This is a genomic window from Chroococcidiopsis sp. CCNUC1, assembly GCF_023546805.1.
GTDB classification, from domain to species: domain Bacteria; phylum Cyanobacteriota; class Cyanobacteriia; order Cyanobacteriales; family Chroococcidiopsidaceae; genus Chroococcidiopsis; species Chroococcidiopsis thermalis.
Genome location: NZ_CP097480.1, coordinates 5993922 through 6050887, shown reverse-complemented (window position 1 = coordinate 6050887; position 56966 = coordinate 5993922). Strand labels below are relative to the sequence as shown.

At 43.6% G+C, this 56966-nt stretch carries 55 protein-coding genes, 1 tRNA gene and 1 pseudogene (1 of these 57 only partly in view); 38 read left to right on the top strand and 19 right to left on the bottom strand.

Annotated features, from left to right (window positions below):
* Nucleotides 1-206: 206 nt before the first annotated feature.
* The 12 genes from M5J74_RS28020 (at nucleotide 207) to M5J74_RS27965 (ending at nucleotide 16168) form a co-directional block, all read left to right on the top strand.
* Nucleotides 207-995 carry an ABC transporter permease gene (locus M5J74_RS28020; protein ID WP_371934093.1) on the top strand — a complete coding sequence of 263 codons (789 nt, stop codon included), beginning with the start codon at nucleotides 207-209 and terminating at the stop codon, nucleotides 993-995.
* A 19-nt stretch (nucleotides 996-1014) separates the two neighbouring features.
* Nucleotides 1015-2394 carry an ABC transporter ATP-binding protein gene (locus M5J74_RS28015; protein WP_015157155.1) on the top strand — a complete coding sequence of 460 codons (1380 nt, stop codon included), beginning with the start codon at nucleotides 1015-1017 and terminating at the stop codon, nucleotides 2392-2394.
* A gap of 47 nt (nucleotides 2395-2441) precedes the next feature.
* Nucleotides 2442-2987 carry an acyltransferase gene (locus tag M5J74_RS28010; RefSeq protein WP_199755355.1) on the top strand — a complete coding sequence of 182 codons (546 nt, stop codon included), beginning with the start codon at nucleotides 2442-2444 and terminating at the stop codon, nucleotides 2985-2987.
* 32 nt (nucleotides 2988-3019) lie between these two features.
* Nucleotides 3020-4561 carry a bifunctional 2-polyprenyl-6-hydroxyphenol methylase/3-demethylubiquinol 3-O-methyltransferase UbiG gene (locus M5J74_RS28005; RefSeq protein ID WP_250014523.1) on the top strand — a complete coding sequence of 514 codons (1542 nt, stop codon included), beginning with the start codon at nucleotides 3020-3022 and terminating at the stop codon, nucleotides 4559-4561.
* Complete coding sequence (locus tag M5J74_RS28000; protein ID WP_250014514.1) at nucleotides 4558-6927, top strand: glycosyltransferase; 2370 nt, start codon at nucleotides 4558-4560, stop codon at nucleotides 6925-6927. Before M5J74_RS28005 ends, M5J74_RS28000 begins: the two co-directional genes overlap by 4 nt.
* Nucleotides 6884-8041: a DUF4214 domain-containing protein gene (locus M5J74_RS27995; protein WP_250014513.1), complete on the top strand. Its 1158-nt coding sequence runs from the start codon at nucleotides 6884-6886 to the stop codon at nucleotides 8039-8041. The genes M5J74_RS28000 and M5J74_RS27995 overlap by 44 nt, the downstream gene beginning before the upstream one ends.
* Before the next feature lie 184 nt (nucleotides 8042-8225).
* Nucleotides 8226-9218 carry a methyltransferase domain-containing protein gene (locus M5J74_RS27990; protein WP_106168306.1) on the top strand — a complete coding sequence of 331 codons (993 nt, stop codon included), beginning with the start codon at nucleotides 8226-8228 and terminating at the stop codon, nucleotides 9216-9218.
* Between the two features lie 243 nt (nucleotides 9219-9461).
* Nucleotides 9462-11339: a GtrA family protein gene (locus tag M5J74_RS27985; RefSeq protein WP_250014511.1), complete on the top strand. Its 1878-nt coding sequence runs from the start codon at nucleotides 9462-9464 to the stop codon at nucleotides 11337-11339.
* A gap of 27 nt (nucleotides 11340-11366) precedes the next feature.
* The gene (locus tag M5J74_RS27980) at nucleotides 11367-12614 is read left to right on the top strand and encodes a hypothetical protein (RefSeq protein ID WP_250014509.1); all 1248 of its coding nucleotides are present in this window, start codon (nucleotides 11367-11369) and stop codon (nucleotides 12612-12614) included.
* A gap of 98 nt (nucleotides 12615-12712) precedes the next feature.
* The gene (locus M5J74_RS27975; protein WP_106168110.1) at nucleotides 12713-13846 is read left to right on the top strand and encodes a glycosyltransferase family 1 protein; all 1134 of its coding nucleotides are present in this window, start codon (nucleotides 12713-12715) and stop codon (nucleotides 13844-13846) included.
* A 191-nt stretch (nucleotides 13847-14037) separates the two neighbouring features.
* Nucleotides 14038-15054 carry a dTDP-glucose 4,6-dehydratase gene (rfbB, locus tag M5J74_RS27970; protein ID WP_250014508.1) on the top strand — a complete coding sequence of 339 codons (1017 nt, stop codon included), beginning with the start codon at nucleotides 14038-14040 and terminating at the stop codon, nucleotides 15052-15054.
* Between the two features lie 19 nt (nucleotides 15055-15073).
* Entirely contained in the window at nucleotides 15074-16168 is a 1095-nt protein-coding gene (locus tag M5J74_RS27965) for a glycosyltransferase family 1 protein (protein ID WP_250014506.1), read from the top strand.
* Nucleotides 16169-16203: 35 nt separating this feature from the next.
* Here the strand turns inward: M5J74_RS27965 and M5J74_RS27960 are convergent, their stop codons facing one another.
* Complete coding sequence (locus M5J74_RS27960) at nucleotides 16204-17028, bottom strand: alpha/beta fold hydrolase (RefSeq protein ID WP_250014504.1); 825 nt, start codon at nucleotides 17026-17028, stop codon at nucleotides 16204-16206.
* A 211-nt stretch (nucleotides 17029-17239) separates the two neighbouring features.
* Between M5J74_RS27960 and M5J74_RS27955 the strand changes: the two genes are divergently transcribed.
* The 3 genes from M5J74_RS27955 (at nucleotide 17240) to gatA (ending at nucleotide 19769) form a co-directional block, all read left to right on the top strand.
* Entirely contained in the window at nucleotides 17240-17692 is a 453-nt protein-coding gene (locus M5J74_RS27955; protein ID WP_106168106.1) for a hypothetical protein, read from the top strand.
* A 93-nt stretch (nucleotides 17693-17785) separates the two neighbouring features.
* A complete protein-coding gene (locus M5J74_RS27950) occupies nucleotides 17786-18223 on the top strand; it encodes a hypothetical protein (RefSeq protein ID WP_250014496.1) in 438 nt (145 codons plus the stop codon).
* A gap of 94 nt (nucleotides 18224-18317) precedes the next feature.
* Entirely contained in the window at nucleotides 18318-19769 is a 1452-nt protein-coding gene (gene gatA, locus M5J74_RS27945) for an Asp-tRNA(Asn)/Glu-tRNA(Gln) amidotransferase subunit GatA (protein ID WP_250014494.1), read from the top strand.
* A gap of 59 nt (nucleotides 19770-19828) precedes the next feature.
* Here the strand turns inward: gatA and M5J74_RS27940 are convergent, their stop codons facing one another.
* Complete coding sequence (locus M5J74_RS27940; RefSeq protein WP_250017180.1) at nucleotides 19829-20989, bottom strand: pyridoxal phosphate-dependent aminotransferase; 1161 nt, start codon at nucleotides 20987-20989, stop codon at nucleotides 19829-19831.
* A gap of 309 nt (nucleotides 20990-21298) precedes the next feature.
* Here M5J74_RS27940 and M5J74_RS27935 point away from each other — a divergent pair, with 309 nt between their 5' ends.
* Entirely contained in the window at nucleotides 21299-21472 is a 174-nt protein-coding gene (locus tag M5J74_RS27935; RefSeq protein ID WP_015157139.1) for a hypothetical protein, read from the top strand.
* Nucleotides 21473-21525: 53 nt separating this feature from the next.
* Entirely contained in the window at nucleotides 21526-21672 is a 147-nt protein-coding gene (locus tag M5J74_RS27930; protein WP_158265913.1) for a hypothetical protein, read from the top strand.
* 51 nt (nucleotides 21673-21723) lie between these two features.
* On the opposite strand, the gene M5J74_RS27925 is transcribed toward M5J74_RS27930, so the two are convergent.
* Nucleotides 21724-22806 (bottom strand): class I fructose-bisphosphate aldolase, encoded by a 1083-nt coding sequence (locus tag M5J74_RS27925; RefSeq protein ID WP_015157137.1) that lies wholly within the window; start codon nucleotides 22804-22806, stop codon nucleotides 21724-21726.
* A gap of 376 nt (nucleotides 22807-23182) precedes the next feature.
* Here M5J74_RS27925 and pruA point away from each other — a divergent pair, with 376 nt between their 5' ends.
* From pruA to M5J74_RS27905, 4 genes and pseudogenes are all read left to right on the top strand, one after another.
* Nucleotides 23183-26161 carry an L-glutamate gamma-semialdehyde dehydrogenase gene (gene pruA, locus M5J74_RS27920; RefSeq protein WP_250014492.1) on the top strand — a complete coding sequence of 993 codons (2979 nt, stop codon included), beginning with the start codon at nucleotides 23183-23185 and terminating at the stop codon, nucleotides 26159-26161.
* A 110-nt stretch (nucleotides 26162-26271) separates the two neighbouring features.
* Nucleotides 26272-26430, top strand: a pseudogene (locus M5J74_RS27915) (Uma2 family endonuclease); the annotation flags it as partial.
* 81 nt (nucleotides 26431-26511) lie between these two features.
* Nucleotides 26512-26973, top strand: coding sequence for a GNAT family N-acetyltransferase (locus M5J74_RS27910; RefSeq protein WP_015157135.1), 462 nt, complete (start codon nucleotides 26512-26514; stop codon nucleotides 26971-26973).
* A 4-nt stretch (nucleotides 26974-26977) separates the two neighbouring features.
* A complete protein-coding gene (locus M5J74_RS27905) occupies nucleotides 26978-29764 on the top strand; it encodes a phospholipid carrier-dependent glycosyltransferase (protein WP_250014483.1) in 2787 nt (928 codons plus the stop codon).
* Here M5J74_RS27905 and M5J74_RS27900 read toward each other — a convergent pair.
* From M5J74_RS27900 to M5J74_RS27880, 5 genes are all read right to left on the bottom strand, one after another.
* Nucleotides 29715-29855 (bottom strand): hypothetical protein, encoded by a 141-nt coding sequence (locus M5J74_RS27900; protein WP_250014475.1) that lies wholly within the window; start codon nucleotides 29853-29855, stop codon nucleotides 29715-29717. The two genes, M5J74_RS27905 and M5J74_RS27900, sit on opposite strands and share 50 nt — an antisense overlap.
* A gap of 2 nt (nucleotides 29856-29857) precedes the next feature.
* Nucleotides 29858-30628: a uroporphyrinogen-III C-methyltransferase gene (gene cobA, locus M5J74_RS27895; protein WP_250014473.1), complete on the bottom strand. Its 771-nt coding sequence runs from the start codon at nucleotides 30626-30628 to the stop codon at nucleotides 29858-29860.
* Nucleotides 30629-30668: 40 nt separating this feature from the next.
* Entirely contained in the window at nucleotides 30669-31541 is an 873-nt protein-coding gene (locus M5J74_RS27890; protein ID WP_250014471.1) for a sirohydrochlorin chelatase, read from the bottom strand.
* A 442-nt stretch (nucleotides 31542-31983) separates the two neighbouring features.
* Complete coding sequence (locus M5J74_RS27885) at nucleotides 31984-32679, bottom strand: manganese catalase family protein (protein WP_106166712.1); 696 nt, start codon at nucleotides 32677-32679, stop codon at nucleotides 31984-31986.
* A 439-nt stretch (nucleotides 32680-33118) separates the two neighbouring features.
* Nucleotides 33119-33499, bottom strand: coding sequence for a DUF4359 domain-containing protein (locus tag M5J74_RS27880; protein WP_015157130.1), 381 nt, complete (start codon nucleotides 33497-33499; stop codon nucleotides 33119-33121).
* Between the two features lie 118 nt (nucleotides 33500-33617).
* On the opposite strand from M5J74_RS27880, the gene M5J74_RS27875 reads away from it, so the two are divergent.
* Nucleotides 33618-33690: transfer RNA gene (locus M5J74_RS27875), tRNA-His, on the top strand.
* A gap of 64 nt (nucleotides 33691-33754) precedes the next feature.
* Here M5J74_RS27875 and M5J74_RS27870 read toward each other — a convergent pair.
* Nucleotides 33755-35572 carry an ATP-binding protein gene (locus M5J74_RS27870; protein WP_250014469.1) on the bottom strand — a complete coding sequence of 606 codons (1818 nt, stop codon included), beginning with the start codon at nucleotides 35570-35572 and terminating at the stop codon, nucleotides 33755-33757.
* 167 nt (nucleotides 35573-35739) lie between these two features.
* Complete coding sequence (locus M5J74_RS27865; protein ID WP_015157128.1) at nucleotides 35740-36036, bottom strand: YkvA family protein; 297 nt, start codon at nucleotides 36034-36036, stop codon at nucleotides 35740-35742.
* 240 nt (nucleotides 36037-36276) lie between these two features.
* Here M5J74_RS27865 and M5J74_RS27860 point away from each other — a divergent pair, with 240 nt between their 5' ends.
* The 3 genes from M5J74_RS27860 (at nucleotide 36277) to M5J74_RS27850 (ending at nucleotide 38258) form a co-directional block, all read left to right on the top strand.
* Nucleotides 36277-37116 carry a MotA/TolQ/ExbB proton channel family protein gene (locus M5J74_RS27860; protein WP_015157127.1) on the top strand — a complete coding sequence of 280 codons (840 nt, stop codon included), beginning with the start codon at nucleotides 36277-36279 and terminating at the stop codon, nucleotides 37114-37116.
* Between the two features lie 80 nt (nucleotides 37117-37196).
* Nucleotides 37197-37712, top strand: a complete 516-nt coding sequence (locus M5J74_RS27855; protein WP_015157126.1) for a biopolymer transporter ExbD — start codon at nucleotides 37197-37199, stop codon at nucleotides 37710-37712.
* A 180-nt stretch (nucleotides 37713-37892) separates the two neighbouring features.
* The gene (locus M5J74_RS27850) at nucleotides 37893-38258 is read left to right on the top strand and encodes a phage holin family protein (protein WP_015157125.1); all 366 of its coding nucleotides are present in this window, start codon (nucleotides 37893-37895) and stop codon (nucleotides 38256-38258) included.
* A 74-nt stretch (nucleotides 38259-38332) separates the two neighbouring features.
* Here the strand turns inward: M5J74_RS27850 and psb29 are convergent, their stop codons facing one another.
* Nucleotides 38333-39085 carry a photosystem II biogenesis protein Psp29 gene (psb29, locus tag M5J74_RS27845; protein WP_015157124.1) on the bottom strand — a complete coding sequence of 251 codons (753 nt, stop codon included), beginning with the start codon at nucleotides 39083-39085 and terminating at the stop codon, nucleotides 38333-38335.
* Nucleotides 39086-39316: 231 nt separating this feature from the next.
* Between psb29 and M5J74_RS27840 the strand changes: the two genes are divergently transcribed.
* Together M5J74_RS27840 and M5J74_RS27835 are read left to right on the top strand one after the other, a co-directional pair.
* Nucleotides 39317-39811 carry a GNAT family N-acetyltransferase gene (locus M5J74_RS27840; protein WP_250014467.1) on the top strand — a complete coding sequence of 165 codons (495 nt, stop codon included), beginning with the start codon at nucleotides 39317-39319 and terminating at the stop codon, nucleotides 39809-39811.
* Nucleotides 39812-39839: 28 nt separating this feature from the next.
* The gene (locus tag M5J74_RS27835; protein WP_250014466.1) at nucleotides 39840-40418 is read left to right on the top strand and encodes a chromophore lyase CpcT/CpeT; all 579 of its coding nucleotides are present in this window, start codon (nucleotides 39840-39842) and stop codon (nucleotides 40416-40418) included.
* Nucleotides 40419-40441: 23 nt separating this feature from the next.
* On the opposite strand, the gene M5J74_RS27830 is transcribed toward M5J74_RS27835, so the two are convergent.
* A complete protein-coding gene (locus tag M5J74_RS27830) occupies nucleotides 40442-40765 on the bottom strand; it encodes a hypothetical protein (protein WP_250014464.1) in 324 nt (107 codons plus the stop codon).
* Between the two features lie 69 nt (nucleotides 40766-40834).
* Nucleotides 40835-41866, bottom strand: coding sequence for an oxygen-dependent coproporphyrinogen oxidase (gene hemF / locus M5J74_RS27825; protein ID WP_250014462.1), 1032 nt, complete (start codon nucleotides 41864-41866; stop codon nucleotides 40835-40837).
* A gap of 404 nt (nucleotides 41867-42270) precedes the next feature.
* On the opposite strand from hemF, the gene M5J74_RS27820 reads away from it, so the two are divergent.
* Nucleotides 42271-42795: a hypothetical protein gene (locus M5J74_RS27820; protein WP_015157119.1), complete on the top strand. Its 525-nt coding sequence runs from the start codon at nucleotides 42271-42273 to the stop codon at nucleotides 42793-42795.
* Between the two features lie 163 nt (nucleotides 42796-42958).
* Here M5J74_RS27820 and M5J74_RS27815 read toward each other — a convergent pair whose 3' ends face one another.
* Complete coding sequence (locus M5J74_RS27815) at nucleotides 42959-43183, bottom strand: ferredoxin-thioredoxin reductase variable chain (RefSeq protein WP_039715191.1); 225 nt, start codon at nucleotides 43181-43183, stop codon at nucleotides 42959-42961.
* Between the two features lie 274 nt (nucleotides 43184-43457).
* On the opposite strand from M5J74_RS27815, the gene M5J74_RS27810 reads away from it, so the two are divergent.
* Both M5J74_RS27810 and M5J74_RS27805 read left to right on the top strand, forming a co-directional pair.
* Complete coding sequence (locus M5J74_RS27810; RefSeq protein ID WP_106166717.1) at nucleotides 43458-43892, top strand: NfeD family protein; 435 nt, start codon at nucleotides 43458-43460, stop codon at nucleotides 43890-43892.
* A 167-nt stretch (nucleotides 43893-44059) separates the two neighbouring features.
* Nucleotides 44060-45016, top strand: a complete 957-nt coding sequence (locus tag M5J74_RS27805) for an SPFH domain-containing protein (protein ID WP_106166718.1) — start codon at nucleotides 44060-44062, stop codon at nucleotides 45014-45016.
* Nucleotides 45017-45179: 163 nt separating this feature from the next.
* Here the strand turns inward: M5J74_RS27805 and M5J74_RS27800 are convergent, their stop codons facing one another.
* Entirely contained in the window at nucleotides 45180-45575 is a 396-nt protein-coding gene (locus tag M5J74_RS27800; protein WP_015157115.1) for a Fur family transcriptional regulator, read from the bottom strand.
* A 143-nt stretch (nucleotides 45576-45718) separates the two neighbouring features.
* On the opposite strand from M5J74_RS27800, the gene purS reads away from it, so the two are divergent.
* Together purS and purQ are read left to right on the top strand one after the other, a co-directional pair.
* Complete coding sequence (gene purS, locus M5J74_RS27795; protein ID WP_041463528.1) at nucleotides 45719-46000, top strand: phosphoribosylformylglycinamidine synthase subunit PurS; 282 nt, start codon at nucleotides 45719-45721, stop codon at nucleotides 45998-46000.
* Nucleotides 45997-46671, top strand: a complete 675-nt coding sequence (gene purQ, locus M5J74_RS27790) for a phosphoribosylformylglycinamidine synthase subunit PurQ (RefSeq protein WP_250014460.1) — start codon at nucleotides 45997-45999, stop codon at nucleotides 46669-46671. Before purS ends, purQ begins: the two co-directional genes overlap by 4 nt.
* Nucleotide 46672: 1 nt before the next feature.
* Here the strand turns inward: purQ and M5J74_RS27785 are convergent, their stop codons facing one another.
* A complete protein-coding gene (locus M5J74_RS27785) occupies nucleotides 46673-47158 on the bottom strand; it encodes a DUF2141 domain-containing protein (RefSeq protein ID WP_371934092.1) in 486 nt (161 codons plus the stop codon).
* Nucleotides 47159-47256: 98 nt separating this feature from the next.
* On the opposite strand from M5J74_RS27785, the gene M5J74_RS27780 reads away from it, so the two are divergent.
* Entirely contained in the window at nucleotides 47257-47883 is a 627-nt protein-coding gene (locus M5J74_RS27780) for a hypothetical protein (RefSeq protein ID WP_250014457.1), read from the top strand.
* Between the two features lie 94 nt (nucleotides 47884-47977).
* Here M5J74_RS27780 and M5J74_RS27775 read toward each other — a convergent pair whose 3' ends face one another.
* Together M5J74_RS27775 and M5J74_RS27770 are read right to left on the bottom strand one after the other, a co-directional pair.
* Nucleotides 47978-48613, bottom strand: a complete 636-nt coding sequence (locus M5J74_RS27775) for an ImmA/IrrE family metallo-endopeptidase (protein WP_250014455.1) — start codon at nucleotides 48611-48613, stop codon at nucleotides 47978-47980.
* A gap of 11 nt (nucleotides 48614-48624) precedes the next feature.
* A complete protein-coding gene (locus M5J74_RS27770) occupies nucleotides 48625-48972 on the bottom strand; it encodes a helix-turn-helix domain-containing protein (RefSeq protein ID WP_015157109.1) in 348 nt (115 codons plus the stop codon).
* 142 nt (nucleotides 48973-49114) lie between these two features.
* Between M5J74_RS27770 and M5J74_RS27765 the strand changes: the two genes are divergently transcribed.
* The 4 genes from M5J74_RS27765 (at nucleotide 49115) to crtO (ending at nucleotide 54342) form a co-directional block, all read left to right on the top strand.
* Entirely contained in the window at nucleotides 49115-49933 is an 819-nt protein-coding gene (locus tag M5J74_RS27765) for a PD-(D/E)XK nuclease family protein (RefSeq protein WP_250014454.1), read from the top strand.
* A complete protein-coding gene (locus M5J74_RS27760; RefSeq protein ID WP_250014452.1) occupies nucleotides 49930-52164 on the top strand; it encodes a Piwi domain-containing protein in 2235 nt (744 codons plus the stop codon). The genes M5J74_RS27765 and M5J74_RS27760 overlap by 4 nt, the downstream gene beginning before the upstream one ends.
* A 45-nt stretch (nucleotides 52165-52209) precedes the next feature.
* Nucleotides 52210-52578: a pentapeptide repeat-containing protein gene (locus M5J74_RS27755; RefSeq protein ID WP_106167713.1), complete on the top strand. Its 369-nt coding sequence runs from the start codon at nucleotides 52210-52212 to the stop codon at nucleotides 52576-52578.
* 72 nt (nucleotides 52579-52650) lie between these two features.
* Nucleotides 52651-54342 carry a beta-carotene ketolase CrtO gene (gene crtO / locus M5J74_RS27750; RefSeq protein ID WP_250014450.1) on the top strand — a complete coding sequence of 564 codons (1692 nt, stop codon included), beginning with the start codon at nucleotides 52651-52653 and terminating at the stop codon, nucleotides 54340-54342.
* 188 nt (nucleotides 54343-54530) lie between these two features.
* Here the strand turns inward: crtO and M5J74_RS27745 are convergent, their stop codons facing one another.
* Nucleotides 54531-56225 carry an NAD(P)H-quinone oxidoreductase subunit 4 gene (locus tag M5J74_RS27745; RefSeq protein ID WP_015157104.1) on the bottom strand — a complete coding sequence of 565 codons (1695 nt, stop codon included), beginning with the start codon at nucleotides 56223-56225 and terminating at the stop codon, nucleotides 54531-54533.
* A 191-nt stretch (nucleotides 56226-56416) separates the two neighbouring features.
* Between M5J74_RS27745 and M5J74_RS27740 the strand changes: the two genes are divergently transcribed.
* Nucleotides 56417-56966, top strand: the beginning of a protein-coding gene (locus M5J74_RS27740) for an AtzE family amidohydrolase (protein ID WP_106167715.1). Its footprint extends 848 nt past the window's final position; 550 of the gene's 1398 nt are visible here — the first part of the coding sequence; it begins with the start codon at nucleotides 56417-56419; its stop codon lies off the right edge, out of view.

The window sequence follows — 56966 nt, the reverse complement described above, 5'->3', positions numbered from 1 at the left end:
TCGCGATCGGCATGTTAGGTTACTTTAACCTAATTAATGCTCCTCTATTACGCCAGATTAGGATTGCGCTCATCGTTATGGGACTCCTACCAATTGCTACAGGCTTGCTGCAAGGGAACATCCATCGGCGTTCGGTAAAAGAAGTTATTTATCTAGTTCAAAATTTAGTTAAAGATCTGAAGCGATCGCTGCTAGTTAAGCCTCAAATATGGACAAAATTCTATCTACTTAGGACTCTAGTACAGCGTGACTTAGATGCGCGGTATAAAGGATCGATTCTAGGGAATATCTGGCCCTTGTTAAACCAACTTTCACAATTACTAATTTACACTTATGTATTTTCAATTGTGATGAAGGTCAGGCTTAACTTAAAAGGGCTACCAGAAAATAATAGTTTGACATTTGGTTTGTGGTTGTTTGCTGGATTGTTGCCTTGGATAGCTTTTACCAACGGACTGTTACAATCTTCAAACTCAGTTGTCAACAATACTAACCTAGTTAAGAAAGTTGTTTTTCCTTTGTCTCTCCTGCCTTTAGTACCAGTGCTATCTGCATTTGTAGAAAGTACGTTTGGTTTAATGGCATTGATTTTTTTAGTAGCAGTCACCACAAAAACGATCCACATCACGCTATTGCTGCTACCTCTGCTTTGGCTGACTCAAATACTATTTACATCAGGACTAGCGTATATTGCCGCAGGACTCACAGTATTTTTGCGAGATATTCCTCAAACTCTAGCAGTTATTCTAAATATCTGGTTATATTTAGCGCCAATTGTTTATCCCGAATCTCTCATTCCACCTCAAATTAGAGACTGGGTATTCTGGTTAAATCCAATGGCAACGATCGCGGAAACTTATCGAGGCTTGGTGTTAGTGGGAGAAGTGAAGCATTGGGGAGAGTGGGCAATTGCTGGCATAGTTTCTATAGTTGTGTTCGCAGGTGGCTTTTGGGTATACAAGAAGTTACGTCCAGCTTTTGCCGATGTCCTCTAGTTTTGCCTAGCAGCGTGTGATGAGTGAGATTGCAATTTCCGTAAAACAGGTCTCGAAGTGCTACAGGTGTTACAACCGCCCGATAGATCGACTCAAAGAGATTTTATTACCTGGCAAGAGCCGCGCCCAAGAATTCTGGGCGTTAAAAGATATCAGCCTAGAGGTAACAAAAGGAGAAACTGTAGGAATTATCGGTCAAAATGGCTCTGGTAAAAGTACGTTATTGCAAGTTATTGCTGGAACGCTAACACCTACAACAGGTGAAGTTTATGTTAGCGGTCGAGTTTCAGCTTTACTTGAGTTAGGGAGTGGGTTTAATCCAGAGTTTACCGGACGGCAAAATGTCTTTTTCAACGGACAGATTCTAGGTTTAAGTAGGACAGAAATAGAAGCTAAGTTTGATGAGATTGTCTCTTTTGCAGAGATTGGCGAGTTTATGGAACAACCCGTCAAAACCTATTCTAGTGGTATGTTTGTCCGCTTAGCTTTTGCTGTCGCGATTAATGTCAATCCCGAAATTTTAATTGTGGATGAAGCACTAGCTGTAGGAGATGGCGTGTTCGTACATCGGTGTATGGCAAAAATTCGGGAATTTCAAGATAATGGTGGGACAATTTTATATGTATCTCACGATGTGGGGGCAGTCTCGCGCCTTTGCTCAAAAGCACTTTGGATGAATCAAGGAATCGTTGTCGATAGTGGCAAGCCAGCGGAAGTTTGCAAGCATTATCAAGCTTGGGTACACGAAGAAGTGAACAAGCGGACTGCTTCACACCTCCACGATCGCCCAGATGTTCCCCATAGTATAGCTATTAACAATCAGAATGATGAAAATATCGACATCAAGAAAATAACAATTAAAGAAATTAATCCTTTTACTAATAAAAAGTTTTTATCGTTTGCTAATTATGAAAGATTTGGTACGGGACGAGCAGAAATAGAAGATGTTTGTTTGTTAGGAGCAAACGATCGCCCGATTCAATTAGTTTATCCCGGCGACATTGTTAAAGTCAGAATTACCACATTTAGACACGATATCGTCAGAAAACCTAACGTTGGTATTGCTTTATTAGATCGATTGCGAACCGTACTTTCAGGTTGGAGTACCGAACTTTTAGATAAAGAATTTGCCGATTACTGGTTATCAAAATCGGAAATTGGTAGAGCTACAGTCGAATTCGAGTTTATTTGGCCCCACCTCGCCGGAGGTAGCTATGCCTTTGATATTGCCTTTGGCGATGGTCCTCACGAAAATTTAGAGATGCTCGATTGGATTCAAAATGCAACTACTATCCAAGCAGCAGTCAATGATTTCGTCGATGGTGTATTCCAAGTCGCAGGTAGGCAGATCAGACTATGTGAGGAACTCGCATGTACGGGACAATCGATAAATTTTTAAATTATTTTTTAAATCGTAAATTTTTAAAATCTAGATTAGAAAATTGGATGAAAGCGTGGATAGATAATTATTTAAGTCAAAAGCTAGCTCAAGGCGATTGGCAAGAACAAATTGATAGTTATTTAAATCAAAAACTAGCTCAAGCCGATTTAGAGAAATGCATCGAGCAAGTGCAATTGAATCATTATTTAGTTTATGGCGATCCCCAAAGACTTAAACTATCGGCATCGTGTGTGGTCAATAATGCTCTATTTAACTTATCTTCTGGCACTATATGCATAGGAGAAGATGTTTTTTTCGGTCATAACGTGAGCTTGATTACTGGAACCCACGATTACAACAAGTTTGGTAAAGCCAGAATGTATGATTTTCCGATTGAAGGAAATGATATTGCGATTGAGGAGGGAGTGTGGATAGCTAGCAACGTTACAGTCATTGGTCCTTGCAAGATTGGCAAGCATTCTGTAGTTGCAGCAGGTGCAGTTGTCAAAGGCGATGTTCCCAGCTATCAAATTGTGGCGGGAGTTCCGGCAAAAATAGTTAAAACAATCGCACCTACGGATGAGTTGTTAGATCCAAAAAAATTAAGCTAGAAATAGTAGGTTAATCTCAGAGTTAGTCCGCAATGATTGAAGCGAATAATCCAGAAATAAATATTGAGGAATTAAAACAAAAAATTACAGAGGAAGTTTCTCGACGACAGCCAGATTTGCTGACGGTATTACAGCACGATCGCCATGTCAACGGGGCGATCGCTAAAGAAGTTGTCAATATCAGCCACATAGAAGCATTAGCGAGTAATGCGGAATTCAAAGCTCAAGTCCGCACTCATTGGCCCAAAAAGTTCGATCGCTTTCCCTTTAATGTAGGTTGGTTAAAAAAGTACAGCCTCAAAATTTACAACTTTATTCAGAAAGAGCAGCGAGTCGTTAATTTTTCTCTCAGTCAAGGATTAAGAGAAGTCGCGGCAATCGAGCAACGGCTGAGCGAACAAGTAGCTGAGTTAAAAACCCAAATGAGCAGCATGAGCGATCGCCTCAGTTCTACAGAAGCACGGATAGCTCAATTAGGCGATCGCCTCGGTTCGAGCGAATCGCAGCTGGCTCGGATTAGAGAGCGGCTCAATAGCGTCACCCAAGAGCAAGTAACTCAGATTCATGCTACTCAAGAGCAAGTCAAGCAAAACCGAGAACGCTTAAACGCCAGCGAGGAGCGCGTCAGTCAAAATAGCGCTCGCATCCATGCGAGTGAATTCAACTTAGAGCAATTCAGCGATCGCCTCAAGTTGACTGAAGAAGGATTGAATGGTATTGGTATTCGTATTAGTAGCATGGACGCTCACTTGCTGGCGATCGAAGACCGTCACAACCGAAACGATAGCTATCTCAAAAATGATTTAGCACAGCAGAAGCGATTGATTACTCTGTTTCTCGAAGAAGCACGGCAACGCCTACCAGGAGCTTTTAGTCAAGAGCATTTAACCAACTTTTTCGATGAAAACCAGCACTCGTTAGATGCCTTTTATGCTGCTTTTGAAGAACAATTTCGCGGCTCGCGGGAAGACATTACGAATAAACTCAAAGTTTACTTGCCGAAGATTGCCGCAGCCAACGTAGGCACGCCAGACGCACCAATTTTAGATGTAGGATGCGGACGGGGTGAATGGCTAGAACTTCTCCGTGACAATGGATATACGGCAAAAGGACTCGATATTAACCGAGTCACGATCGAACAATGTCAGTCTAGGGGACTGGAGGCGATCGAGTCCGATGTCATTACTTACCTGCGATCGCTACCTGAAAATAGCTTGGGAGCCGTGACTGGTTTTCATATTATCGAACACTTGTCTTTTGCGCAGTTGCTCAATTTAATTACAGAAGTCTTGCGAGTTTTACAACCAAATGGAACCGCTATTTTTGAAACGCCAAATCCGCAAAATTTACTCGTAGGTGCTTGTGACTTTTATTCCGATCCGACTCACCAAAGACCCCTTTACCCAGAAAGTATGCAATTCTTGTTTACCTATCAAGGCTTGCATAACGTCCAACTCCTACACTTAAACCCAGTAGAATCTAGTCCTTTCGATCGCGAAGAGCCAGAAATGCGAATCCTGCATAACTGGTTTTTTGGTCCCCGTGATTATGCCCTTATTGGATATAAAGTATGAAGCCACTGGCGATTGTAATCCCTTGGTTTGGTAAAGCTTTAAAAGGCGGCGCAGAACAACAGGCTTGGCAGATCGCCTCTCGTTTAGTGCGACGAGGACACAAAGTTGAAATTATCACGACTTGCTGCCAAGCCTTCGATCGCAACTGGGCAGAGAATCATCATAAGCCTGGATTGAGTCAAGAGGAAGGGATTGCAATTCGTCGGTTCAAGGTCGTCCGCACCGACCACGATGCTTTCAATCAAGTCAATCATCTGATGCTGAGAGTACCGCCTGCGCAGTTCAAACCAGGAGTCAGTCCAGTCAGCTTAGATGATGCCGCAATATTTTGCGCGGAGAGTATCAGTTCTCCTCAACTACTACACTTTCTCAAAACTCATCACCATCACTATCAAGCATTTTTATTCATCCCCTATCTATACGGTCCAATTTTAAATGGACTGTCACTTGTTGCCGATCGCGCTTTTTTACAACCCTGTTTGCATGACGAAGCTTATGCTTATTTGCCGCAAGTCGAGCAGATGTTTCACCTAGCACGCGGGTTATTATTTAATAGCGAAGGTGAAGAGCAACTTGCTAAAAAGCTATACGGTGCTGGGATTATTCCTAAAAGTTATGTCGTTGGGGAGGGAATAGAAGTCGGACAGCATGACGATCCAACTCTAAGTCATATTGGCAATTTAGCACTCAAAAAAGATCGCTATATTCTCTATCTCGGTCGCCGAGATGCAACAAAAAATACAGATTTCTTAGTCAGAGCTTATGCTACTTTCAAGCAGAAGTATCCAGACTCTAGTTTGCAATTAATTTTAGCTGGTTCGGGAGAAACATCATTTCACGATGCTGCGCCAGAGTTAACCGATCTTGGTTTGGTGTCAGAAAGCGAGAAAGAAGCACTGCTGGCAAATTGCTTAGCTTTATTTCAACCCAGTCGGAATGAGAGTTACTCTCGCGTCATGATGGAAGCTTGGTTTTACGGACGACCCGTAGTCGTACATCAAGATTGCTTGGCAACTGCAAGTGCTGTCAAGAGTGCGCGGGGAGGTTGGCTAGCAGCAACAGAAATTGAATGGGCAGAGATGTTTGCCCAAATCGATCGCGCTGGAATGGAACAGCTAGCAGAATACGGTGCAAACGGTCAAGACTATGCTAAAAAAAATGCGAGTTGGGATGGAGTCATCGATCGCTACGAAACTATTTTAGGACTGACAGCTATTCCAGCCACTTCCCCACAACCGCAACAGAGACAACTAAAAGAAATTCATCAACTGATGGCTGGTTTTTCTTACGGAGATGCCATTTCTAACCATGCTAGGTGGATTAGAAACTATTTACAAGCCCTTGGTTACAAGTCGGAGATTTTTGCCGAACATTTAGACCCACGCGCCACCCATGAAGCCAAAAGACCCCATGCTAAAAGTATCGGTCAACAGGCTGGATTGATTTATCATCACTCGATTGGCTGCGAAGTCACAGAATATGCGATCGCTCATCCTAGTTCTAAGTGTCTGATTTACCACAACATCACGCCTGCTGAGTTTTTCCGGTCGTATCGCCCCGACGTTGCCCAACTGTTAGAACAAGGTCGGGCTGAATTAAACCAACTTGCCCAACATTTTCCCCTCTCAGTTGGAGTTTCCACATATAACGCCTCTGAACTGGCGGAATCTGGATTTACCGCACCAGGTATACTTCCCATACCCGTAGACCCAAAAAAATGGGATATGGCAGCAGATCCACAGTTAATGCAACAGTTACAGGATGGGAAAACTAATCTTCTCTTTGTCGGGCGCGTCTCGCCTCACAAGCGCCAAGACCACCTTCTAGAAGCTTTTGCCCATTACTTGACAATGGATCGAGAGGCAAGATTGATTCTCATCGGTGGCGGTGACATTAACGATCCATACTATCACCACGTCACGAGCTTGATGCATCGGTTGCACGTCACGAATTACGTGATGATTCCAGGGCAAGTCAACGATGCCCAACTCTTAGCCTTTTATCGTACTGCTCACCTCTTTTGGTCGATGAGCGAACATGAAGGATTTTGCGTTCCTCTAGTTGAGGCGATGTGGTTTGACGTGCCGATTCTGGCGTATAAAAGCAGTGCGATTCCTGAGACATTAGGTAAAGCTGGGCTGATGTTTACCAATAAGGAAAACTTGATTGAAATTGCAGCACTGGCAAAGATTCTTGTTAAAGATAACCCGTTAAGAGAAAAGGTGTTAACTGCTCAGCGCCAACAGCGAAACAAGTTTTCGCCTCCCGCAGTTATTGAGAAGTTAAATAAAATCGTCCTAATGATGGAGGAAAATTTTAGTCATGAGCTATCTGAGTCAACTCTTAAATCTCTCAAGCAAAGCTAGCAAAAAAATTGGGGAAATCTCTGATTCGCTTTCAAATAAACGCTCCACCTCAGAATCAGAAACATTATCAGACCGAGAATTTTTAGTAGATGCTTATCGCAAACTTTTAGGACGAGAGGCTGATGAAGATGGGTTAAAACATTACATTAAGCTTCTCCAAACTGGTTACAGCAGAACCGACGTACTCATGAGCTTAGTTCAGTCGGATGAGTTTATTAATAAAGTTTTAAAAGATAATATTAGGATTCAAAATTTACGGGAACTCAGACCAGAACGTTATTACGCAGTGGAAGATCTTTTACAGCCTAATAATGCTTTGGTCTTTTCTGTAGAAAACCTCAATGATTTTGATTGGCTAGAAAGCATGATTCTCAAACACGGTTATTATGAAAAACCGGGTGTATGGGGTTTTAGAATTGATAAAGATAAGAAAGTCATGGCTGAAATTATGTCAGCCTTCCAACCCAAAAGAGCTTTGGAAATAGGCTGTGCTAATGGAACTATTCTGCAATGTTTGCATGAGATGAACATCCATTGCGAAGGAATAGAAATTAGCTCGATGGCAATTGATAAAGCTTTTCCTGACATCAAAAATAATATCCATCATGGAGACTTGTTAGAACTAGAGCTTTCGGAAAAATACGATCTCATTTTTGGTTTGGATATATTTGAACACTTAAACCCCAACAAACTACACGACTATCTCGATCGCATAGATCGAATATTAGTTGATGGCGGTTACTTATTTGGCAATATTCCGGCATTTGGCGAAGATCCAATATTTGGAACGGTTTTTCCTATTTATATCAAAGAGTGGGAACAAGATATTGCTGAAGAAAAGCCTTTTAACTTGCTTCACGTTGATAAAGACGGCTATCCGATTAACGGACATTTAATTTGGGCTGATTGGCACTGGTGGGTAAAACAATTTGAACAACATGGTTTTCAACGAGAAGTAGAAGTTGAAAAAGTTCTGCACAAAAAGTATGATGCTTACATGGAAAAAACATCGATCGCGAGAAAGTCATACTTTGTTTTTTCTAAACGTGGAGAGCAGCAAAAAACAGAAGCGATCGCCGAGCGGATTAGTTCGCGATCGTCAAAAGTTTTATGATTTCAATCAGAAGCTCGGTCGGAATATGAGTAGCGTAATTGCTACTCTAATTAGAGTTTTTTTAGAGTTTTTTATTGTCAGCATTTCATAGTAAAAAATAGTATAATATCTGCCTTAAGGTAGATAAAAAAGGCGATAATTTTTGAAAAAATCATCTGAAATTTTAAAATTTAAAGCTAGCAAGATGAATGCCAAAAACATTTTTGCCAAAGTAGCTCCCAAGTCTGTAAAAACAATCGTTAAAAAGTTGGCTAAACCCGAATTAAACGCTCAAACTCGCTCTCATGAAAGCTTGCCTGAAATGGAGACGCTCTCTGACGAAAGCTATTTAAGAATGGCATATAAAGTCATATTTGAGCGCGAAATTGACTCGGAGGGGTTAGCAAACTGGTTGAACGCGCTTGATAAGGGCTTGAGTCGAACTGCTCTAGTGAGGATGTTAGTCGATTCTATTGAATTTCAACTACGTCCATTGAGTAAGAAAGACTATTGGCATCTGCTCAATGCCAAGCTTCATCACGCTAGATTTAAACTGATTAGAACGGTGCTTCCAGAAGCAAAAGTTATTCTAGACTTGGGAGGAGCTTCTACTGGTGACGCTAGAGGTGCTTTATTAAGCTTTGGCTATCCGTATTTACCGGAAAAAATATATATTGCCGACTTACCTCCCGATGAAAGGATGCTCAATGCTTCTGAGTTGACACAACATATTAAATACAAAAGTTGCGACATTAATTATGTCTATACAAGCATGAGCGACCTATCCTCATTTGAGGAAGGTTCTTTCGATCTAGTTTGGTCGGGACAATCGATAGAACACGTAACTCAAGAAGATGCTGAAAAAGTGTTTGCTCAAGCATACAAATTGTTGAAACCAGGGGGCAAGCTGGCACTGGATACTCCCAATCGTTCTGCAACTCAAATACAGTGTCCTAAAGGTTATATTCATCCAGAACATAAAATTGAATACTTTTACAGTGACTTGTGCCAAATTTTAGAGAGGCACAATTTTAAGATTGTTGAAACAAAAGGTCTGATCGATCTGTCTAAAACTATTGATAAGAACTTGGATATGAAACATTTTTGTGAGGAGGCTATTAGTGGTGAGGCTTTGAACGATCGACCAGAAAAGTCATATTGTTTTTATATGTGCTGTATGCGAAGTTGCGATATTTAAACAACCAAAGATGCGATCGCGAGATGCTTTATGGGTTCCATCTATAAAGACGGAAAGGCATACTTGATGCTAAACAATGGTGTAAGAGAGAGTTGGTGGATTTGCTAACGCTGACGCTCAGCTACTCGACATATTTGTAGATATTGACAATAAATAGCGGTTGTCAAGGCGATCGCTATGAATGTATATTGTCTGAAACTTTATAAAAGTTTAGACATGTAGTCTAGTGTAGTGTGGTGTGACATGAGTAAAGCTAATCCAATCTATATTCTCGGAGCAGGTCCAGCAGGACTAGCAGCGGCTTACATCTTAACTCAAAAAGGTCAGCCAGTCGTAGTAGTAGAAAGAGATACGAGGGTAGGCGGATTAGCAAAAAGTATCGAATATCAAGGCTTTATTCTAGATTTTGGTCCGCATCGCTTTTTCACCAAACTCGCTCCCGTACTCAAACTTTGGAGTGAAGTCTTAGGAAAAGATCGAGTCACTGTCAATCGCTTGACACGCATCTACTATGGGGGAAAGTATTTCAGCTATCCGCTTAAAGCGAAAGAAGCTCTACTGACGATGGGACCGATTGAGAGCGTCAAGATTCTCGTTTCATATGCTCAATCGCAGTTATTTCCCAATCGCCATCCCCGCAATTTTGCCCAATGGGTGACAAGTAGATTTGGTCGGCGGCTATTTGAAATATTTTTTCAGGCTTACACGGAAAAACTTTGGGGCATACCCTGTACGGAAATTAGTGCAGATTGGGCGGCGCAACGCATTAAAGGCTTATCTTTATTGAAAGCAGCTCGCAGTGCTTTATTGGGTAACGATGGCAAAGTCAAAACACTGATCGATCGCTTTGAATTTCCTCGGTTAGGTTCGGGTCAATTGTATGAAAAAATCGGTGAATACCTGCGCCAGCACAATCAAAGCGTGTTGTTAAACACAGAAGTCGTACAGGTTCACCACGATAACTCTCAAGTTACTCAAATCACATTAAGAAATCGCCAGACAGGAGAGGAGTCAACAGTCAACTGCGGTGGTGTAATTTCTTCCGTACCCATTAGTTTGTTGGTGCAGCAAATGAATCCAACTGCACCATCAGAGGCGATCGCAGCTGCTAAGTCTCTCAAATTTCGCAATACAATTTTGGTCTATTTGATCGTTGAAGGCAATAACTTATTCCCAGATAACTGGCTTTACATTAACGAGCCAAGCGTGCAATTAGGACGAGTCACCAATTTTGCGAATTGGTCGCCTGAGATGCTGCCAAACCAGCATCAAACACCATTGTGCTGCGAGTATTGGTGCAACTACGACGAACCGATGTGGCAGCAACCAGAAGCAGAATTGTTAGAGCGAGCAGAACGAGAACTGCGCAAAATTGGACTTTTACATCAAGAAAAAGTTTCTGGTGGATTTGTCGTTCGCTTACCCCGCACTTACCCAATTTATGCAGGTAACTATCAACAAGCACTAAGCGATATTCAGTCGTATTTGCAGCCATTTTCTAATCTTCAATTAGTCGGAAGATACGGTGCATTTAAATACAATAATCAAGACCATAGCTTATTGATGGGGATTCTAGCCGCAGAAAATGTTTTGAGTCCCGGCAAGCACAATCTTTGGTCGGTTAATTCAGATAGCGAATACCAAGAAGAAGCTAGTGCCACCGCTAAGACCACCACACATAAGACGGTGAAAAAACCTCGCCAACAAAAGACACTCAAAGTCTTGAAAGAATTTGGTGGCTACGTCTTTACAGGTGGAGCCGCAACAGTCGTTGATGTCGCGATCTTTTCATTGCTCGTTCAATCTGGCGTTTGGTCTGTCTCAGCCTTGTGTGTCAGCTATTTTATGGGATTGACGACTAATTTTTGGCTGAGCCGTCGCTTTGTTTTCGGGATCTATTGGAAGAACTGGCTAATTCAGTATGCCGTGTTTGCCACAGTTGCCCTCAACAGCTTGCTGGCAAATTTAGGATTGTTACAACTTTTAATGGACGATGCTGGTTGGAATGCTACTGCTGCCCGTTTGGTCAGTGCTGCTTGTGTAGCTCTACTTAGCTTTACGGGACACAAGATGTATTCTTTTGCGTCAAATCAACAGGAGTTTGTTCGCAAGCCTGAATAAATTGTCGTACATCAAAAGATATTGCCAGTGCTAAATATCATTGGGTTCAAACGTTACCCGCGAATCTACCAAGCTATCTGCTTAGGATTAGGATTTACGTTAATCCAAGTTCTCTTCGGGTGTTTGTTTTCAAATTCTCAAAATTTAGTAGAGGGCTATTCTAAGCTTTGCCGATGGGATTGTGACTGGTATACGCATATTATCGAACATGGCTATCGCAGTACGATTCCGCCCACGCCGCAAAATCCAGATTTGTCAAATGTGGCATTTTTTCCTGGCTATCCTGTCATTGCTGGGGCGATTAAGAACGTTTTCAATCTATCTACACAAACTGCTTTGCTACTAGCCGCACAGATAGCCTGTTGGGGGTTTTGGACATATGTATTTTTGTTGTTTCAACGCTGGCGGATTTCCGATCGACTATCCCTTTGCGGTGCGATCGCAATTTTAGTACATCCAGCCGCTTTTTATTTAGTCGCTGGTTACTCAGAATCGCTGTTTTTAATGATGTTGCTTGGTTTTCTCTACTGGACTGCATCAAAAAAGCGCGTTGCCTGGATTCTTGCTGCTACGCACGGCTTTGTCATGACTGCAACACGGGTTGTTGGTCTACCAATAGCCATTTATCCCCTATTTCATTTTTGGCTATTGAGCGCTAAAGATCGACAAGCAAAACCATTTCGGTTTTGGCAAAAGAGTAGCAAATATTTGTTAGTCAGCGCCGTTTCTATTCTGGGTTCTCTCTTATTCTTTGCCTTTTGCTATTTCAAGTTTGGCGCTTGGAATTTCTACATGCAAACGCAAGCGATAGGATGGGGAGTCAAACCTAACTATTTAGCCATTTTCAAGCCAGAAAGTTATTTTGCTTTCCTTGACCCTAAAATTTTGAATTTACCTGGTGTAATTAATGCTATTTCAGTACCGTTCGCTTTGATTAGTTTTTTCATTGTTTTTTTACTCGAACGGAAAGCAGCACCTTTTTTGATAGAGGGAAGTTGGAAACAAAGAGCTGAATTTTATGTAGCTGGCTGGCTCATGTTTTATCTATCTGCTTGCGGTATGAGTAGCTTATCCATGACGAGCATGGTTCGCTACACTTTCTGCGTACATGTAGTGCTTGTACTAGCTACGATTCACCTTATATCTAGGACGCAATTTTACAGGTTGTTCAATCAAAAATGGATTGTTTTCCTACTATTGTTGATGGCAACTCCTTCATTGTTACTCCAAATGAAATTTGTGGGTATGTTTACGAATATGCAATGGGTTGCCTAAGCTTACCAATAGACCGCACAACTGACTAGAATGAAATAATTATTTCGATCCACGTTTTGTCAGTGTCAGTTCATAAAATCATCATTGATGCTACTCCCATGACTCCTCAACCTAGTGGAGTCGGGTTGCAGGTAGCAAACTTAATTCAATCGCTTTACTCCCTGCAAGCAGAGGAAAATTTTGAGTTAGGTATTGTCTATCAACCTGGAATTAAAGACTGGCTGCGCGGTAATTGGAGTGTCCCTGAAGTGTTAACGAAATATTCTTCAGTTCATTTCCTACCAATTCCAGTTAGAGTTTCTAATTTGTTATTATTTCCTACTTACAAATCAATTTGGTCATCCTTGGCAAAATCTTGGGGAAATCCAGACATATTGCACGGAACTAACTATTCGGTTTATCCTTGCGATCGCAGTTTCAAAGTCATGAATATATATGACGTTGCTTTTCTTAAATATCCTCAATATGTTAATACAGTCGCTAAAAGTTATGTAGAGAAAGTCAAACGCTGTCTGCGATGGACGGACTTAGTTTTAACCATCTCAGAAAGTTCTAAGCAAGATATTATTCAATATCTCAATGTTGCTGCCGAACGAGTTTTTGTTACACCATTGGCAAGTCGCTACTGTTCTAATTACTTATCATCTCAAAATATCGAACAGCTCAGCCAGTCAGTTAACTACGATTTTTCCAAGCCTTATCTATTATTTGTCAGTAACATAGAACCTAGAAAAAATATCATTTCTATTATAGTGGCATTTAATGAATTAAAACAAAAATATAAGATCGAACACAATCTTGTATTAATTGGTCGCAAAGGATGGAATTATCAAAGCATTTTTGCAGCGATTGAGGCATCGCCTTATCAAAAAGACATTTACCATCTTGACTATTTATCTGATGAATTAGTAGCACTATTTTATACTAGAGCTGATGTATTTGTTTATCCTTCTTATTATGAGGGATTTGGTTTACCCGTACTAGAAGCAATGACATTAGGCGCTCCGGTAGTCGCTTCTAACACTTCATCATTACCAGAAATCGCGGGAGATGCAGCTATATTAATCGACCCCAACGATTCAAATAGCTTAGCCGAGGCAATTTGGGAAGTTATTAATAACTCTCAATTGCGACATGAATTAATTCAGAAAGGTAAAGCAAGAGCAAAAGAATACTCCTGGCAGCACAATGCACGGGAAACATTCAAGGCTTACCGGAGTCTGTTGGTATAGCAATATTCTGGTTATAGCGTTTCCTACGTAGGTTAAATGCATTCGTAGGGGCGCACAGCTGTGCGCCCCTACAGATCTATGTACCTTATCTAATTGAGAATGGCTGTATCGATTGAATTTGGTTTAAACTGCATCATTGTTGGCTTGGCGATCGCATCACGATGATGGATGCTAACCTCTCCTATAAGAAGATGCAAACATTGTTAGTAACTGGTGGCTTGGGTTTTATTGGTTCTAACTTCATTTTAGAAGCGAGAGAAAAGCAATGGGCGAGGATCGTCAATTTAGATAAGTTAACTTATGCTAGCAATCCTCAAAACTTAGCCCAATTGCAGGACGATCGCGATTATCATTTTATCCGTGGAGATATCGGCGATCGCGAGCTATTATCTCATTTATTAGACCAATACCAGCCAGATGCAATTATTAACTTTGCGGCTGAAACCCATGTCGATCGATCGATTCAAACTCCTTTAAATTTTATTCAAACTAATATAGTAGGAACATTCCAACTGTTAGAAGCTAGCAAAGCCTATTGGGATAAACTATCTGCATACAAACAAGAGCAATTCCGTTTCTTACACGTCTCTACAGATGAAGTCTACGGCTCTTTAGAACCAAAAGCTCCGCCATTTCGAGAAGATACCCCTTACGCGCCAAATAGTCCCTACGCTGCGTCAAAAGCCAGCTCAGATCATCTCGTTCGAGCTTACTGTCATACCTATGGTTTTCCTACTCTAATTACTAATTGCTCGAATAACTACGGTCCACGTCAGTTTCCCGAAAAACTAATCCCCTTAATAATTCTCAACGCTTTACACGGTCAACCTTTACCAATATATGGAGATGGGCAAAATATTCGAGATTGGTTGTATGTTACAGATCACTGCGAAGCTCTCTATCTAGTTTTACAACATAGTCGCGTAGGAGAAACTTATAATATTGGGGGGAAAAACGAACAAACTAACATCGCAGTCGTTGAGAAAATTTGCGCTATTCTTGACGATTTGGCTCCCAAACCTAATTTTCGTCACTCTTCTTTAATTACCTTTGTCAAAGACCGTCTCGGACACGACAGAAGGTATGCTATAGATTGCAGCAAAATCTCTAGGGAATTAGGCTGGCAACCAAAAGAGAACTTTGATAGTGGGTTGTTAAAGACAATTCAATGGTATCTGAGCAATCCGATTTGGGTAGAGCAAGTCTGAGCAAGTGTATTGTCAGCGAATGCTAATTAACTTATCTTTTCTCATCAATAAACCGACAGGAATTACAACTTACGCTCTGAATTTAATTCCGTACTTGCGATCGCTCGATCCTACCTTCCTAATTTCACCTGTTGCTGCTCGTCTTCTACCCACACCGCAGACTCAAGACACATATTATCCCATTCCTGCTAACTTAACCCCAGAACAAGGGACAGTCGGACATTTGCGGCGTTTATTCTGGACGCAATTGCAACTACCGCAAATTTATCGCCAATTGCGATCGCATTTATTATTCTCTCCCGTTCCAGAAGCACCCCTTTACACGCGCTGTCACTACATCGTCACAGTTCACGATCTCATCCCCTTGCGCTTTCCCAGACTTTCACCCTTAACTCCCTATCACCGCTATTACATCCCCCAAGTTCTCAGCCAAGCACAGCACGTTATTTGTAACTCCACTGCGACAGCCTCAGACATTATTAACTTTTTCCACATCCCAGCCGCTAAAATTACTCCCATACCCCTAGCATATGATGCCAACCATTTCCGCTGGCTCAACTTAGCTCAGCAGAATGAAACTCGTCCTTACTTTATTTATATTGGTCGTCACGACCCGCACAAAAACTTACATCGATTAATTGCAGCTTTTGCAAAAATGTCGAGTTGTCAAAATTGCGATTTACTACTAGCTGGAACGGGCGATCGCCGCTATACTCCAAAGCTAGAAGCACAAAGTATAGAATTAGGAATTGCCGATCGCGTCAAGTTTCTAGATTACATTCCCTACGAACAACTACCAATTTTACTCAATCGGGCGATCGCATTAGTTTTTCCCAGTTTGTGGGAAGGATTTGGCTTACCAGTACTCGAAGCGATGGCTTGCGGTACTCCTGTAATTACATCCAATCTTTCCTCTTTACCAGAAGTAACAGGCGATGCGGCTTTATTAGTGAATCCCTACAACATTGAGGAGATTGCTGCTGCTATGGAAAGTATAGTTACCGATCGTCAACTGCGATCGCGGCTGTCTAATTTAAGTTTAACCAGAGCCAGTCAATTTAGTTGGGGAAAAACAGGACTAGCTACAGTTGAGGTGTTAAAAAGATTTTTATAGTTCGAGAGATGGGGATTTTTGTATCTCTACATGAATTAAATCAATGAATGTAATACCAACCACTTATCAATATCGCTCAAAACGCGATCGGGAATTTCCCAAGGAAACAAATGTGCGGTATTCGGGTAACAAATCCATTCAGAGTTGGGTAAATGTTGTGCAGTTTCTTGACTCGATTCTGGAGTAATATGACGGTCGGCTGCTCCCGCCATAATTAAACTAGGACACTGAATCTGCGATAAATCCTGAAGGCGATTGTAACCAGATTTAAGCGCCGTAAAGAGAGCGCGTTGGGCAGGAGAAGAAGTTTGCAAATACGCTGACACAGCATATTTAGCTATGTATTCGTAAGTAGCGGGAGTGTGCTGTTGAATTAAATAGCGAAAGAGAGATCGCTTACCAAAAGTATCTATATGCCACCGATCGCCGGGTTGTAAAGCATTTGCGATCGCCGCTAAGCCAGTATACAAATTATCTTGCCAGCTAATTGCTGGATGACTGCCGCGAGGACGAGCAGCTGTAGCGATTAAAATGAGTCCCTTAACTCGTTCTGGAAGCCTTAAAGCCAATTCCATCGCTAAAATTCCACCCAAAGACCAACCTAAAACCAGACATTCACTAATTTGATAGCGATCGAGGAGTGCTTCCAAGTCACACAGGTGATCGGTCATGGCGAAATCAGTCTGCGTGCGACTATTGCCGTATCCTCGTAAGTCGGGGGCTATTGTTTGAAAGCGTTGGCATAGGTGTTGAGTAAACACGGACATACTCAAACCAGAACCAGGATGACCGTGCAAGCAGAGGATCGGTAAACCTTTGCCTTGGACGTAAACATGCAAATTCACAACAGAAGCTGTCATCAATACTTTTTAGTTTTACTACTTTATCGTCTCTTTATTGCGATCGCCTATTTATCAGTAATTTTTCTGATTTGCGATCGCTACAACTATAGGAATACTTATAATATCGCAGATTCTAAATGGTTCATTATATCTACCGTTATGGCTGTCATTTGTCATTTTTCATTTATCAGAACAAGTAAGCGCGTAAAACCTTTGAATTTAATTTGAAATGAACGTAAAAGTATCGCGGTTAAATGGAATTTCAAGGCTCTATTTACTAGTATTATTGCTTGGATACATAGGCACTGGTTGGCTATTATCCGATTGTAATGCGAACTGGTTTACTTGGACAGGCACGCAAGTCATTACCGTGCATTTAGCTTGGGTTGGTTTTGATGCTGTTGCTTTGGCTGTAGCTTGGATTGTTTTACTGGTTTGGGTTGGAGCTTTTGCTATGACTTGGCCTCAAAGCATTCCTTGGGCAGGAATTCCGCCTTGGGCATTTGGTTTAGCTATGACTTGGATTATGGCATTAGGATTAATTTTGACCTTAGCTCAAGTAAAACATGCGTTACTATCTGCGGGGTTAAATAAACATTTCGCCTTTTGGTTTTTGGCAATCTTTACTTCGGTAGGTCTAGGCATAGGCAGAATATTAGCCGAAGGATTATTCCTAAATTAAGCGAATGAGAATTAATCGAAACAATAAATCTCTGGATTTTTATTTGATTTCTCAATTTTAAGAATATATTTCAATCCATATTTAGAGGTATTTGTGAAAGACTCACCTATTAAAGAGCAAGTTAATCTGCCTAATTATCGAACTAGAACTCCAGAATACTATTTACAGCAGGTCGAACCAAATATTTTGGCAAGTTTTAATACAGAGCAGCTCCAAGTTATAATAAATATTTTAACTCAAGCAATCCCTCAACCCTCACCCAAAATTGTAGATTTTAGATTTAATATCGATCTGATATTTTCTCGATTTTATTTAGTTCTATTTGTTGGTAAAGATCGTCGAAAACGCAATCGGCAATATATACCTGAAAGACTTGCCAGAATCGGTAATGCGATCGCGGTTGTTATGCTCCTTTTGGGAGCAAATTTAGTCATTAGCGGCGTAATTTTATTATTTGCTTACTTATTGAAATCAGCAGTCGGCATAGATTTCTTCCCAGGACATATTTCGGACTCGGTGAAAGAGTTATAGAGACGCGATCGCGTCTCTATAAAATTAGCCCCTAGTTTCCGCTCAGACGCTCTATACTTATAGTTTGGACTGTGAAGCAAAGAGGAAGCGAGAGATGGCATCCATCATCCGCGAGTTGCACGGACAACTAGTGAAGAAAGAACGCTCAGCGGTGGAAATTACGCAAGAGGTGCTGGATCGGATTCAAGCACTAGAACCAAAGATCCACAGCTTTTTGTGCGTGACAGCGGATAAAGCACTGGAACAAGCGAAAGCCGTGGATGCCAAAATTGCGGCTGGAGAAGAGATTGGGTTATTGGCTGGGATTCCCGTGGGTGTGAAGGACAATATGTGTACCAAGGGAATTCCCACGACTTGCGCCTCCAAGATTTTAGAAAACTTCGTCCCACCCTACGAATCAACGGTAACGCAAAAATTAGCGGATGCTGGGGCGGTGACAGTGGGAAAAACCAACTTAGACGAGTTTGCGATGGGGAGTTCCACCGAAAACTCCGCATTTCAACTCACGGCTAATCCTTGGGACTTGGAACGGGTTCCTGGCGGTTCTTCTGGGGGTTCGGCGGCGGCTGTAGCGGCGCATGAGTGTGTCGTTTCCCTGGGTTCCGATACAGGTGGTTCGATCCGCCAACCTGCATCTTTTTGCGGTGTTGTGGGCATGAAGCCAACTTATGGATTAGTGTCGCGTTATGGTTTGGTGGCTTTTGCTTCCTCTTTGGATCAAATTGGACCCTTTGGACGCACGGTAGAAGATGCGGCAATTTTATTAGGCGCGATCGCGGGTTACGATCCGAAAGATTCTACGAGTTTGAAGGTCGAAATCCCTGACTACACCCAATTTCTCAAACCCGATCTCAAATCGATGCGAATTGGGATCGTGAGAGAAACTTTTGCTGAGGGTTTAGATCCGGCTGTAGAACAAGCTGTTAATAAGGCGATCGAACAGTTAAAGCAACTCGGTGCGGAAATTAAAGAAGTTTCCTGTCCGCGTTTCCGCTATGGTTTGCCAACTTATTACATCATTGCCCCTAGCGAAGCTTCGGCTAATTTGGCACGTTACGATGGCGTAAAATATGGTTTGCGCGTTCCTGATGCTGAGAATCTAATTGATATGTACGCTCGGACTAGGGCAATGGGTTTTGGAAAGGAAGTCAAGCGTCGGATTATGGTAGGAACGTATGCCTTATCTGCTGGTTACTACGATGCTTACTACTTAAAAGCACAAAAAGTCCGTACTTTAATTAAACAAGACTTTGAAACTGCTTTTGGGCAGGTGGATGTGTTAGTTACCCCCACAGTTCCCATGACAGCATTTAAAGCAGGGGAAAAAACTGACGATCCGCTAAGTATGTATTTAACCGATTTGATGACAATTACGGTAAATTTGGCAGGTTTGCCAGGATTGAGTATTCCCTGCGGTTTTGACGAGAAAGGAATGCCGATTGGGATGCAATTGATTGGAAATGTGTTGCGGGAAGACCAATTATTTCAAGTGGCTCACGCTTACGAACAAGCTACAGAGTGGCATAAATCCAAGCCAAATCTATAGTTTTATAGTATTGGTAGGGTGCGTTACGCCAATAGCTAACGCCCCCTACGTAGCTTCAGCTAAAACAAAGAGCGGATGTATTTGTCTAAGCGATCCATGCCCTTCTCAATCGATGTCATATCGGTAGCATAAGAAAGACGAATGCGATCGCCAGATCCAAAGGCAATTCCAGGGATTGCCGCAACTTGGTACGACTCTAAAAGTTCTTGACAAAAATCCATTGATGTCTTGCCAGTTTTACCGATCTCGACAAAAATGTAAAATGCTCCATCAGGCTTGGCATAAGTCACTTCTGGAATTGCATCTAATCTTTGCATCATGACTTCTCGCCTTTTGGCAAAAGCTTGACGCATTTGTTCGACGCATTCTTGAGAACTCTCTAAAGCCGCGATCGCGCCAAATTGAGCGAAGGTACACACGTTAGACGTACTATGACCTTGAATCGTACTTGCAGCTTTGATTAACTCTACCGCACCCGCTAAATAGCCGACACGCCAACCCGTCATCGAGTAAGCTTTAGCAAAACCATGACTGATAATGGTACGGTCGAAGATTTCCTTACCTAGAGAACCGATACTGACGTGTTTTACATCTGTATATAGTAATTTCTCGTAAATTTCATCCGATACAACTAAAATATCCTTCTCAACCACAACCTCCGCGAGTGCCTGCAATTCTTCCGGCGTATAGACAACACCCGTAGGGTTAGAAGGAGAGTTGAGGACAAATAGCTTAGTTTTTGGCGTAATGCTAGCACGCAATTGGTCGGGAGTTATTTTACAGCTAGCATCCGTCTGGACGATTACTGGTGTTCCGCCAGCAAGAATAACCATTTCAGGATAGCTCAGCCAGTAGGGGGCGGGAATAATTACCTCGTCTCCCACCTCAATCAGCGCCATCATCAAGTTATATAAACCGTGTTTGCCACCGTTAGTGACGATGATATTTTCAGCTTGGTAGTTTAGACCATTATCTGCTTTCAGCTTGTGGGCGATCGCCTGTCTTAACTTGGGTTCCCCAGCCGCCGCACCATATCTCGTCTTACCTTCATCTAAGGCTTTTTTTGCGGCTGCTTTGATGTGTTCTGGAGTATCAAAGTCTGGTTCTCCGGCGCTGAAGCTACAAACATCTATTCCTTCAGCTTTCATGGCTTTGGCTTTGGCGGAAATTGCCAAGGTCAAAGAAGGCGTTACCTTACCCACTCGTGCTGCCAGTTTCATGGTCACTACCGATTGCAAAACTCCAATTCAGTTAAGCATATCTTAAAGTAAACGTCTGAATTTGTGTCTTTTACTGCTAAGAATTTTGATTTGTGTACGGGCGCGTTTAGCGTCAGATTTGCGACGGCTAATTTGTGTACGGGCGCGTTTAGCTAAAGATTCCCGACTTGGGCAAGGAATCTGGGGACAAAACCCGCCCCTACGACTCCTTTCTGCTACTTTCTCGAACGAATTCTGCCTGTGGTTGGATGATGAAATAGAAGTGCTTCCTCATACACTGGCTCTAGTAAAGATACTCACTTCATTCGAATGGTTGAACTTCTGCAATCTCCGGCATCTCGCCTAACTACCAAGCTACCTTTCGAGCGAGTCAAAACCGCCGTACAACAAATAACGCTGCGCCGATTTAATGAGAAGATTCTCATGCAGAATTTAAATGATTTTCATGCAGGTTTGTCATGCTGGGCAGTAGGAGCAACTTAATTTCTCCTTAAACTCAGTAAATTTTACGATTTGTAAAATTGGAGGATGAGAGTATGAAAAGTCCTCGTTTGACCAAGCGAAATCGCGATCGCCAGCTAGCTTTACCCAAGCGTTCTCAATCGCGCTGGGAAACTTTGCCAGTTCCTTGGATGCTGGCTCAGGTTATGGATGAAGAAGACCCGCAAAAACAAGGCAATTAAGACAAATTGGGACTTTGGATTAGTTTTATCCAAAGTCCTACTTTTACAGCATCAAGCAATAGTTACTTCTGGAGAGAGGTAAACATCTTGAATCGCGTGGAATAACTTGACTCCTTCTTCAAAGGGGCGTTGGAAGGTTTTGCGACCGGAGATTAAGCCAGAACCGCCAGCCCGTTTGTTAATTACAGCCGTACGAATAGCTTCAGCAAAATCATTTTTACCAGAAGCACCACCAGAGTTAATTAATCCCACTCGTCCGCTGTAGCAATTGAGAACTTGGTAGCGGGTGAGATCGATTGGATGATCGCTCGTTAAATCGGTATAGATTCTTTCGTTGGTTTTGCCGTAGCTTTTGCCGCTAGCTTTAGCAACAGCTTCGTAACCGCGATCGAGTTCTGGCAGTTTTTGTTTGATAATATCGGCTTCAATCGTGACACCCAGGTGGTTTGCCTGTCCGGTGAGGTCGCCTGCTAGGTGATAATCTTTGTCTTGTTTAAAGGCGTTGTTACGCAAATAGCACCACAAAATAGTTGCCATTCCTAATTCGTGGGCGCGGGCAAAAGCACGGCTAATTTCTTGAATTTGGCGCGTAGAGTTTTCCGAACCGAAGTATATTGTAGCCCCAACTGCCACAGCTCCTAAATTCCAAGCTTGCTCGACCGAACCGAACAAAACTTGATCGAATTGATTGGGAAAAGTGAGTAACTCGTTGTGATTGATTTTGACAATGAAGGGGATTTTGTGGGCGTACTTGCGAGACACTATACCCAAAACGCCCAACGTGGTAGCAACAGCGTTACACTCGGCTGCCATTGCCAATTTAACGATATTCTCTGGATCGAAATACATCGGATTGGGTGCAAACGAAGCCCCTGCGGAGTGTTCGATTCCTTGGTCTACTGGCAAAATTGAAAGATAACCCGTATTTGCCAATCGCCCGTGTGAGTAGAGTTGTTGAAGGCTGCGCAATACTTGCGGATTGCGATCGCTAATGCTGAAAATTCGGTCTACCATGTCTGGGCTTGGCAGATGTAACAAATCTTTGGGAACCTTAGCTTTGTACGTGAGGAGGTCTTCTGCTTCTTGACCCAACCAAGACTCAATCGCTTGGGGTGCAGACAGCGTAGCAGTCATAGCATTTTCCCTTAATGAGTTTCAACTCCCATTCTGACAAGAATAAATATTTGTTGCGCTGTTCCATTTGGACGGTTTCCCATCTTCTTAGCTCCTACTTTTTATTTTTAGTTTTCAGTTGCTTACCCTTAAGACAGTCAGAATTTATTTGTTGTCAAAATATAGTTATTAAAACGTAACTTATCAAGGGCTACAAATATAAATGTCTGGTTAATAGACCGAACATAATGACTCACAACTGCAAACGGTTATTTATGCTACAAATCAAGTTAAGAGGGAGTGAAAACCTTTCAATAGGGGAGCGATCGCACTCAAGTTATCGCACCTAGATTGCAATCGAATTGCCTCAATGCCTTAAACAGGGAGTCTGCCATCTGTGGTACTACAAGCACAACCAACCACTTACGAACCAAAGACACAAGAAATCGCCAAACAACTCTTAGCGGCGACGCGAGAAAATCGTTCGTTTTTTGCCTCAATTCGCGACCAAATGCGCTGGGATGACAAGTTACTCGCCTGGGCAATGAGTAATCCTGGGTTGCGGGTGCAGCTATTTCGTTTTATTGACTGTTTGCCTGCTTTGCGGAGTAAGCCAGAAATTGCCCGCCATTTGCAAGAATACCTTGGCGATGAGTCGGTAGAACTTCCGACTGCTTTGAAAGGAATGCTCAATTTTGCTAACCCAGATTCTATGCCGGCACAGGTAGCAGCGACGACTGTATCTACAGCTGTAGAAACATTAGCGCATAAATATATTGCGGGAGAAAATATTCAGCAGACATTAAAGACAATCGAACGGCTGCGCAAGGAAAAAATGGCGTTCACCATCGATATTTTGGGTGAAGCAGTCATTACCGAAGCAGAAGCGCAGTCATATTTAGAACGTTATTTAGATTTAATGGCACAGCTAGCAGCAGCTAGCAAGAATTGGAAACCAGTTGCCCAAATTGATGCAGCTGATGGGGAAGCTTTGCCACAGGTACAAGTTTCAGTAAAGCTGACGGCGTTTTACTCTCAGTTCGATCCGTTGGATGCGGCGGGTAGTGCGGCAAGAGTTAGCGATCGCATCCGAACTGTATTAAGAAAAGCCCAAGAATTAGGCGTATCGATCCATTTTGATATGGAACAATACGCTTATAAAGACCTGATTTTTTCTATTTTAAAACAAGTCCTTCAAGAAGAAGAATTTCGCAGTCGTACGGATGTTGGTGTCACAGTTCAAGCATATTTGCGCGATAGCGAACGAGATACGCAAGATTTAATCGCTTGGGTAAAACAGCGAGGCTATCCCTTAACTGTAAGACTGGTTAAAGGTGCTTACTGGGATCAGGAAACAATTAAAGCCGAACAAAAGCACTGGCAGCAACCCGTATTTAATGACAAAGCAGCTACAGATCTTAACTTTGAAAAAATTACCCAGTTGTTGTTAGAAAACCACGAATACGTCTATTCGGCAATAGGTAGCCATAACGTGCGATCGCAAGCTCATGCAATTGCGATCGCTGAAACTCTCAACATTCCTCGTCGTCGCTTTGAAATGCAAGTGCTGTACGGCATGGGCGATAAACTGGCAAAAGCGTTGAGCGATCGCGGTTATCGAGTCCGGGTATATTGTCCCTACGGCGAACTTTTACCTGGAATGGCTTATCTAATTCGTCGTTTGTTGGAAAACACCGCCAATAGTTCCTTCCTGCGGCAAAATTTGGAAGAACGTCCGATTGAGGAATTGATCGCGCCACCGATGGTTAAAAATGTAGAGACGTTACATGTAACGTCTTTACAAAAACCATTTCATCCAGCAGCAGATACAGACTACGCCGCAGTCGAGGCGAGAGAACAGTCACAACAGGCTTTTCAACAAGTGCGACAGTTATTTGGTAAAACCTATTTGCCTCTAGTAAATGGCGAGTACGTTTCTACAGAAGAAATTATTGATTCTGTAAACCCATCAAATTTCAGCGAGGTGGTGGGAAAAGTCGGACTCCTAAGCGTCGAACAAGCAGAACAGGCAATGCAAGCGGCGAAGGCGGCGTTTCCTGGGTGGAAAAATACCCCAGCCAAACAACGGGCAAGTATTTTGCGTAAAGCTGGCGATTTGATGGAACTCCGTCGTGCTGAGTTATCAGCTTGGATTGTCTTGGAAGTCGGAAAACCAGTCAAAGAAGCCGATGCAGAAGTATCGGAGGCGATCGATTTCTGTCGTTATTATGCGGCGGAAATGGAAAGATTGGATGCGGGTTATAACTACGACGTGGCAGGGGAAACAAACCGTTACCTTTACCAACCGAGGGGAATTGCGGTGGTGATTTCTCCTTGGAATTTTCCTTTAGCGATCGCCACTGGTATGACTGTAGCAGCCTTGGTAGCAGGAAACTGTACTCTCCTCAAGCCTGCGGAAACATCTTCAGTCATTGCGGCGAAATTAACTGAAATTTTGGTTGAAGCCGGATTTCCCAAAGGTGTCTATCAATTTGTACCTGGCAAAGGTTCTAAAGTGGGGGCGCACTTGGTAAACCATCCTGACACGCACTTAATTGCATTTACAGGTTCCCGCGAAGTGGGTTGTCGGATTTATGCGGAAGCGGCAAAAGTTCAATCAGGACAAAAGCATCTGAAGCGCGTCATCGCTGAGATGGGTGGTAAGAATGGGATGATTGTCGATGAAAGTGCCGACTTAGACCAAGCCGTGGTGGGTGTGGTGCAATCGGCTTTCGGTTACAGCGGACAAAAGTGTTCGGCTGCATCAAGAGTCATTGTTTTAGATTCAGTCTACGATACTTTCATTCACCGCTTAGTAGAAGCGACGCGATCGCTCAACATCGGTGCAACGGAATTACCCAGCACTCAAGTTGGTCCCGTGATTGACGGTAATGCTCAAGCACGTATCCGCGAGTATATCGAGCAAGGACGACAAGAAGCAAAAGTTGCTGTAGAAATTTCTGCTCCAGATAACGGCTATTTTGTCAACCCTACGATTTTTACCGAAGTGCCTCCCACAGCCACGATCGCCCAAGAAGAGATTTTTGGTCCCGTGGTAGCAGTAATTCGAGTGAAGAACTTTGAAGAGGCGATCGCAGTGGCTAACGGTACTGACTACGCCTTGACAGGGGGACTGTATTCTCGTACCCCATCTCATATCCAGATGGCACAGGAACAATTTGAAGTTGGTAACTTGTATATCAACCGGACGATTACGGGGGCGATCGTTGCCAGACAACCCTTTGGCGGCTTTAAAATGTCTGGAGTTGGTTCCAAAGCTGGTGGTCCCGATTATTTATTACAATTTTTGGAGCCGCGTACAGTTACGGAAAACGTTCAGCGTCAGGGTTTTGCCCCCATCGAAGGTGCAGAATAAATCGACATAGGTAATTTACCCAAATAATGTATGGGCGGGTTCACCAAAAATTTCTGTTTCCATTCAACAATATTGCTAAACCCGCCCTGTCCCAAATTGTAATTTCCAATAGAGAGTATTGGATTGTAGATTGGCGCAAGCAACAGGTTGAAGTTTATCGGCGCGAACAAGCGGTTTTAAATTTAGTTGCCACTTTGATGAGTGGAGATGAGTTAAATTCACCTTTATTACCTGGTTTTACCTGTGCGATCGCATCGTTATTTGCTTAAAATAAATCGATCGCGCAAAGTCGCAAAGACACAAAGTTGTATAAGGTAATCTGTGTTAAAAGCCGAAATGTTCTAGAGCAAATGTCAAGCAATTTTGATATTACTTTAACAATTAAAGTTGCTGAATTACCTGAAGATTTTTCAGCCATGCGATCGGTGAGAGCGGCAGTTTTTCAATTAGAACAGAGAATAGAGCCAGAATTAGATTTTGATGGCAAAGATGAAACCTCAGATCAGCTCGTTGCATACATCAATGACCAACCAATCGGCACTGCTAGAATTAGATATTTAGACGATCGCACGGCAAAAATTGAGAGGCTAGCCGTCTTGCCAATTGTTAGAGGGAAAGGCATTGGTAAATTAATCATGGAAAAAGCGATCGAGCTGGCAGCCCAAAAAAAGATGCAAGAAGTCGTCATCCACTCCCAAGAATACATCCAGGGATTGCATCAAAAATTAGGTTTTGAGCCAGAAGGAGCAGTATTTGAAGAAGCTGGCATTCCCCATGTCAAAATGAGGAAGAAATTAGGCTCAACCTATTGATTTCGTGTTAGCTAAATTCAAACAGCACCATTTACTCATTCTCCTGCTGATATGGTTAGCGGGAGTAGCGATCGATCGCATCTGGTTTGCTTGCGATCGTTCTGTTCCAGATTGGGATCGGGCGGAATATCTTACGAGTTCGTTGAATTACTGGCAAGCACTACAACAGCCTCAGTGGTTCAGTAGCGATTGGTGGACTGACTTTTGGCAGCTTTCCACAAAAGTCCCTCCCTTAACGCAGATTGCTGCGGCTATTACCCAACTGATTTTTGGCACTGGCGGCGATCGCGCTACGTTGGTAAATTCATTTTTCAGTGCCATCCTGCTGGTTTCCATCTACGGACTAGGGATACAACTATTTAGCGCCGAAGTCGGATTATGGGCAGCTGGCATATGTCAACTCATCCCAGGATTATATAAGTTACGCCTAGACTTTTTACTCGATTATCCCCTTACGGCTGTCGTGACGCTGTGTTTTTGGTGTCTGACAGTGTGGAAGAGTCAAAATTCAAAAGTCAAAAGTCAAAACAAATTCCGAATTCCGAATTCCGAATTCCGAATTTCAAGTTGGTTTTGGGCGATCGCATTTGGCATTTCTCTAGGTTTAGCATTGTTAGTCAAGCAGACAGCGTTGTTTTTTCTGTTCGTGCCGATCGTCTGGACTGGGGTTGAAACGATTCGCAAACCTCATATTGGGCGGATCTGCCAATTTGCGATCGCTCTACTGCTATCGGCGATCGTGTTTATGCCGTGGTATCAGACAAACTGGTTGCTGATTCTAACTGGGGGAAAACGAGCAACAATAGATTCTGCCCTAGCTGAAGGCGATCCAGCCCTCAATACCCTTGATGCTTGGACTTACTACTGGAAACTACTCCCCGAGCATATTTCTTGGGTACTTTTGCTCGTACCAATCGTAGGACTATTACTTTATAAAAGTCAAAAGTTAAAAGTCAAAAGTCAAAAGAAGAATTCGACTCCCGGCTACGCGGCTCCGATGCGCAGAGAACCTCACCTGAAGCCCGACTCACTCATATGGCTTGCAATCTTCCTCATCGGTGCGTATCTGCTCTGTTCGCTCAACATTAATAAAGACAGTCGCTATGTCGTGCCTTATTTACCTGGAGTCGCGCTGTTTCTTGCCTATGGTATGACGTGCTGGCGCGGGCGCTGGGGTCAGCAAATTCGCTGGGCTACGGTGGGTTTAGCAGTGTTAGTCACGGGGTTAAATTTGTTTCCTATAGGAGGACTATTAGGTAGCCGTGTTGCTTCAATTCTCAGTCCTAATGCCAAACATTATGCTTATATGGGGTCAGAATATCCTCACGAGCGAGTCATTGAAGAGATCGTCCAAACTGCGCCTTATATTAGATCCAATTTGGGTGTATTGCCTTCAACGTTAGAAGTCAATCAACACAACTTAAATTATTTTGGAGCATTACGAAATTTTCAGGTTTATGGACGGCAAGTAGGGACGCGCCAACAGCAAATTGTCCAAGACGGGCGATCGCTCGATTGGTTTGTCACGAAAACAGGCGAACAAGGTTCGGTTCCAGATGCTCAAAGTGCTATGGTACAGTACGTGGAACAGTCTCCCGATTTCAATTTACAAAAAACTTGGGCTTTACCCGACAGTAGCAGCTTGAAACTGTATCATCGCCGCGTACCGCAGGTAGAAGTCGGGAGTCGAAGGAAGAGGGAACAAGGGGACAAGGGAGAGGGGGGAGACAAGGGAGACAAGGGAGAGGGGGGAGACAAGGGAGACAAGGGAGAGAGGGGAAACAAGGGGAACAAGGGGGACAAGGGAGAAAAAACACGCACCACGCACCACACACCACACACCACTCTGTCACCAACAACCAACAACCAACAACCAACCACTCACATAACACTATCAAGAGTTACAGTACCGTCAGTAGCACCGCCCGGAAAGCCGATTCCGGTGACTTATGAGTGGTCTGGGACGTGGGAGCAGTTGCAACCTGGTATTGTGTTACTCACATGGAAAAATCAGGATAGTGACAAACAAAGCGATCGCTGGATCCACGATCGCGGTCTTGGTCTTGGTCTTTTAGTAGCAACAGAGCAACTACCAACTACCAACTACCAATTACCAATTACCAATTACCAATTACCAATTACCAATTTTGTAACAGAACATTCAGCAATGATGCCTCCATCCGATCTATCTGCGGGAATTTACACTTTGGAGGCGACATATCTCAACCGCAATACAGGTGAAACTTATCCCATCACCGTACCACCAGTAGCTTTACAAATTGACCCTGGGGCTACAGCCACACCTGCACCGGAATTAGATTTAGTTACGCAAGAACGACTTTTAGCAGCAACCTTACCTCAAGGAATTAAGGCATTAGATCGTGTCTTTGCGGAAGTGGGGCGGATTAATCAATACGACCCGATCCAAGACTATTTAGTACAGGTACAATTGGCAATGGAGTACAGGCTGAAACAGGAGCCACAAAATCTCGACTGGGCTTACGCTCTGACGTTAGCTCAAATATTACAGCAAAAAGTACAAGGTGCGATCGCGGCTTTGGAACGAGTGACGCAGCTAGATGCGCAAAATCCCTATGCCTATGCCTACCTTGCCTTTGTCCATTTATATAACTGGAATGGAGCCGCCGCCCAAACTGCCCTCAAACCTGCTTTAGCACTCAACTCGAACATTCCAGAATTACATGCCCTACATGGTATTGCTGCTCTGATGCAAGGCAACCTCATCCAAGCTTGGCAAGACTATAGAGTAGTCGTAAGTCGTAAGTCATAAGTCGTACATTGGCAAACAGAGGAGCGCGTGGTAATTTCTCCCTTGTCCTCCTTGTCTCCCTTGTCTCCCTTGTCTTTCTATCGCGGGGCATGTCTAGCTTGATACTAAAACAGGGCGACAGCCTGCCAATACACCGTGCAGGTTTACTACTTTACCGATAACGGCGATCGCAGGGGCGCTAAAACCGGTAGTTTCTACTTGCGCCACAATTGTTGCTAAAGTACCGATCAATTCCTCTTGTTCCGGTCGAGTTCCCCAACGTACTAGAGCTACTGGTGTATCTGCACTTAACCCTGCCTCGCATAGCTGCTCGATAATATAAGGTAAATTGTGGACTCCCATATAAATTGCGATCGTTTCCGAACCTTGGGCTACAGCTGCCCAATTGACTTTGGGGCGATACTTGCCTGCTGCTTCGTGACCCGTAACAAACGTGACTGAAGAACTATAATCTCTATGGGTTAATGGGATACCTGCATACGCTGGAGCTGCAATACCGGAAGTAATACCAGGCACGACTTCCACTGACACCCCAGATGCTACCAAATCTTCCATCTCTTCGCCGCCACGCCCGAAGATAAATGGATCGCCCCCTTTTAATCGCACCACCACTGCATTATCTCGTGCCTTTTCGATCAATAACTGAGTCGTATCTTCCTGCACCAACGAATGCTTTCCCCGCCGCTTTCCTGCATTGATTTTTTCTGCCAAGGGGTTAATCATGCCTAGAATTGCCGGACTTACGAGGGCATCGTAAACCACAACATCGGCACATTCCAACAATGCCTTACCTTTGAGTGTAAATAAACCAGGGTCACCTGGACCCGCACCCACTAAGTAGACTTTACCCACGAACTCGTTCATTCTCTTCCTTGGCGTTTTGGCAGTTGATATGTCAATAAATCTACGTCTCGATCGCATCCCAAATTAGATCCGCTAATTCCTGAGTTGCCCCTAGTGGCTGCATCAGACAAAATTCGGTCGCGGGAAACTGTTGTTGTAATTGTCCTACAACTTCCGCGATCGCATCGGTAATCCCTCCGGTAAACAAGAAATACGGGAGGATCGCAATTCGTCGCCATCCTGCGAGTACCAACTCTTGCACTCGTGCGTCTAAACTGGGAGCAACCGACCAATATGCCGTTACAGCACTTATTTGTTGGGCGATCGCTTCTACAGGATGCTCAGAACCCTTACGCCGACTTCCATGTGCGAGCAAGATTGTTTGCTCTGCCTGCGTCCGGTCTAGCTGCTGTTGCAACAGCCTTGCTAAGCCAGTATGGGAACCTAAATGAGGGCGTAATTCCAGCTTTACCTTAACTTTCAAGGCTTGTCGCGCCTGCTCCACTTCTGCTGGAATATCTTCCATAACATGGACTCCCGGCAAGAGAAACAGAGGCACGATCTGCACTTGCTGATATCCGCAAGACAAGGCGCGATCGCTAAACTCTGCAATTTGCTGGTGCAGTGGCTTCTGGCTTAGCTCTAAACAAGCAGTACCTATTAGAGGGAGTCGGGAGTCGGGAGTCGGGAGTCGGGAGTTAGGCAAGGGTGTGGAGTGTGGGGTGCGTGGTGCGTGAGAAGAGGCTCTCTTGCGCTCTTGCGAGAGGCAAGAGACTTGTAACTTGTGACTTATAGTTGCTCCCTCAGCCTCCTGGGCTCCCTCAGCTCTCTTCTCCCCCCTGCTCCCTTGCAAAAGCCATGCCAAGCGTTCCAGCGCCACTTGTGGGCGCGGATCTCGACTGCCGTGAGATACCAGTAGATAGGCGGAGCGCATCGATAGATTAGGAGTTTGACAATTTGAGAATTTGAGCGTGACTCGATTGTGTGATTTATCTAGCAAATGGCTTTAAGATAAGATTTTCTGTATCAATTGCTGCTATTATTTTGGTTACGAACAGATCGCAAGACGTTTTTTGATTTTCGCCGCGATCGCCTTCTAACGAACCCTACCTACTTTTTGCGTCTTTACAATTTTACAAATATAGCATTTCTGCTTGAGTCTTAAGACCTATAATCAGAAAACATTTCTAGCCTGCTTGTCGTGGAACAAACGAGCGATGACCAATGACTAATGGCAGTTATAACGAAAAGTTCGATCGCTCGTGAAGTCTTGCGATAAAAATAAGTTAGTAGATTTAACATCCACTAACTTATATTGCATTGATTGTATTATCAAACTAAAAGTTACGAACCTACTTTGTCTCTAACCTGAATTCCTAGCCTTTAGTCACTTGGTTCACTGGATCGGCAATATAGCGGAATGATGGTTCTGCGTTCCAAGGACCGCGTTCGTCCTGCGTACCGTTAGTGGATAGATTGTAATAGATATCAACTGTCTCGTCAGGCTGAATATTACCAAAGAAAGGTTCGGTCAGCTTGCCCATAGAATCTAGAGCTTTCATGAACATCTGCGTATGGGAAATTTCCCGTGTTAGCAAATGCACTAAAGCATTCTTTGTCCCCTCATCAGTTGACAGCTTAATTAATTCTTCGTAGGTTTGTCTTGCTCCAGCTTCCGCAGCAATATTAGCCCGCAAGTCCCGCACGACATCGCCACCTTCATTGAGATAACTAGCCGTCCAAGCATTCCCCTGGCTGTCTAAAAAGTGAGGACCCATCCCACGCACGGCAAACAAAGTACTTTTATATGCATCGGTTTGGTCTACATTTTTAGTGTGAGCTTCAATCATTTTGCCCACCATTTCTAAGTGACCGAATTCCTCGATTGCGATATCTTGCAGCATATCGCGAATCCCGGCGTTTTCTACATGAAAAGACTGTACCCAGTATTGTAGAGCCGCAGAAAGTTCGCCTGTTGCACCACCAAATTGTTCTAGCAAAAGTTGAGCAAAGCGAGGATTTGGTTCTTTAATGTTTACAACGTGAATTGGTTCTTTTTTATGAAAAAACATGCAAATTCTCCTCTCTCAGATTTTCACAATTAGCGATCGCTCTTCCTGAAAAAACTTGGCTCTCTCGGTGACGAAATCTCCTTGTCACAAAAAATTCATAACAACTGAGATTTGATTTAGTTTTTTGTAAAATCTGCGATCGCCATGACTACAGGCTAAAATTACTGGTGTTACATCCACCAAAACCAGTTTAAACCTAGCAACCACAGTGGCGAGTGCGTCTGAGGAAAGAGTTTTTATAAGTCGTAAGTCGTAAGTCGTACCCCATAATTAATAAAGTCACGCATGACTAGTTAGAATTTCATTTTGATAGTCATGTGGGCAATGCCCACCCTACTAATGTGGCTTTTGTACGGGCGAGGTTAGCCAATAAACTGACAGCCAAAACCCGTAATTTTTCGGTCAAAACTCGCCCCTACGACTTTTGACTTTTGATTAACTACTGCTTCTGGGCAGAGTAGGTAAAAAAGTTTTGCATTGCACCGACCGTTTGAAACCGATATGACGGAATTACGCCACCAACGGCAAGATCGGTAGTATAGATGCTGAATAAAAGAAAGTTTTGTCGCTTAGTGTTGTTAGCTACAATACGTTGGATAACAGGAGAACTAGAATCAACTAAGTCACTACAATTTTGCTGCAAAGCCAGACCGAAGATGTTCGGCGCTTGCGGGCAAACTTCATCCTTGATGTAAGTTCCTAACCGTTCGCCAGCATAAATCTCGTAGGCAGAGCGATCGGGATTAGTCAATGCCATTACCACTCCCAGCCCGCCAAGAACTGCTAATCCTATATAACTAATACTTGTCGATCGCTTCATGCTGCATATCTTATGTTACTTCTGACTCTGTTGCTGGACTAAATGTAGGTTAGCTCGGTTCCAGTGCCGATCGATATTGAGAAATAGCTGATAAGATAGTATACTGGTATATACAATGGCGAGCGTAGCCAAGTGGTTAAGGCAGAGGATTGTGGTTCCTCCACTCGTGGGTTCGAGTCCCATCGTTCGCCCTGACGGCAAATTTTGCCCTGATGGTAAATTTTGATTGAAAGCATCGATCGCGATCGCGCATAACTATACTCTATTCATAGAATTTACTCCCTGGAGTGCAAGGGTAACAGCTTCGATCAATTGCTCTGGTTCGATGGGCTTAGCAATATGCTTTTGAAAGCCTGCTGATAACGCTTTTTGCCGATCGCATTCTCCCGCGTAGGCAGTTAGCGCGATTGCTGGAATCTTGCCTCCCTGCCCTAGTGACAAAGCTCTAATTTGCTGCATCAGCATGTAACCATCCATACCAGGCATTCCAATATCGCTGATTAAGATATCTATCTGCGATGTAAACACTTCTAAAGCAGCAACAGCTGAGCTAACTGCGGTAACAGTAGCTCCTGCCTCTGCCAACAAGAAAGTCACAAAATCTCGCGAATCAGCATCGTCGTCAACGACTAAAACCTGTACGCCAGCGAGGGGAGCCGGTAGGGGCGATCGGCAGTACGCCGTTACACCGGAGTCGAGAACCGGAAATTCTCTTGTAGCTGCTACAGGCGTGGCAGTTTCCTCAGTTTTTCCTAGCAGCGGAATCTTGACAGTAAATGTAGAACCCCGTCCTTCACCAAGACTAGCTACCGCGACGTTACCACCATGCATTTCGACAATATTACGCACGATCGCCAATCCCAATCCCAACCCACCGAACTTTCTGGTTGTGGCACTGCTTTCCTGTCGAAAGTAATCGAATATGTAAGGAATAAAATCGGCACTAATACCTTTTCCCGTGTCAGCGATCTGAATTTGGGCATAGTTAGTGCGTGGTGCGCGATCTAATTTTGAATTTTGAATTTTGAATTTTGAATTGGTAGTTGCTTCCTCTTCCACTCGTTGCAGCGAAATTTCTACCCGTCCTCCCTGAGGAGTAAACTTAATAGCGTTAGACAGTAAATTCCACATCACTTGCTGCAAGCGTGTCGGATCGCCTTCGACTTCTCCTACATTCGCATCAAGCCGAGTTTCCACCTGAATTGATTTTGCTTCAGCTGCTAGGCGGACAGTTTCTAATGCTGCTGTAATAACGGAAGCTAAATTGACTGGAGAGACATTCAAGCTTAATTTCCCTTGCAGAATCGAGGAGACATCTAGCAAATCGTCAATGAGTTGTACCTGGAGCCTAGCGTTGCGATCGATCGTGGCGATCGCGCTATCAATGCGACTTCGATCGAATTTGCGGCTCATCAGCAAGTTGCACCAACCGAGAATCGGATTGAGTGGCGTGCGTAACTCGTGAGAAATGATAGCAAGAAAATTGTCCTTCATCCGGTTTGCTGTCTCAGCCTCAGCCCGTGCTGTTTGAGCGCGGACGAGCAATTCATCTTTTAATTTATTTGCTATTTCTAGTTCTGCCGTCCGCTCTGTGACTCGTTGTTCGAGTTGGGCGTTTAAAACCCGAATTTGTGATTCTGCGCGTTCTCGTTCGATAATTTGACTGCGTAATTCTTGGTTTGCTACTTCTAGCTGTGCGGGGCTGGGTAGAGCCAGTAGCTGCGGCACTAATGGCATTAGCTCTAGAGCCGTATAGAGAGAAATTAATGCTGTGATAGCTTTAAGCGTGCCTGAGAGCCAATAGGTAGGATGCCATAAAGTCCATATCTCCATTAGGTGAGTCGTGCCGCAAGCGATAATAAAAGCCCCAAATAGCCAAAAAATCCAGTTAAATGGCAAGTCTTTTCGCTTTTGGACGAAATAAACTAATGTAAATGGAATTGAATAATAGGCAAATGCGATACACGCATCAGATAAGATGTGCAGCCAAACTAACCCTGGTTGCCAAAGATAACAATGTCCGTGGGGGATAAATGAACTCGAACCAAAAAAATTGTGCCAAAACGCCTGCATAGAAAGCTTTATAGAAAGTTTTTCTTTTTATGGTATCAAGCTAATGTTCGGCTTTGGCGATCGCATATTTCTTTTTTAAACAAGCAAAAATATATCCTTCCCCAAAGAGCCGTCAGGTACGACAGAGGAAGGACAATTGGTTAGATTATATTAAATTTTTGTTACTGTTACTTTACAGATACTGCATCTACATCGACTGTACTACCAGTGGTATCGGTGGCGTTAGCCGTGCTTTTACCTTTACGGGTTTTGTAGCCTTCGATCGCCATTTGGGAAACTTCTGATACCAATAGCGTCAATAAAAAGACATCATCCAATTGTCCAACAATCGGCAAGAAGTCGGGAGCAATATCAAATGGCATCAGGAAATACAATGCCGTACCGAGAATTATCCACCAACGGTATTTAGGATTGCGGAGAGTGTTACGATACCAGCCGTAAACAGATTGGATTGAAAAGTTCATTTATGTACCTCCAGCTCTCTTTTATCTTGACAAATAACTTAGCTTATAGAGGTGGGAAAAACCGTCGCTCAAAAGTTGGGAAGATACGATAAAGCGATCGCGATCTTTTCGCTCTCGCGATGGGTGACAAAACACGAGATTAACAGTTAAGACGCTTAAAATTAAATTGCTTATCAGTGGGCAGCAATCCGATCCAGTGGTATGCTGTGCCGAAAGAATCAAAGGAGGAATGGAACAACAGTGGATGTTATAGATATTTTCCGCAAAGGCGGACCCGCCATGTGGCCCCTTCTAGCACTGTCTATTTTAGCTTTGAGCGTGATCGTCGAGCGGCTGGGGTTTTGGTTTAAGATTTTTTCTCAAGAACGGGAAATTGTCGAGCGCGTTCTAGATGCGGCTCAACAAAATTGGCAAAGTGCTACGGAATTAGCTAGAAAATTTTCCTATCAGCCTGCGGGTAGGTTCTTATACGCACCGTTACGTTTGTCTACACCCGATCCGGAAGTATTTCGGCTGGCATTAGAGTCAACCGCAGAAGATGAAATTGCCTCCATGCGCCAAGGGGAGAAGATTTTAGAAGCAGCGATCGCGCTTTCGCCCCTGCTAGGATTGTTGGGAACAGTACTGGGACTGATTCAATCGTTGGGTTCGATTACGTTAGGACAAATCAGTTCGGCTGCTTCTGCTGGCGTGACCACAGGTATTGGTGAATCTTTGATCAGTACGGCAACAGGATTGATTGTGGCGATCGTCAGTTTGGTTTTTTATCGCCTGTTTCAAGGATTTGCTGTAAACCAAATTAAAGTATTTCGCCGTGCAGGTAGCGAATTAGAATTACTATACCGTCAGTATTGGGTTAACCTGCAAGATTCTCCCACTGCTCCTCCTGCTTCTGCCATGACAACACCAGAAGTTATCCCTGGACGCGGTTCCGATCGGCGTTTTAGCTTTGACTTAGGTAATAGAAGGGCTGTTAATCCCGAACCACCAATAAATCCGCAAACAAACATAAATCCTGGTTACGGCGTTCCGCCGCAATCTCCCAGTCAGCGAGAAGATTCTGCTGCACCAGAAGTCTAGGAAGTCAAAAGTGAAAAGTCAAAAGTCAAAAGCAAGAGTAATTCGTGTCGTAATTTTCATCTGTTAAAGCTAGTAATCTCATGAAAATCAACCTGCACTCACCAATTGAAGAAGTTCAAGTTCAAATTATTCCTTTAATTGATGTCATTTTTTGCATTTTGACGTTTTTTCTCTTGGCAGCACTGCAATTTACCCGCCAGCAGGCGATTGAAATTCAGTTACCCAAGGCGAGTACTGGTACAGCGCCAATGTTCCAATCGCGGTTGATTGTAACTCTCAAAGACGGACAGCTTTATGTCGAGAAAGAGCCAGTACAAATAGATAAGCTGACACAAACGCTCAAAGCTTACACTCAAGCTAATCCCCTCGGGACAATTATTTTAAATGCTTCGCGGTCGTCGAGCTACAACGATGTGATTCAGCTATTAGATGTCATGCGGCAAATTGGAGGCGATCGCGTTGCTTTAGCCACGACTCCTGGTTCCCCCGATTTACCATCTGGTTCTAATCTATCATCGCCAGATCTTACGCCCTTGGCTCCAATTAATCCTAACACCGACCCCCGTTTGAATTCTACTGCGCCGATCGCACCCTAATCGCCATGAACTCCAAGTAGTACGAAGACAATTTCCTAACGGTAGATCGCAAAGGAGATAGAAAAGCAGTAGGATACAGCTTGTTTTCTGTCAATTTATAGATGAATTCTAGTAGTTCGATTCGCTAGCCTACTCCTATAAGCGAGTTATTCTCAATCTCAAACTCAAGGAGTTGTAGGTATGCTAATCGACTTATTAATTGCTTGGTTAGTAAGTGCTTCTAGTCTTTTGATTGTCAGCAAACTTCCAGTTGGTGTGGAAGTAGATAGCCCCGCTAAAGCATATCTTTCGGCAGCTGTACTAGGGGTAGTCGCTGCTGTTGTTAATCCAATTTTAAGAGCGCTATTTTTTATCCCTAATTTGCTCACGTTCGGTTTATTATCGGGATTTGTCACCTTTGCGATTTCGGCGATCGCCCTTGGGATTGCAGCTTCTGTAGTCCAAGGTTTCCGCCTCCGAGCAGGAATTTGGAGCGTTCTACTGGGGGCGCTGGCGCTTTCCGTTGTCAGCCATCTGATTTATGCCTTTGTAGCTCCAGCTTATTAGAATTGACATTGTTTGCATATTTGATTTGTAGGGGCGCACACCTTTGCGCCCCTACAGATGTTTGTACTACATGACTAGGAACCAGACGGAGTTTTATCCTGGGACGAGCCAGAAGCAGAACCGCTATCACCGTTGCTAGTAGCAACACCAGCTTCTTTTTCTTGCAGGCGTTGTTGGCGCTTTCGGCGATCGGCTGAAAGGATATCTGCCATTGTAATCAGCGCTTGCTCGATTTTATCGAGGTTAGAGCGGTATAGCTCTAAATCTTTGTTCAGCTTATCTTCCGGTACGTGCAGAGCAGTTGCGACTTGCTTGAGCGCTTCCACTCGCTGCTTCTCATCTTTGACAAGTTCCGCATCTGCTAGTTCTAACAGGGTAAAGACACCAATCGCAAATAGGCGACTGTATTTGAACTTAGAGTTCTGGGCGATCGCCTGCATTTGTGCTTGCAAATCCTCTGCACCTTGCAGGGAAGCTTTACCGTCGATCCAGTCGAACAGTTGTTGCGCCGAGACGTTTTGAAGGAGTTGACGCAGGCGATCGGCATCTTGGCGATATCTCTGGGGATTATCTTCGATGGACTGACACAGCGCCTCAAAAATCGGTTCTTTATCCCGTTCTGGCTGGTAGCCCTGCATAAACCGCTCAAATGCCGTAACGACACCTAGAGCGTAGATGGGGTCATAGCGAAAGTCAGCATTGACTGAGAGTAAATGCATTTCTACCATTAGTTCTTCTACCACCCGCCGATAGATCGTGTTAATCGGGCGGGTGTGTTGATTGTAGAAATTTCGCTTGGTATCGGAGACAGTACGCAGGTTATTCACAATTAAACATAGCGGGAAGACTTATTAGATTATTGTCTCGCTTTAACGTGACTTTTGCCAAGCCAAAGCCGATCGGTCTCAACGATTTACAATCTTTAGTTACTGGGAAAATAGGATGTAAGGTATGGAAACAATGGGGATAAGGAAGACAACAGAGACAAGGAAGTTCTAGGAGCAGAGGGAGCATTCTACACCAGCCACTGGTTCCACTAATCACTTGATAACTGAATAATGCGATCGCGAACTGCACGTTCTGAAGATATTGATTTTTTTCTGGCTCAGGAAGCTAGAGCAGAATTTCAAAACTTTATTTTTTCCTCTAGTCGAGAGCAACACCAGCAATACATAAATTCACAAGATTGTCAATATTTCATCTTCCAAAATGATGAAATTGAAGATGCGATCGGGTACGCAATTTTATCTGGTCTTACATCACCTCATGGCAATATTTGCTTGGTACGCATCGTTATGGCAAAGCCAGGACAAGGCTATGGTAAGCAGGCACTACGTTTGCTTTTAGATTGGGTTTTTCAGGAATACAAAGCTCATCGGTTCTGGTTAGATGTGTTTGAGGATAACCACCGCGCCAGACACGTATATCAATCGGTAGGTTTTCGCGAGGAAGGATTGTTAAGAGAAGTCGTGAAGCAGCAAGATAAGTATGCTTCTCAAGTGGTAATGTCGATTTTGGAGCAGGAATACTTTCAACAATCTGGTAATTTTTAACTTTTGACTTTTAACTTTTGAATTTCTTATGATACCAACCGAATTAATTGCCCTCGCCGATTATATGGCAGGTGAATTTGAGAATAAAGCCCAGGCGATCGCCGATCCTGCTTGGTTCGTTCACTTACGACTGTGGCAAAAACCCGTCCCCCTATTTCAAGAAGACAGTATTACCCTATTTGCCGAACAAGCCAATGCTTTGTATTTAGATAAACCCTATCGTCCGCGATTGATGCGAATGCAGGCGCGTGAGGATGGAAAAATTCAAGTACAGTACTACATACCTAAAGACTTTACTGCCGTGCGCGGTGCTGGGGCAAATTCTGAGAGATTGCAACAATTTACTCCTGACGATTTTGAGTTATTACCTGGTTGTTTATTAATTGTGACTTGGCAACAACTAGATTCCAATAGTTATCACTTCAAAGCCGCAATCCCACCAGATGCAAAGTGCTGCTTTACTTATCAAGGTAATACTCAACAAGTTAATCTTGGTTTTGAAGCCACCCCAGAAGAGTTTTTAAGTTATGACAAAGGCATAGATATGAATACAGGTGCGGCTAAGTGGGGCGCGATTATGGGTGCGTATCGTTTCCGCAAAAAGTAAATTTTTAGAGTTTTCTGTCCTGACTATGAATGTAAATTTAGAGTGTATCTAGCTCGTGTTTTGAGAATGTTAAGCTGGTCAACCTGCGTTAACAAACGATCTAGAACTGCTATTTCCTCAGTACAAAGCTGATTTTCGGCATTTCGAGCCAGTAATTCACTTAGTTGAGTTTGTGCGGTAGGAGCTAGCATACTATCTGCTAAGGCTAGTAGTTCATCTAGACTTAATCCTGATAAAATTTCTGCATCAGATGGAAGAGAAACTAGTCTACGGTAAGTTTCCATATCTAGAAGTACACCGACTTGTTCGCCCTCTTGGTTCGTGATGTATTGCAATGACTCAGACATAGGCTTTCTGCTAAATGTTTGATGAGTTGTAGAGACGTTACATGTAATGTCTCTACAACTCATATTTGCTTAAGGATTCCAATTCGCCCAATCTTGAGGTTTGAGGAATGTGTCGTACAACTCGGCTTCGGGGGTGTTGGGTTCTGGCGTGTAACCGTATTCCCAACGTACCAAGGGAGGGAGAGACATCAAAATTGATTCCGTGCGTCCGTTGGTCTGTAATCCGAAAATCGTGCCTCGGTCGTAGACTAAGTTAAATTCTACGTAACGTCCGCGTCGATAGAGTTGAAAATTGCGTTCGCGATCGCCATATTCTATATTCTTACGGCGATCAACAATGGGTAAATAGGATGGTAAAAACGCCTCGCCGCAGTCGCACACGAAAGCAAAGATTTCTTCCCAATTACGAGGGGGTTGATTACCTAGTTGGTTGCTATAAACAGCCGCCGGACTATCAGAATGGGGTCCGCGATATAACTGTCCCTCCCTACCATCTTGGTAGTCAAAAAAGATTCCGCCGACACCGCGAGTCTCTTGACGGTGTTTCAAATAGAAATACTCGTCGCACCAGCGCTTAAACACTGGGTAGTATTCTGGATGATGATTATCGCAAGCCTGCTTCAGTGTTTTATGTAAATGAGCTGCGTCTTCAGCAAATGGATAATAGGGGGTTAAATCTATCCCACCTCCAAACCACCAAACGGGACCAGCCTCAAAATAGCGGTAATTCAGGTGAACTGTCGGGATGTAAGGGTTACGGGGATGTAACACCATTGAAGTACCCGTGGCGTAAAATTTATGTCCTGCTGCCTCTGGGCGTTGAGTTAAAATCGACGGCGGTAAATGAGAACCCCATACCTCGGAGAAATTGACTCCTCCTTGTTCTAATACATTACCTTCGCGCAGGACACGCGATCGCCCGCCGCCGCCTTCTTCCCGTTCCCACTCGTCTTGCTGAAATTTACCCGCACCATCAGCTGATGCGAGAGCTTGACAAATCTTATCTTGTATCTGTTTCATCCACTGGCTGACTCGTTCTTTCGCGTCAGTTGGGGGTAGGGGTTGGGAGGAAGTTGGTTGAGCTGTAGAAGCAGTCGTCATGTTGTCAATAAAATTCTGTTAAATTTTTATTTTGTGGCAAGGAACATCTACAATTTTGTGTAAGTCTGAAAGCTTTAAGCAGCGAAAGCAATACTTAACTGGCAAAACTTAAAAATGCTTTACATCACTCAGTCACAATCGAGTCATATTTCAAACTGCGATCGCATCAATTGCAAATGACTTAACATTATCCGTTGAGTCAATACAGATAATAGACCACTGAACATATTGTCCCTCAAATTAACACCCCATAATACAGCGAAGCGAAAATCTTCAGTGAAATACTAAACTCTAATTGAGTATTCTAGAGAAAGTTTGCCCAAAATAATCATCAATACTTGCCTTGGTTGCCGCCGAAGTCAGAATGCCTGCTAAGCTCAACAGGCAAAAGGAGGAAGAAGAAAATGCGACGCTACATATCAAAATTAATTCAGCGCAAGGGTCGTCGCGTTCAGTGTTCTTTAGTACGTACTTATAGACAAATTAGTTCGGCTTCGGTAGATGAATTATGGCAAAAGGTAGTTGACTTAGCAGACGTTTCATGGCACCCATTACTGACCAAAACTAACGTACCCTACGGCTTAGTTCCGAAGCCGGGATTAATCTTTGAAGCCGTCACCCGGATGGGACCCTTCCCAATTCGGATCTTTGTTGAAAGCGTATGCCCTAGAGAATTATTGCGCGTGCGCGTGCTTGCTATCCCAGGAGTAGAAGAACATATTACCTACAAAGTCGAATCTACCGTTTGCGGTACGTGCGTCTCTTATTCCGTTACTTTAGATGGCTGGCTATCTCCGCTGATTTGGTCGTTGACTCGTCACCGCGCCGAACAAGTTGCAGCAGCTTTAGCCAAAGCCGCCGAACAAGCTGCTAACTCAGCCTTATCAGGAAAGCCAAAACCTTTTAAGAATAGCTGTTTTGATTTTTGAAAGAGGAATGAGTAATAGCTGAGGAGTCACGAGCGTTTAAGACGCAAACACTGTCATATCGAGACATTGCCAAAAATTTTCACAAATGCAGGGCGAACTCAACATTCAGAAGTTGGTTTCGCCGCAGCCATTATTTGTAGAAAAGCACCAAATTGGTGCTTTTCTACGATATAGGTTCGACTTCATTCTCCCGTAAATGTGCTTTGAACTTTTTACTAAACTGCACGTAAACAGGTAAGTTGGCACTTACAGGTCTGCCATGCCACTCATTGACAATACCCAGCACATCTCCTTCCAAACCTTTAATGTCAAAGGGTTGGTTGCGGTGTTCTGGGTGATGGTATACGATAACGGATTCTTTAACACGAACGCGATCGCCAACTTTCATAACCTTTGAACCTAGTGTTTCCTCTCCACAGACTTGCACCACTGCTCGTCCTCTATATCAGTACTTACTTGTCACAATCTTTTATCTTTGCATAATTTCGTCCCCTAAGTTTCAGTTGTCAGTTATCAGTTATTAGGGAGCAGGGAGTAGGGAGCAGTGACCAGTAACCAGTAACCAGTGACCAGTTAATTCTGACTTACGACTTACGACTTCTAAGTGACAGTCAGTGGTAGAAAAGAGTAAGAATTAAAATAGAAAGCGCAAAATGTAAAAAATGTCAATCAATCTTGTCTGGCTGTGGTTGCTTATCGGTATCGCTCTTTGTGCGATCGAACTCGTGCTACCTACAGCCTTTGTGAGCTTCGCAATGGGAGTTAGTGCCGTTGTCGTAGCTATAGCAGTGCCAATTTTGCCTCATCTAGGCTTGCAAGTCGTCGTATGGCTTGCCTTATCTACAGCTTTTGTCTTTCTGTCGCGACGCTTAATCCCAGCACCACAACGACATTCAAAAATTCGAGATGCTACAGTAGCGGAGACTTTAACCGAAATTACTGCGGGTAAAGAGGGACGGGTGTTATATGAAGGGAATTCTTGGCGGGCAAAATGTGCTGACGAAAAGCTCAGCATACTGCCACAACAAAAAGTCTATGTTGTCAGTCGAGAGGGAACTACGTTGATCGTGATGCCAGAAAGCCTGATTCATCATTAAGACCAATACTGCTTGTACGGGCGCGCTATCTGAATTTTTGTACGGGCGCGCTATCTGAATTTTTGTACGGGCGCGCTATCTGAATTTTTGTACGGACGCGCTATCTGAATTTTTGTACGGGCGCACAGCTGTGCGCCCCTACTACTCACTACTCACTACTCACTGCTATGGAACAATTATTTTTACTGATAGTACTAGCGCTAGGTGGTGGTTCTACCCTAGCTAGCTCCGTCAAAATCATCAATCAAGGCAATGAAGCTTTGGTAGAGAGATTTGGTAGTTATCATAAAAAACTGCAACCAGGGCTAAATATTGTCGTTCCCGTTCTCGATCGCATTGTCTTTCGCGAAACAATTCGGGAAAAAGTTTTAGATATTCCACCGCAAAAATGCATCACCCGTGACAACGTGGGAATTGAAGTCGATGCTGTGGTTTACTGGCGCATTGTCGATATGGAAAAAGCCTGGTACAAGGTAGAAAATCTCCAATCGGCAATGGTGAATTTGGTACTGACGCAAATTCGGGCGGAAATGGGACAACTGGAGTTGGATCAAACCTTTACGGCGCGAACGCAAATCAACGAAATTTTGCTCCAGGATTTAGATATTGCTACCGATCCTTGGGGCGTGAAAGTAACGCGGGTGGAATTGAGGGACATCATTCCTTCCAAAGCGGTGCAAGAGTCGATGGAACTGCAAATGGCAGCAGAACGCCGCAAACGGGCATCAATTTTGACTTCTGAGGGCGATCGCGAATCGGCAGTTAACAGTGCTAAAGGGAAAGCGGAAGCGCAGGTACTCGAAGCTGAAGCCCAACAAAAAGCCACAATTCTGCAAGCCGAGGCGCAACAGAAGACGATTATCATGCAGGCGCAAGCCGAACGCCAACAACAAATTTTGCAGGCACAAGCGACCTCTGAAGCATTGCAAATTATTGCCAAAATTTTGCAAACAGAACCTCATGCCGCTGAAGCTTTACAATTTTTAATTGCTCAACATTATTTAGACATGGGCAAGCAAATTGGCAGCAGCGACAGCAGCAAAGTCATGTTCATGGATCCCCGCAGCATTCCTGGGACGATCGAGGGTATGCGTTCTATGATCTCGGATGGGAATAGGGAGTGAAACTTTGTAAAGATATACGCGATGTACGACTTATCTATTGCCCCCTTTTTAAGGGGGTTGGGGGATCTACAAAACAAGTTACCTCATCGGAAGATCCCCCTTGCCCCCTTATGAAAGGGGGGAACAAAAAGTCGCACACGGGGTGACGTTACATGTAACGTCTCTACAAACTAACCTGACACCGATCGCACAAGCCGAAAAACTCTAGGGTGTGGTAGAAAATTTTGAATTTGTGCGATTTATTCAGCTGATTTTCTAACTCGTGGACGGGACATTGATGGATCGGAATCGATTTACCACATTGCAGGCATGTTAGGTGATGTTTATCTTGCTGAACGCAACTGTAGAGGGATTCGCCAGAAGCTAGCGTTCTAACCTGCACGACTCCTTCGAGTTTCAATGCTTCTAAGGCACGGTAAACTGTAGCTAGACCGATGCTTTGATTGCGATTGCGAAGTTCTACGTAAATATCTTGGGCAGATATTGCTTTATTGGAGTTTTTTAGTAAATGCAAGATTCGTTCTTGACTGCGAGTACGTTCAGCTTTCTCGGCTTTCATAGACAGTATCTGAGTTTGATGACTGAAGCGGCGATCGCACTTCCCTTGCTTTCTAAACTAGCTCAAAGCGAATACTGTTTATTCCGTCAAGCTGTCTCCAGAAGGAGTTATTATAGCCTTTGTGGGATTGGGAATCAAGTCAAGTGTTACGAAAGTATTTAGCTCGCATATATGTCACCCTGCGACCCTCTGTCCTCGACCCAGCAGGAACAGCCGTCCAGTCTGGTTTGAGTCATATGGGTTACGATAACGTGGAACATGTCAGAATTGGCAAGTATATCGAGTTGCAACTGACGGCAGTAGATGAAAAAACAGCCACAGAACAGCTGAATCGGATGTGCGATCGCCTCCTGGCTAATCCGACAATTGAAAATTATCGCTTCGATTTGAAAGAAGTTGCTGTAGAGATGGGAGCATCGATGTGAAGTTTGGGATTGTAGTTTTTCCTGGCTCGAATTGCGATCGCGATGTTGCCTACGTGACTCGCGACATCCTCAAACAACCGACGCGCATGGTTTGGCATGAAGACACCGATTTAACGGATCTCGATGTTGTCGTCGTACCTGGAGGTTTCAGCTACGGGGATTATTTGCGTTGTGGTGCGATCGCCAGGTTTTCTCCTGTAATGCAGCAAGTGGTCGATTGCGCTCAACAAGGTAAATTTGTATTGGGAATTTGTAATGGATTTCAGATTTTGACTGAAGCGGGTTTGTTACCTGGTGCTTTAGTCCGAAATCGCGATTTACATTTCATTTGCGATCGCGTGGAATTAAAAGTAGAGCGTACCGATTTACCCTGGACGCAAGCCTACTCAGTTGGGGAAGTTGTGACTATTCCCATCGCGCACGGAGAAGGGCGATTCTATGCTGATAAAAAGACTTTAGCGGAAATTGAGGCAAATAATCAAGTCCTATTTCGCTATGCCGGCGACAATCCTAACGGCTCCGTTAACAACATTGCGGGAATTTGTAACCGTCAGGGTAACGTCTTAGGTATGATGCCGCATCCCGAACGCGCTTCCGATCCAATTTTAGGCGGAACGGATGGTTTGAAATTGTTTCAGGGATTGTTGGAACGAGTCGCTGCGATCGCATAACTCAATCCAAATACTTCAACTGAACCTGCACGCTTGTATTTGGACCAGCAATTAAAACAGCTGCATCATTAAACTTAGGTGCGGCTGTACGAATTTCTGGATTTCTTGAAAATCCATATCCCTCAATTGGCATTCCTAAATCGTTGCGGTTGAGCGTACCATCTCCATTAGTATCGTGAATAATGGCAACAGCGTAATTTCCAGCTTTGAGATTCCTAAAATTGACTATCAGGGGAACAGAAGTAATCTTATTACACTGACGCTGTACGACATTTTTTCTATTATTAGGAAAACCTTGACTGCTGGCAAACAGACTGACGCAAGCTTGCCCTTCACGGTTTCTAAAACCATTGATTTCTACAGTTAAATTGCCAGACAAGTTATTAGCATATACTCCGCCATTAGAAAGATCGATCGCAATTCCAAGAAATGACAATAACAGACAAGTTTTTAATATTTGAGACTTTTGGTAAAATTCGATCTTCATTTGCGATCGCCTACATTTAATATTTTTCATAAATATTGATATAATTTTTCAAATTGTATATTGTAATCTTCCAGCCAATAGAGCTAAGCTTAAAACACATGATGGGCGAACTCTCTACAACTGTACCCGATTATCTTGAGATCCTGTCAAAAGTGGCGATCGTTGCTCGATCGGGAAATCGCGATGCCGAAGGCGGTTTGCTTCGCAACCATCGCCCTACTGCTAAAGTGGTTGTTAGCGCCCTATTACAAGCAGAAAGAGCAGCCAAACAGCAACGCTTAGTATACCCCCTCGAATCTCTCTTGGGCGATTGGCGACTTTACTTCACAGCACCACGTAATGCCAAATTACAAAATGGTGTGGCTCAAGGAAATGGCTTTTACATTCCTCAAATTGCGCCAGCACAGATTTCCTTTCACTCAAGAGAACGGCTAGAAATTGGCAATCAAATTCAATTCGGTTCGTTACTATTCAAACTGACTGGTCCAGCGCGGTATTTAGGTAAGAAAAATTTACTTGCTTTTGACTTCACCCAAATGCAACTGCGTTTATTTAATCGTACAGTCTATCAGGGCAAGTTTAATAGTGGTAAAAGAGCCGGAACTTTTGAGGAACAACCTATTTCTAAACTGCCCTTTTTTGCCTTTTTCTTAATAACTGAAGATTATATCGCAGCTCGCGGTCGCGGTGGTGGATTAGCAATTTGGATTAAACAAGTCGCGTGATATTAATAGCAATTTACGAAATAACTAGCATATTCTTTAACTTAAGTATAAGCAAGAATAGTTCGCTTTTTAATAAAAATAAATGAATAATAAATTACGATCCAGCTTTACCAAGATAAATTTGCTTGGAATCTTTGGGAATATAAATTAAACCAAGGTCTTGTAGGCGATGTGTCAAATTAGAAATTGTGACACCAAGCTCATCTTTCATCGCATAAAGATGTTTCCATTTAGTTAAATCGCGTCCCCGTTTTACGTCTTCTATCTTAAATTGAGGCATTAACAAGCAACTAGCAAAATACTGTGCTTGCTTTTCAATTCCTTGCTGCGCGTTAACATTACGGCAGAGAAAAGGCTCAACAGCGGTTTCCAAACCAGAATTTTGCAGTTCTACAAATTTAGAAATTGCATTTTTGTCAATGTGAAGTTCCCAATGTCCAATTTCGTGAGCAATTGAAGATTCTTCAAATCCTTTAGGCAAATTTAGACTACTTTCATTCATTATAATTTTACGTTCTGTAGGTAAAATCATAGCCGCGATCGTACCTTGCTCATCTGGTGCTATTTCCAGACAATCCATGTCTAAACCAAGAGATTCAGCTAAGTGTCCTGCATCGAGTGGAAATTTTAAAGGACGTTTACGCTTTGCTTGCACGCGCTGAAGTACATCCAATGCTCGATGCTCGATTTCCTTTTTGGACATGGACTGATAGGGTTTAATAACCTTCAATTTGATTTCTCCTAATCTCGGTTGGTTGTATCTCTCAATAATTTCTGAGCAAATTCAGGTTCGTCTCGCATTCGGCGTAACAAGACAGGCATTTGTTTGTACTTTCTAACCAGTTCTTCAAAAACTTTTGTGTCATCTGGTGTAATGCGACCAGCTAGATGTCTCAGTTCTGCTTCTGGCAAGTCCAAATGCAAAGATAGTTTGTGAATGACATCTTCGCTGGGGGGATAGCCAGCATGGTCGTTCTCTAGTTTCGATAAGTAAGTGTAATCTACCCCAATTAACTTGGCTAGCTCGCGCTGACTAAACTCTCTTGCCTTACGAGCTTGACGAATAACTTTACCAAAACTTTGACTCATTTTTTTCTTCCCTTACATATATATCTTGACAAAGTTGATTAAAATGGTCAATATGGTCATGTAAATCAATTTCTTTCAGTATACAGTATTTCAGCTATATAAAAGCGTGTCTCTTATTCATGGCAATATGAGGAATTAAACTATGCCAAAAATTTGGAAATTTGCTAGTTATAATCTGCTGTCTTTATTTTCGCCAGCAGTCGGTTTAGAGCATCTACACTGCGATATGAAAAGGGGTTTTACTAAAGCAAGAAAGTGGGAGCCGCAAGTTGCAGAACTATTACAAAAAGATAATATACATCAGCGAATTGGGATTTTGGCACAAAGAGGAATTTATGAGTTTTATCAAACCTCTTTAATCGCAGACGGAAAAGATGCGATCGCTCAAGTAGTAGAAGTTTTGAATTTGAGTCAAGAAATAGATTCAGTTCGGATAAAAGTTCTTCAAATCCTAGAAAATTATCATCACAATCAGTTTCTAGCTAGTAAGAAAGTTATTAAACTCAGTCGAGGCGACGAGGGGTTTCCAGAACCGATTTTAATCCAGCAAGGAAATAACACGTTTAACCTATATGCCGCGATGGACTGTGTTTTGCAAGAAGAAGATGGAACATTACATATAGTAGACTTTAAAACTGGAAAATCTGGCTTCGATCGCCGACAAGCATATATTTATTTACTAGCCGCTAGCTATATCTATCCGCAGCAAAAAGCTGTTGCTTCATTTTATAACTTGGAAACTTGCCAACAGTCAGAGCGAATTACTGCGTCATCTAGCATACTCAAATCGTTTCAAGTAGAACTATCTTCGCTCTCTCAACGACATCAAAAAGATTTGTATCGCTATCGTCGAAATTTTGACGATTTTAATCGAATTTTTCCACCTAATCCAGGCGTAAGTTGCCGCTATTGTGCTTTTAACTCTATTTGTAAATTTGCCATGACTGAGGCGGCTGCATGAATAATGTTATGCAAGAATTTCCAGTTGCTTCAGTTCCAACTTTTTTAAGTGAAGTTTCACTTCTAGATATTACTCCGAAAAATTTCATTTGTTTTCGATTAACTCCAGAAATAGACCGAAAAATTGGTAATAGCTTTAGTTGGCGATTCAGTCAAAAGTTTCCTGATGTAGTTGTTATTTGGCACAACAAATTTTTCTGGGTTTTAGCCAAACCCAATCGACCGATGCCAAGCCAAGAACAGTGGCGAGAGAAACTGCTAGAAATTTGCGAAGAATTAAAAAAAGATATTGGCGATCGCACTTATGCAATACAATGGGTAAGCCAGCCACAGATTACACCTGAGATTCTTTCACAGTTAGCAGTGAGAGTATTAAAAATAAATTGCCGTTTTTCATCTCCATCTGTAATATCAGTAAATCAAGTAGAAGTCAAACGAGAGATTGATTTTTGGGCAGAAACGATTGAAATTCAAACTCAGATTCAGCCAGCTTTGACAATTACCGTCCATAGTAGTTTCTTCTATCAAAGGCATCTAGAAGAATTTTACAATAATCATCCCTATCGGCAGAATCCAGAGCAACTGTTAATTGGCTTAAAAGTACGAGATATCGAACGTAATAGCTTTGCAACAATAACTGATATTGTAGGTACTATTGCCGACCACAGACAAAAACTACTTGAGGATGCAACTGGCGCAATTAGTAAACAAGCATTGATAGAAGCACCGGAAGAACAGCCAGTCGTTGCCGTACAGTTTGGTAAAAATCAACAACCTTTTTATTATGCAATGGCAGCTTTACGTCCTTGCATAACAGCGGAAACTGCTAAAAAATTCGATGTAGATTATGGAAAATTACTGTCTGCAACTAAAATTCCTTATGTAGAGCGAAAAGAACTTTTAGCATTGTACAAAAAAGAAGCTGGACAAAGTTTAGCTACTTATGGATTTCAACTGAAGATTAGTATAAATAGCCGCAGACATCCTGAATTATTCTTCTCTCCGTCAGTTAAATTATCAGAAACAAAACTGGTGTTTGGAAAAAATCAAATTGGCGTTCAAGGTCAAATTTTATCTGGTTTATCCAAAGGTGGCGTGTATCGCCGTCATGAAGATTTTAGCGATTTGTCAAGACCAATTCGGATTGCTGCATTGAAACTTTGCGATTATCCAGCAAATTCTTTTCTGCAAGAAACGCGACAGAGACTCAAACGCTATGGTTTTGAAACTCTTCTTCCTGTTGAAAATAAAAAGGCATTATTGGTAGATAATTTATCTGGAGTTGAAGCGAGAGCCAAAGCTGAAGAAGCTGTCGATGAATTGATGGTAAATCATCCCGATATAGTTTTGACATTTTTACCAACCAGCGATCGCCACAGCGATAATACAGAAGGAGGTAGCTTATATTCTTGGATTTACTCGCGCTTGCTCAGACGTGGAATTGCCAGCCAAGTTATTTACGAAGATACTTTGAAAAGCGTTGAAGCTAAATATTTATTAAATCAGGTAATTCCAGGTATTCTAGCCAAGCTAGGCAACTTGCCTTTTGTGTTAGCTGAACCATTAGAAATTGCCGACTATTTCATCGGCTTAGATATTTCCAGAAGCGCCAAGAAGAGAGGTTCTGGAACTATGAATGCTTGCGCTAGCGTGCGTCTATACGGTCGCAAAGGAGAATTTATTCGCTATCGATTAGAAGATGCTTTAATTGAAGGAGAAGAAATTCCCCAAAGAATTTTAGAAAGCTTTCTTCCCGCAGCTCAACTGAAAGGTAAAGTCGTACTAATTTACCGCGATGGACGCTTTTGTGGTGATGAAGTGCAACATTTAAAAGAACGAGCGAAAGCGATTGGTTCGGAATTTATTCTGGTCGAGTGCTACAAGTCTGGGATTCCTCGGCTCTACAACTGGGAAGCAGAAGTTATTAAAGCACCAACGCCAGGATTAGCACTGCGTTTATCGGCGCGGGAAGTTATTTTAGTCACGACAGAACTAAATTCGGCGAAAATCGGTTTGCCTCTGCCTCTACGCTTGAGAATTCATGAAGCAGGACATCAGATATCGTTAGAAAGTTTAGTAGAGGCGACTTTGAAACTTACCTTACTACATCATGGTTCGCTGAACGAGCCGCGCTTACCAATACCGCTTTTTGGTTCTGACCGTATGGCTTATCGACGGTTGCAAGGCATTTATCCAGGTTTGCTAGAAGGCGATCGCCAATTTTGGTTATGAGGCAAGATTAAAGTAGGATGCGATCGCCTATAAGTGTAAAGAAATATGAATGCTGAAGAACTGCTGAAACGCTATGCAGCAGGGGAAAGAGACTTTACTAAAGCTGACTTAGCCAACGTTAAGCTGATTAACGCTCATTTGGTAGGAGTTAACCTGTGGGGAGCCAACTTAGAAGGAGCAAATTTAGCCAAAGCGAAATTGTGGGGAGCAAACTTAACTGGCGCAAACCTGATTAATGCTAACCTGACGCGCACAAACCTCTGCGGTGCAAAACTCACTGAAGCAAATTTACGCAAAGCTAAACTCAACTACGCCAAACTGTACGGAGCGAACTTAAGTGGCGCTTGCTACGACAATAGCACCCGCTTTTCCCGTGGTTTCGATCCGAACAGTCAAAATATGCGTAAGGTATAACCGTTGAGAGATTGAGAATTGTTAACTGCTCTCTAGCATCAAAGAAGATAGCGTGTTTCCGAATTCTCTTCCATGCAAGCTTACGATGTTGTTATTATTGGTGCTGGTCATAACGGACTAGTCTGTGCGGCTTACTTACTCAAAGCAGGCTATAGCGTCTTGCTTCTAGAAAAACAGCCAATTCCAGGGGGTGGAGCTACAACAGAAGAACTCATGCCCCAAGAAGCACCTGGATTTAAGTTTAACCCCTGTGCTATTAATCACCTATTTATTTTCCTCGGATCGGTGATTCAGGAATTAGAACTAGAAAAATACGGCTTAGAATATCTAACGTGCGATCCAGTTGCCTTTTGTCCCCATCCTGACGGAAAATACTTTCTCGCCCATAAATCGGTAGAAAAGACTTGTGCAGAAATTGCCCGTTTCAGCCAGCGCGACGCGGAAAAATATGCTGAATATGCAGACTTTTGGCTGCGCTTCGTGCGCGGTGTCGCACCATTTTTCAACGCTCCACCCAAATCTTTAGTAGATATCTCCGGTAACTACGACTTGAAAAACCTGCAAGAGTTGTTCTCAGTGCTGGGTGGTCCCAACGAGACTTTAGACCTTCTACGTACCCTATTCACAAGTCCAGTAGATAATCTTAACGAATATTTTGACGCTGAATTTGTCAAAGCGCCCCTCGCTAGACTCTCAGCAGAATTAAGTTCGCCTCCCTCTCAAAAAGCCATGTCATTTGGAGCAATGATGGCTGTGTTGCGTCACGAACCTGGAATGGCACGTCCGCGAGGTGGTACGGGGGCGCTAACCGAAGCATTAGTTAAATTGGTCAAAAGTTTAGGGGGCGTAATCCTTACAGAACAAAGTGTAGAACGAATTTTAATCGATCGCGATCGCGCTGTGGGCGTGCGAGTTCGCGGTAGCAAAGAATATCGCGCCCATCAAGCTGTTATCTCTAGCATTGATGCCAAACGGCTATTTCTGCAACTGATGGATGCTAGCGATGTCGATAGTGCCGATCCTAACTTACGCGAAAGACTAGACCGCCGCATTGTCAACAACAACGAAACAATTCTCAAAATTGACTGCGCCTTATCAGAACCCTTGCGCTTTGAAAACCACGACCACCGAGATGAGTATCTCATGGGTTCGGTCTTAATTGCCGATTCCGTCAACCATGTAGAACAAGCCCATAGCGAGATTACTCTGGGCAAAATTCCCGATGCAGACCCTTCAATGTATCTAGTCATGCCAACAGGACTCGACCCTTCAATGGCTCCTGAAGGCAAACATACACTCTGGATTGAATTTTTTGCCCCCTATCAAATTGCTGGTGCAGAGGGTACAGGCTTAAAAGGTACGGGATGGACAGACGAACTAAAAAATAAAGTAGCCGATCGCGTCCTCAATAAACTAACCCAATACTCACCCAATCTCAAGCACTCAATTATTGCCCGTCACGTCGAAAGCCCAGCCGAGTTAGCAGAACGGCTAGGAAGCTACAAAGGCAACTACTACCACATAGACATGACCTTAGAACAAATGCTTTGCTTCCGTCCCTTACCAGAAATAGCTAACTACAAAACTCCAATTCAAGGCTTATATCTCACAGGAGCAGGAACCCATCCAGGCGGCTCCATCTCAGGACTACCGGGACGCAACTGCGCCAAAATTTTCTTACACGAACAGCATCCCATCGCCGAGACTCTCAAGGATGCCAAAAACTCAATTCAGTCAGCTGTAAAATCGGTGTTTACGGGATGAGCGATCGAAACGCAGACAAACACAAATAAAATCGGGAAAACCCTTAGCGCCCTTTCTTCTTCGCGCCTTCGCGTCTAACGCTACGCTTCGCCTACGGCTGATGCGTGACATAATCATAAACTACAACTCAACACGAAAAAGCGATCGCCTCACAAGCGATCGCTTATAAACAGGAGTACAAAATCAAATCACTTTAAAACACCCGTCGGCACAGTCGCGAGTTCAGGCTTATCGATCCGAGGAGCTAAGAAGCCGCTAGCATAAATGCGAGGATTGCTCTGAGCAATTTGGACGTAAGATTCGCGGATCTGGGCATTCACCGCAACCGTCTTGACATCATACATCTGCGTCGCCAGCTTGGGATATAACCCAATACCGATAATTAGCACCAGGAACGAGACAGCAATGAACACTTCACGCGGTCTAGCATCGCCAAACCTTGCCTCGCCAGGTAACACGCAATCAGTCCCGAAGCAAACAGCTTCTTGACTATCCTGGTAATCCGTCCGCAACTGAGTACTCGTTAAAACACACGCAGGGGCGATACCAGAACCGTAGAAGACCTGACGTAGCATCGAAAGTAAATAGACTGGAGTGAGCATCAGCCCTACGGCGGCTAAAAATACCGTCACCGTGCGGAAGGTTGAGCTGTAAATATCGCTGGTAGTCACACCGACGAAGACCGAAATCTCGCTGACAAAGCCGCTCATCCCAGGAAGTGCCAGCGATGCCATTGCACCTATGGTAAATAGAGCAAAGACTTTGGGCATAACCTGAGCGATACCGCCCATTTCTTCCATTGATAACGTATGAGTGCGATCGTAAGTTACGCCTGCGAGGAAGAACAGGACTGCGGCAATCAAACCGTGAGACAGCATTTGCAGGAGTGCGCCGCTGATGCCAACATCCGTAAAAGAGGCAATACCTAGTAGGACGAATCCCATGTGGGAAACAGATGAATAGGCAAGGCGGCGCTTCATGTTGGACTGAGCGAAGGAAGCCAACGCACCGTAAATAATATTAACCACGCCTACAGTTGCCAGCACTGGGGCAAAGTAAACGTGTGCGTGAGGTAACATTTCCAAATTCAAGCGAATCAACCCGTATCCGCCCATTTTCAGCAGTACACCCGCCAAAACCATCGATACGGGAGCAGAAGCTTCACCGTGGGCATCAGGTAACCAAGTATGCATGGGGAAAATCGCTAGCTTCACGCCAAAAGCAATCAGCAATCCGGCGTAAATCGGCAATTCAAGCGCTAGCGGATAGTTTTTCACAGCCAGAGCTGCCATATCGAAGGTAGGGTTGCCACCGTAGAAACCCAATGCTAGCCCTGCAACGAGAATAAATATAGAAGCCAGTGCGGTATAGAGGAGAAACTTTGTCGCTGCGTAGCGTCGTTTCGGTCCACCCCAAATCGAGACGAGCAAGTAAACGGGGACTAGCTCGATCTCCCACATAATGAATAGCAGCAATATATCTTGGGCGACAAACACCCCAATCTGGGCAGAATACAGCACCAGCATCAGGAAATAGAATAAGCGGGGCTTGCGATCGACTTGCCACGCCGCAAATATTGAAAGTGTCGTCACCAATCCTGCTAGCAGTACGAGCGGGACAGATAAACCATCAACTGAGACAGCCCAATTTAGACCCAACTGGGGAACCCAGGCATACTTTTCCGCTAATTGAAAAGTTGCGATGCCTGCATCGTAGTGTTGCCAAAAAACGTAGCACATCAGAATCAAGTCCGCGATCGCCACGCCTGAGGCATACCACCGCACGCGCTTGCCGTCTTTATCAGGCAGTACGGGGATGAGTAGGGAAGCTACAAGGGGTAGCAGGACAATCGCGGTTAGCCAGGGAAATTGTTCCGTCATCATGACGTTAAGAATAAATACTTATTTCTTACAAATCATTTTACTAAACTTTGTAAAGGTTTATGAATAAATTTTTATCCCAGTCAACTATCTAAACAAGTCTATAGATGGAGGTAGTTGACAAAAGCACTCATTAGTAGACGAGGCTCGAACAAGGGCGATCGCGTTAGATTATCCTGCCTTAAGATGAAAGCATGAATTTAAACCTTGCTGATGCCGTAACCATAGCAACAGCCGTGCGCGCGCAACAGGTAAGCGCAGTAGAAGTGGCGATCGCCACCCTCGACAGAATTACCGCACGGAATCCAGCACTGAATTGTTTCACCACCGTTACAACTGAAACAGCCTTAGCAGATGCAGCGAAGATCGACCGGGCGATCGCCTCTGGGCAAGATCCAGGCGTTCTAGCTGGCGTTCCCTTTGCGGTCAAAAATTTATTTGATATTGCTGGGATAACGACCCTAGCTGGCTCGAAAATCAATGCGGAAAATCCTCCCGCTAGCCGAGATGCTACGGCGATCGCCAAACTGAAACAAGCCGGAGCAATTTTAGTCGGGGCGCTCAATATGGATGAATACGCCTATGGTTTTGTCACGGAAAATGCTCACTACGGTGCAACCCACAACCCGCATGACACAAATCGCATTGCTGGCGGTTCTTCTGGAGGATCGGCGGCGGCGGTAGCTGGGGGAATGGTTCCCCTGACGCTGGGTTCCGATACCAACGGTTCTATTCGCGTCCCTG

Excerpts from the sequence above, each read along its gene's own strand:
- M5J74_RS28015 (WP_015157155.1), top strand. The coding sequence starts at position 1,015 with ATGAGTGAGATTGCAATTTCCGTAAAACAGGTCTCGAAGTGCTACAGG.
- M5J74_RS28010 (WP_199755355.1), top strand. The coding sequence starts at position 2,442 with ATGAAAGCGTGGATAGATAATTATTTAAGTCAAAAGCTAGCTCAAGGC.
- M5J74_RS28005 (WP_250014523.1), top strand. The coding sequence starts at position 3,020 with ATGATTGAAGCGAATAATCCAGAAATAAATATTGAGGAATTAAAACAA.
- M5J74_RS28000 (WP_250014514.1), top strand. The coding sequence starts at position 4,558 with ATGAAGCCACTGGCGATTGTAATCCCTTGGTTTGGTAAAGCTTTAAAA.
- M5J74_RS27995 (WP_250014513.1), top strand. The coding sequence starts at position 6,884 with ATGAGCTATCTGAGTCAACTCTTAAATCTCTCAAGCAAAGCTAGCAAA.
- M5J74_RS27990 (WP_106168306.1), top strand. The coding sequence starts at position 8,226 with ATGAATGCCAAAAACATTTTTGCCAAAGTAGCTCCCAAGTCTGTAAAA.
- M5J74_RS27985 (WP_250014511.1), top strand. The coding sequence starts at position 9,462 with ATGAGTAAAGCTAATCCAATCTATATTCTCGGAGCAGGTCCAGCAGGA.
- M5J74_RS27975 (WP_106168110.1), top strand. The coding sequence starts at position 12,713 with ATGACTCCTCAACCTAGTGGAGTCGGGTTGCAGGTAGCAAACTTAATT.
- rfbB (WP_250014508.1), top strand. The coding sequence starts at position 14,038 with ATGCAAACATTGTTAGTAACTGGTGGCTTGGGTTTTATTGGTTCTAAC.
- M5J74_RS27965 (WP_250014506.1), top strand. The coding sequence starts at position 15,074 with ATGCTAATTAACTTATCTTTTCTCATCAATAAACCGACAGGAATTACA.
- M5J74_RS27960 (WP_250014504.1), bottom strand. The coding sequence starts at position 17,028 with ATGACAGCTTCTGTTGTGAATTTGCATGTTTACGTCCAAGGCAAAGGT.
- M5J74_RS27955 (WP_106168106.1), top strand. The coding sequence starts at position 17,240 with ATGAACGTAAAAGTATCGCGGTTAAATGGAATTTCAAGGCTCTATTTA.
- gatA (WP_250014494.1), top strand. The coding sequence starts at position 18,318 with ATGGCATCCATCATCCGCGAGTTGCACGGACAACTAGTGAAGAAAGAA.
- M5J74_RS27940 (WP_250017180.1), bottom strand. The coding sequence starts at position 20,989 with ATGAAACTGGCAGCACGAGTGGGTAAGGTAACGCCTTCTTTGACCTTG.
- M5J74_RS27935 (WP_015157139.1), top strand. The coding sequence starts at position 21,299 with ATGGTTGAACTTCTGCAATCTCCGGCATCTCGCCTAACTACCAAGCTA.
- M5J74_RS27930 (WP_158265913.1), top strand. The coding sequence starts at position 21,526 with ATGAAAAGTCCTCGTTTGACCAAGCGAAATCGCGATCGCCAGCTAGCT.
- M5J74_RS27925 (WP_015157137.1), bottom strand. The coding sequence starts at position 22,806 with ATGACTGCTACGCTGTCTGCACCCCAAGCGATTGAGTCTTGGTTGGGT.
- M5J74_RS27910 (WP_015157135.1), top strand. The coding sequence starts at position 26,512 with ATGTCAAGCAATTTTGATATTACTTTAACAATTAAAGTTGCTGAATTA.
- M5J74_RS27900 (WP_250014475.1), bottom strand. The coding sequence starts at position 29,855 with ATGCCCCGCGATAGAAAGACAAGGGAGACAAGGGAGACAAGGAGGACA.
- cobA (WP_250014473.1), bottom strand. The coding sequence starts at position 30,628 with ATGAACGAGTTCGTGGGTAAAGTCTACTTAGTGGGTGCGGGTCCAGGT.
- M5J74_RS27890 (WP_250014471.1), bottom strand. The coding sequence starts at position 31,541 with ATGCGCTCCGCCTATCTACTGGTATCTCACGGCAGTCGAGATCCGCGC.
- M5J74_RS27885 (WP_106166712.1), bottom strand. The coding sequence starts at position 32,679 with ATGTTTTTTCATAAAAAAGAACCAATTCACGTTGTAAACATTAAAGAA.
- M5J74_RS27880 (WP_015157130.1), bottom strand. The coding sequence starts at position 33,499 with ATGAAGCGATCGACAAGTATTAGTTATATAGGATTAGCAGTTCTTGGC.
- M5J74_RS27870 (WP_250014469.1), bottom strand. The coding sequence starts at position 35,572 with ATGCAGGCGTTTTGGCACAATTTTTTTGGTTCGAGTTCATTTATCCCC.
- M5J74_RS27865 (WP_015157128.1), bottom strand. The coding sequence starts at position 36,036 with ATGAACTTTTCAATCCAATCTGTTTACGGCTGGTATCGTAACACTCTC.
- M5J74_RS27855 (WP_015157126.1), top strand. The coding sequence starts at position 37,197 with ATGAAAATCAACCTGCACTCACCAATTGAAGAAGTTCAAGTTCAAATT.
- M5J74_RS27850 (WP_015157125.1), top strand. The coding sequence starts at position 37,893 with ATGCTAATCGACTTATTAATTGCTTGGTTAGTAAGTGCTTCTAGTCTT.
- M5J74_RS27840 (WP_250014467.1), top strand. The coding sequence starts at position 39,317 with ATGCGATCGCGAACTGCACGTTCTGAAGATATTGATTTTTTTCTGGCT.
- M5J74_RS27835 (WP_250014466.1), top strand. The coding sequence starts at position 39,840 with ATGATACCAACCGAATTAATTGCCCTCGCCGATTATATGGCAGGTGAA.
- M5J74_RS27830 (WP_250014464.1), bottom strand. The coding sequence starts at position 40,765 with ATGTCTGAGTCATTGCAATACATCACGAACCAAGAGGGCGAACAAGTC.
- hemF (WP_250014462.1), bottom strand. The coding sequence starts at position 41,866 with ATGACGACTGCTTCTACAGCTCAACCAACTTCCTCCCAACCCCTACCC.
- M5J74_RS27820 (WP_015157119.1), top strand. The coding sequence starts at position 42,271 with ATGCGACGCTACATATCAAAATTAATTCAGCGCAAGGGTCGTCGCGTT.
- M5J74_RS27815 (WP_039715191.1), bottom strand. The coding sequence starts at position 43,183 with ATGAAAGTTGGCGATCGCGTTCGTGTTAAAGAATCCGTTATCGTATAC.
- M5J74_RS27810 (WP_106166717.1), top strand. The coding sequence starts at position 43,458 with ATGTCAATCAATCTTGTCTGGCTGTGGTTGCTTATCGGTATCGCTCTT.
- M5J74_RS27805 (WP_106166718.1), top strand. The coding sequence starts at position 44,060 with ATGGAACAATTATTTTTACTGATAGTACTAGCGCTAGGTGGTGGTTCT.
- M5J74_RS27800 (WP_015157115.1), bottom strand. The coding sequence starts at position 45,575 with ATGAAAGCCGAGAAAGCTGAACGTACTCGCAGTCAAGAACGAATCTTG.
- M5J74_RS27785 (WP_371934092.1), bottom strand. The coding sequence starts at position 47,158 with ATGAAGATCGAATTTTACCAAAAGTCTCAAATATTAAAAACTTGTCTG.
- M5J74_RS27780 (WP_250014457.1), top strand. The coding sequence starts at position 47,257 with ATGATGGGCGAACTCTCTACAACTGTACCCGATTATCTTGAGATCCTG.
- M5J74_RS27770 (WP_015157109.1), bottom strand. The coding sequence starts at position 48,972 with ATGAGTCAAAGTTTTGGTAAAGTTATTCGTCAAGCTCGTAAGGCAAGA.
- M5J74_RS27765 (WP_250014454.1), top strand. The coding sequence starts at position 49,115 with ATGCCAAAAATTTGGAAATTTGCTAGTTATAATCTGCTGTCTTTATTT.
- M5J74_RS27760 (WP_250014452.1), top strand. The coding sequence starts at position 49,930 with ATGAATAATGTTATGCAAGAATTTCCAGTTGCTTCAGTTCCAACTTTT.
- M5J74_RS27755 (WP_106167713.1), top strand. The coding sequence starts at position 52,210 with ATGAATGCTGAAGAACTGCTGAAACGCTATGCAGCAGGGGAAAGAGAC.
- crtO (WP_250014450.1), top strand. The coding sequence starts at position 52,651 with ATGCAAGCTTACGATGTTGTTATTATTGGTGCTGGTCATAACGGACTA.
- M5J74_RS27745 (WP_015157104.1), bottom strand. The coding sequence starts at position 56,225 with ATGATGACGGAACAATTTCCCTGGCTAACCGCGATTGTCCTGCTACCC.